The sequence below is a fragment of the Parasphingorhabdus cellanae genome, assembly GCF_017498565.1.
In the GTDB taxonomy this organism is placed as follows: Bacteria; Pseudomonadota; Alphaproteobacteria; order Sphingomonadales; family Sphingomonadaceae; genus Parasphingorhabdus; species Parasphingorhabdus cellanae.
The window spans coordinates 2,532,551-2,589,656 of sequence record NZ_CP071794.1 but is presented as its reverse complement, the minus strand read 5'-3'; the positions used below and the strand labels follow the sequence as shown (position 1 = coordinate 2,589,656).

The 57,106-nt window shown below is 54.3% G+C and carries 54 protein-coding genes and 1 pseudogene (2 of these 55 cut by a window edge); 28 read left to right on the top strand and 27 right to left on the bottom strand.

Annotated elements, in window-relative coordinates:
- Positions 1 to 820, top strand: the 3' portion of a protein-coding gene (locus J4G78_RS12465; protein WP_207986865.1) for a M1 aminopeptidase family protein. It extends 695 nt beyond the left edge of the window; only the last 820 of its 1,515 coding nucleotides appear in the window; its start codon lies off the left edge, out of view; the stop codon is at positions 818 to 820.
- Between the two features lie 27 nt (positions 821 to 847).
- On the opposite strand, the gene J4G78_RS12460 is transcribed toward J4G78_RS12465, so the two are convergent.
- Both J4G78_RS12460 and J4G78_RS12455 read right to left on the bottom strand, forming a co-directional pair.
- Positions 848 to 1,339: a MarR family winged helix-turn-helix transcriptional regulator gene (locus J4G78_RS12460; RefSeq protein ID WP_207986864.1), complete on the bottom strand. Its 492-nt coding sequence runs from the start codon at positions 1,337 to 1,339 to the stop codon at positions 848 to 850.
- A gap of 9 nt (positions 1,340 to 1,348) precedes the next feature.
- Positions 1,349 to 2,512 carry an Acg family FMN-binding oxidoreductase gene (locus J4G78_RS12455; RefSeq protein WP_207986863.1) on the bottom strand — a complete coding sequence of 388 codons (1,164 nt, stop codon included), beginning with the start codon at positions 2,510 to 2,512 and terminating at the stop codon, positions 1,349 to 1,351.
- A 382-nt stretch (positions 2,513 to 2,894) separates the two neighbouring features.
- Between J4G78_RS12455 and J4G78_RS12450 the strand changes: the two genes are divergently transcribed.
- Positions 2,895 to 3,188 carry a hypothetical protein gene (locus tag J4G78_RS12450; protein WP_207986862.1) on the top strand — a complete coding sequence of 98 codons (294 nt, stop codon included), beginning with the start codon at positions 2,895 to 2,897 and terminating at the stop codon, positions 3,186 to 3,188.
- A 46-nt stretch (positions 3,189 to 3,234) separates the two neighbouring features.
- Here J4G78_RS12450 and J4G78_RS12445 read toward each other — a convergent pair whose 3' ends face one another.
- Complete coding sequence (locus tag J4G78_RS12445) at positions 3,235 to 3,627, bottom strand: hypothetical protein (protein ID WP_207986861.1); 393 nt, start codon at positions 3,625 to 3,627, stop codon at positions 3,235 to 3,237.
- Between the two features lie 197 nt (positions 3,628 to 3,824).
- Here J4G78_RS12445 and argE point away from each other — a divergent pair, with 197 nt between their 5' ends.
- Both argE and J4G78_RS12435 read left to right on the top strand, forming a co-directional pair.
- On the top strand, positions 3,825 to 4,988 hold the full coding sequence (gene argE / locus J4G78_RS12440; RefSeq protein WP_207986860.1) for an acetylornithine deacetylase: 1,164 nt from the start codon (positions 3,825 to 3,827) through the stop codon (positions 4,986 to 4,988).
- A 4-nt stretch (positions 4,989 to 4,992) separates the two neighbouring features.
- Complete coding sequence (locus tag J4G78_RS12435; protein WP_207986859.1) at positions 4,993 to 5,799, top strand: SDR family oxidoreductase; 807 nt, start codon at positions 4,993 to 4,995, stop codon at positions 5,797 to 5,799.
- Here the strand turns inward: J4G78_RS12435 and J4G78_RS12430 are convergent.
- A complete protein-coding gene (locus J4G78_RS12430) occupies positions 5,796 to 6,584 on the bottom strand; it encodes an NTP transferase domain-containing protein (RefSeq protein WP_207986858.1) in 789 nt (262 codons plus the stop codon). The two genes, J4G78_RS12435 and J4G78_RS12430, sit on opposite strands and share 4 nt — an antisense overlap.
- 2 nt (positions 6,585 to 6,586) lie before the next feature.
- Positions 6,587 to 7,456: a D-alanine--D-alanine ligase family protein gene (locus J4G78_RS12425; protein ID WP_243457081.1), complete on the bottom strand. Its 870-nt coding sequence runs from the start codon at positions 7,454 to 7,456 to the stop codon at positions 6,587 to 6,589.
- A gap of 198 nt (positions 7,457 to 7,654) precedes the next feature.
- Here J4G78_RS12425 and J4G78_RS12420 point away from each other — a divergent pair, with 198 nt between their 5' ends.
- Complete coding sequence (locus J4G78_RS12420; protein WP_243457080.1) at positions 7,655 to 8,833, top strand: fatty acid desaturase; 1,179 nt, start codon at positions 7,655 to 7,657, stop codon at positions 8,831 to 8,833.
- A 99-nt stretch (positions 8,834 to 8,932) separates the two neighbouring features.
- On the opposite strand, the gene J4G78_RS12415 is transcribed toward J4G78_RS12420, so the two are convergent.
- Positions 8,933 to 9,610, bottom strand: coding sequence for a cupin domain-containing protein (locus J4G78_RS12415; RefSeq protein WP_207986856.1), 678 nt, complete (start codon positions 9,608 to 9,610; stop codon positions 8,933 to 8,935).
- Positions 9,611 to 9,689: 79 nt separating this feature from the next.
- Here J4G78_RS12415 and J4G78_RS12410 point away from each other — a divergent pair, with 79 nt between their 5' ends.
- Positions 9,690 to 10,646 (top strand): YeeE/YedE thiosulfate transporter family protein, encoded by a 957-nt coding sequence (locus J4G78_RS12410; RefSeq protein ID WP_207986855.1) that lies wholly within the window; start codon positions 9,690 to 9,692, stop codon positions 10,644 to 10,646.
- Here the strand turns inward: J4G78_RS12410 and J4G78_RS12405 are convergent.
- Genes J4G78_RS12405 through J4G78_RS12395 form a run of 3 tightly spaced genes read right to left on the bottom strand, consistent with a single transcriptional unit; the run spans position 10,633 to position 13,189 of the window.
- Positions 10,633 to 11,112 (bottom strand): asparaginase domain-containing protein, encoded by a 480-nt coding sequence (locus J4G78_RS12405; protein WP_207986854.1) that lies wholly within the window; start codon positions 11,110 to 11,112, stop codon positions 10,633 to 10,635. The genes J4G78_RS12410 and J4G78_RS12405 overlap by 14 nt on opposite strands.
- On the bottom strand, positions 11,112 to 11,612 hold the full coding sequence (locus J4G78_RS12400) for a DUF3291 domain-containing protein (RefSeq protein ID WP_243457079.1): 501 nt from the start codon (positions 11,610 to 11,612) through the stop codon (positions 11,112 to 11,114). Before J4G78_RS12400 ends, J4G78_RS12405 begins: the two co-directional genes overlap by 1 nt.
- Positions 11,609 to 13,189: a lysine--tRNA ligase gene (locus tag J4G78_RS12395; protein ID WP_207986853.1), complete on the bottom strand. Its 1,581-nt coding sequence runs from the start codon at positions 13,187 to 13,189 to the stop codon at positions 11,609 to 11,611. The genes J4G78_RS12400 and J4G78_RS12395 overlap by 4 nt, the downstream gene beginning before the upstream one ends.
- A 112-nt stretch (positions 13,190 to 13,301) precedes the next feature.
- Between J4G78_RS12395 and J4G78_RS12390 the strand changes: the two genes are divergently transcribed.
- From J4G78_RS12390 to J4G78_RS12380, 3 genes are read left to right on the top strand one after another with little or no spacing between them, the layout of a single operon-like run.
- A complete protein-coding gene (locus tag J4G78_RS12390; protein WP_207986852.1) occupies positions 13,302 to 13,886 on the top strand; it encodes an NnrU family protein in 585 nt (194 codons plus the stop codon).
- A 6-nt stretch (positions 13,887 to 13,892) separates the two neighbouring features.
- Positions 13,893 to 16,664, top strand: a complete 2,772-nt coding sequence (locus J4G78_RS12385) for an ATP-dependent DNA helicase (RefSeq protein WP_375140339.1) — start codon at positions 13,893 to 13,895, stop codon at positions 16,662 to 16,664.
- A complete protein-coding gene (locus tag J4G78_RS12380) occupies positions 16,661 to 17,203 on the top strand; it encodes a SixA phosphatase family protein (RefSeq protein ID WP_207986851.1) in 543 nt (180 codons plus the stop codon). The genes J4G78_RS12385 and J4G78_RS12380 overlap by 4 nt, the downstream gene beginning before the upstream one ends.
- Before the next feature lie 47 nt (positions 17,204 to 17,250).
- Here J4G78_RS12380 and J4G78_RS12375 read toward each other — a convergent pair whose 3' ends face one another.
- On the bottom strand, positions 17,251 to 18,480 hold the full coding sequence (locus tag J4G78_RS12375) for a serine hydrolase domain-containing protein (protein ID WP_243457328.1): 1,230 nt from the start codon (positions 18,478 to 18,480) through the stop codon (positions 17,251 to 17,253).
- A 48-nt stretch (positions 18,481 to 18,528) separates the two neighbouring features.
- The gene (locus tag J4G78_RS12370; protein ID WP_207986849.1) at positions 18,529 to 19,146 is read right to left on the bottom strand and encodes a LysE family translocator; all 618 of its coding nucleotides are present in this window, start codon (positions 19,144 to 19,146) and stop codon (positions 18,529 to 18,531) included.
- Positions 19,147 to 19,269: 123 nt separating this feature from the next.
- On the opposite strand from J4G78_RS12370, the gene J4G78_RS12365 reads away from it, so the two are divergent.
- Entirely contained in the window at positions 19,270 to 19,707 is a 438-nt protein-coding gene (locus tag J4G78_RS12365) for an Lrp/AsnC family transcriptional regulator (RefSeq protein ID WP_207986848.1), read from the top strand.
- Positions 19,708 to 19,752: 45 nt separating this feature from the next.
- Here the strand turns inward: J4G78_RS12365 and J4G78_RS12360 are convergent, their stop codons facing one another.
- Both J4G78_RS12360 and J4G78_RS12355 read right to left on the bottom strand, forming a co-directional pair.
- Complete coding sequence (locus J4G78_RS12360; RefSeq protein WP_207986847.1) at positions 19,753 to 20,139, bottom strand: MerR family transcriptional regulator; 387 nt, start codon at positions 20,137 to 20,139, stop codon at positions 19,753 to 19,755.
- A gap of 20 nt (positions 20,140 to 20,159) precedes the next feature.
- Positions 20,160 to 20,459, bottom strand: a complete 300-nt coding sequence (locus J4G78_RS12355) for an integration host factor subunit alpha (protein ID WP_207986846.1) — start codon at positions 20,457 to 20,459, stop codon at positions 20,160 to 20,162.
- 125 nt (positions 20,460 to 20,584) lie between these two features.
- Here J4G78_RS12355 and J4G78_RS12350 point away from each other — a divergent pair, with 125 nt between their 5' ends.
- Positions 20,585 to 21,382, top strand: coding sequence for a thioesterase family protein (locus tag J4G78_RS12350; RefSeq protein WP_207986845.1), 798 nt, complete (start codon positions 20,585 to 20,587; stop codon positions 21,380 to 21,382).
- Between the two features lie 81 nt (positions 21,383 to 21,463).
- Here the strand turns inward: J4G78_RS12350 and J4G78_RS12345 are convergent, their stop codons facing one another.
- The 4 genes from J4G78_RS12345 to J4G78_RS12330 form a co-directional block, all read right to left on the bottom strand.
- A complete protein-coding gene (locus J4G78_RS12345; protein ID WP_259371369.1) occupies positions 21,464 to 21,991 on the bottom strand; it encodes a glycine-rich domain-containing protein in 528 nt (175 codons plus the stop codon).
- 223 nt (positions 21,992 to 22,214) lie between these two features.
- Positions 22,215 to 25,472 carry an efflux RND transporter permease subunit gene (locus tag J4G78_RS12340; protein ID WP_207986843.1) on the bottom strand — a complete coding sequence of 1,086 codons (3,258 nt, stop codon included), beginning with the start codon at positions 25,470 to 25,472 and terminating at the stop codon, positions 22,215 to 22,217.
- Positions 25,469 to 26,848, bottom strand: a complete 1,380-nt coding sequence (locus tag J4G78_RS12335) for an efflux RND transporter periplasmic adaptor subunit (protein WP_243457078.1) — start codon at positions 26,846 to 26,848, stop codon at positions 25,469 to 25,471. Before J4G78_RS12335 ends, J4G78_RS12340 begins: the two co-directional genes overlap by 4 nt.
- Positions 26,848 to 28,305 (bottom strand): efflux transporter outer membrane subunit, encoded by a 1,458-nt coding sequence (locus J4G78_RS12330; RefSeq protein ID WP_259371368.1) that lies wholly within the window; start codon positions 28,303 to 28,305, stop codon positions 26,848 to 26,850. The genes J4G78_RS12335 and J4G78_RS12330 overlap by 1 nt, the downstream gene beginning before the upstream one ends.
- Before the next feature lie 177 nt (positions 28,306 to 28,482).
- Between J4G78_RS12330 and J4G78_RS12325 the strand changes: the two genes are divergently transcribed.
- Positions 28,483 to 29,124, top strand: coding sequence for a TetR/AcrR family transcriptional regulator (locus J4G78_RS12325; protein ID WP_207986841.1), 642 nt, complete (start codon positions 28,483 to 28,485; stop codon positions 29,122 to 29,124).
- Between the two features lie 36 nt (positions 29,125 to 29,160).
- Here the strand turns inward: J4G78_RS12325 and J4G78_RS12320 are convergent, their stop codons facing one another.
- Positions 29,161 to 29,856 carry an endonuclease/exonuclease/phosphatase family protein gene (locus J4G78_RS12320; protein ID WP_207986840.1) on the bottom strand — a complete coding sequence of 232 codons (696 nt, stop codon included), beginning with the start codon at positions 29,854 to 29,856 and terminating at the stop codon, positions 29,161 to 29,163.
- Positions 29,857 to 29,982: 126 nt separating this feature from the next.
- Complete coding sequence (locus J4G78_RS12315) at positions 29,983 to 30,753, bottom strand: VOC family protein (protein ID WP_207986839.1); 771 nt, start codon at positions 30,751 to 30,753, stop codon at positions 29,983 to 29,985.
- Positions 30,754 to 30,949: 196 nt separating this feature from the next.
- Here J4G78_RS12315 and J4G78_RS12310 point away from each other — a divergent pair, with 196 nt between their 5' ends.
- From J4G78_RS12310 to J4G78_RS12285, 6 genes are all read left to right on the top strand, one after another.
- On the top strand, positions 30,950 to 32,677 hold the full coding sequence (locus J4G78_RS12310) for a cation:proton antiporter domain-containing protein (protein WP_207986838.1): 1,728 nt from the start codon (positions 30,950 to 30,952) through the stop codon (positions 32,675 to 32,677).
- A 108-nt stretch (positions 32,678 to 32,785) separates the two neighbouring features.
- Entirely contained in the window at positions 32,786 to 33,619 is an 834-nt protein-coding gene (locus J4G78_RS12305) for a universal stress protein (protein WP_207986837.1), read from the top strand.
- Positions 33,620 to 33,730: 111 nt separating this feature from the next.
- The gene (locus J4G78_RS12300) at positions 33,731 to 34,468 is read left to right on the top strand and encodes a head GIN domain-containing protein (protein ID WP_207986836.1); all 738 of its coding nucleotides are present in this window, start codon (positions 33,731 to 33,733) and stop codon (positions 34,466 to 34,468) included.
- Between the two features lie 78 nt (positions 34,469 to 34,546).
- On the top strand, positions 34,547 to 34,879 hold the full coding sequence (locus J4G78_RS12295; RefSeq protein WP_207986835.1) for a hypothetical protein: 333 nt from the start codon (positions 34,547 to 34,549) through the stop codon (positions 34,877 to 34,879).
- Entirely contained in the window at positions 34,872 to 35,495 is a 624-nt protein-coding gene (locus J4G78_RS12290; protein ID WP_207986834.1) for a class I SAM-dependent methyltransferase, read from the top strand. The genes J4G78_RS12295 and J4G78_RS12290 overlap by 8 nt, the downstream gene beginning before the upstream one ends.
- A complete protein-coding gene (locus J4G78_RS12285; protein WP_207986833.1) occupies positions 35,434 to 36,216 on the top strand; it encodes a GIN domain-containing protein in 783 nt (260 codons plus the stop codon). Before J4G78_RS12290 ends, J4G78_RS12285 begins: the two co-directional genes overlap by 62 nt.
- Before the next feature lie 35 nt (positions 36,217 to 36,251).
- Here the strand turns inward: J4G78_RS12285 and J4G78_RS12280 are convergent, their stop codons facing one another.
- Positions 36,252 to 36,461 carry a hypothetical protein gene (locus J4G78_RS12280; RefSeq protein ID WP_207986832.1) on the bottom strand — a complete coding sequence of 70 codons (210 nt, stop codon included), beginning with the start codon at positions 36,459 to 36,461 and terminating at the stop codon, positions 36,252 to 36,254.
- Between the two features lie 207 nt (positions 36,462 to 36,668).
- Between J4G78_RS12280 and J4G78_RS12275 the strand changes: the two genes are divergently transcribed.
- Together J4G78_RS12275 and J4G78_RS12270 are read left to right on the top strand one after the other, a co-directional pair.
- Entirely contained in the window at positions 36,669 to 36,851 is a 183-nt protein-coding gene (locus tag J4G78_RS12275; RefSeq protein ID WP_207990871.1) for a hypothetical protein, read from the top strand.
- Positions 36,852 to 36,959: 108 nt separating this feature from the next.
- Positions 36,960 to 38,317: pseudogene (locus tag J4G78_RS12270) on the top strand (PQQ-dependent sugar dehydrogenase).
- 1 nt (position 38,318) lies between these two features.
- On the opposite strand, the gene J4G78_RS12265 reads toward J4G78_RS12270, so the two are convergent.
- The gene (locus J4G78_RS12265) at positions 38,319 to 39,149 is read right to left on the bottom strand and encodes an ATP-binding protein (protein ID WP_207986831.1); all 831 of its coding nucleotides are present in this window, start codon (positions 39,147 to 39,149) and stop codon (positions 38,319 to 38,321) included.
- A 1-nt stretch (position 39,150) separates the two neighbouring features.
- Entirely contained in the window at positions 39,151 to 40,902 is a 1,752-nt protein-coding gene (locus J4G78_RS12260) for an acyl-CoA dehydrogenase family protein (RefSeq protein WP_207986830.1), read from the bottom strand.
- 52 nt (positions 40,903 to 40,954) lie between these two features.
- On the opposite strand from J4G78_RS12260, the gene J4G78_RS12255 reads away from it, so the two are divergent.
- The 6 genes from J4G78_RS12255 (at position 40,955) to J4G78_RS12230 (ending at position 47,968) form a co-directional block, all read left to right on the top strand.
- Positions 40,955 to 41,908, top strand: coding sequence for an L-threonylcarbamoyladenylate synthase (locus J4G78_RS12255; RefSeq protein ID WP_207986829.1), 954 nt, complete (start codon positions 40,955 to 40,957; stop codon positions 41,906 to 41,908).
- 119 nt (positions 41,909 to 42,027) lie between these two features.
- Entirely contained in the window at positions 42,028 to 43,080 is a 1,053-nt protein-coding gene (locus tag J4G78_RS12250; RefSeq protein WP_207986828.1) for an efflux RND transporter periplasmic adaptor subunit, read from the top strand.
- Positions 43,081 to 43,116: 36 nt separating this feature from the next.
- On the top strand, positions 43,117 to 46,212 hold the full coding sequence (locus J4G78_RS12245) for an efflux RND transporter permease subunit (protein WP_207986827.1): 3,096 nt from the start codon (positions 43,117 to 43,119) through the stop codon (positions 46,210 to 46,212).
- A 15-nt stretch (positions 46,213 to 46,227) separates the two neighbouring features.
- Complete coding sequence (msrA, locus tag J4G78_RS12240) at positions 46,228 to 46,755, top strand: peptide-methionine (S)-S-oxide reductase MsrA (protein WP_375140369.1); 528 nt, start codon at positions 46,228 to 46,230, stop codon at positions 46,753 to 46,755.
- Between the two features lie 4 nt (positions 46,756 to 46,759).
- On the top strand, positions 46,760 to 47,635 hold the full coding sequence (locus J4G78_RS12235; RefSeq protein ID WP_207990678.1) for a UTP--glucose-1-phosphate uridylyltransferase: 876 nt from the start codon (positions 46,760 to 46,762) through the stop codon (positions 47,633 to 47,635).
- Positions 47,636 to 47,698: 63 nt separating this feature from the next.
- Positions 47,699 to 47,968 carry a DUF6726 family protein gene (locus J4G78_RS12230; protein WP_207986825.1) on the top strand — a complete coding sequence of 90 codons (270 nt, stop codon included), beginning with the start codon at positions 47,699 to 47,701 and terminating at the stop codon, positions 47,966 to 47,968.
- A 26-nt stretch (positions 47,969 to 47,994) separates the two neighbouring features.
- On the opposite strand, the gene J4G78_RS12225 is transcribed toward J4G78_RS12230, so the two are convergent.
- The 3 genes from J4G78_RS12225 to J4G78_RS12215 form a co-directional block, all read right to left on the bottom strand.
- Positions 47,995 to 49,017, bottom strand: coding sequence for a M48 family metallopeptidase (locus J4G78_RS12225; protein WP_207986824.1), 1,023 nt, complete (start codon positions 49,015 to 49,017; stop codon positions 47,995 to 47,997).
- A gap of 15 nt (positions 49,018 to 49,032) precedes the next feature.
- Positions 49,033 to 49,707 carry a LysE family translocator gene (locus tag J4G78_RS12220; protein WP_207986823.1) on the bottom strand — a complete coding sequence of 225 codons (675 nt, stop codon included), beginning with the start codon at positions 49,705 to 49,707 and terminating at the stop codon, positions 49,033 to 49,035.
- 173 nt (positions 49,708 to 49,880) lie between these two features.
- Positions 49,881 to 50,771, bottom strand: coding sequence for a LysR family transcriptional regulator (locus J4G78_RS12215; protein WP_207986822.1), 891 nt, complete (start codon positions 50,769 to 50,771; stop codon positions 49,881 to 49,883).
- Positions 50,772 to 50,918: 147 nt separating this feature from the next.
- Between J4G78_RS12215 and J4G78_RS12210 the strand changes: the two genes are divergently transcribed.
- Positions 50,919 to 51,635: a pirin family protein gene (locus tag J4G78_RS12210; RefSeq protein WP_207986821.1), complete on the top strand. Its 717-nt coding sequence runs from the start codon at positions 50,919 to 50,921 to the stop codon at positions 51,633 to 51,635.
- A 77-nt stretch (positions 51,636 to 51,712) separates the two neighbouring features.
- Entirely contained in the window at positions 51,713 to 52,312 is a 600-nt protein-coding gene (gene wrbA / locus J4G78_RS12205) for an NAD(P)H:quinone oxidoreductase (RefSeq protein WP_207986820.1), read from the top strand.
- Positions 52,313 to 52,387: 75 nt separating this feature from the next.
- On the opposite strand, the gene J4G78_RS18190 is transcribed toward wrbA, so the two are convergent.
- Positions 52,388 to 53,194 (bottom strand): PEPxxWA-CTERM sorting domain-containing protein, encoded by an 807-nt coding sequence (locus J4G78_RS18190; protein ID WP_243457077.1) that lies wholly within the window; start codon positions 53,192 to 53,194, stop codon positions 52,388 to 52,390.
- 231 nt (positions 53,195 to 53,425) lie between these two features.
- Positions 53,426 to 57,106, bottom strand: partial view of a DNA-directed RNA polymerase subunit beta' gene (rpoC, locus tag J4G78_RS12195; RefSeq protein WP_207986819.1) — the 3' portion only. Its footprint extends 678 nt past the window's final position; only the last 3,681 of its 4,359 coding nucleotides appear in the window; the start codon falls outside the window, past its right edge — the gene reads right to left on this strand; its stop codon occupies positions 53,426 to 53,428.

Below are 57,106 nucleotides of genomic sequence, written 5' to 3'. Positions count from 1 at the left end.
AACGCGTCTTGCCGAAGGAGATGACGAAATTGAGGCAGCCGAAGGCGCCTTTGGTGACTTGAAGCAGCTGGATAAAGACCTGAATAGCTATCTACGGCAACGCAAAATCACAACCTACCATATTAAGAGCAACTATCTGAATATCGGCGCAATAGACGTGCGCCGCTTGCGCGCCGGTGAAGCCGCAATGATGCCGGTTCTGATTCAATCAAAGCGCGGCGTGAATGAAGAACAGGCCGCCGAAATTGTCGTTAAAGCGCGGACCATAGCTGCCCAGCATCCGAATGATCCAGCGGTACTCGCAGCCTTGGCTGAGGCAGAATATGATGCCGGCAACAATATCGAGGCGATGGCAGCCGCTGATCGTGCGCTGGCATTAAACCCTAAAGAGATCAACGCCCATATCCAGAAAGGCTATGCGCTGGCCCGCATCGCACCCGACGCAGAGGATGAAGCTGCGGCCTGGAAAAAGATGCGGCGGCAATTTGTGAAGCTGAACAAAATTGAGAATGATCATCCGATTCCGCTCATTCAATTTTACCGTAGTTATCGGGAGCAAGGTATGGAGCCGCCAACCATCGCTATTGACGGCTTAGCCCGCGCGCTGGAACTGGCACCTTATGACAATGGTCTACGTTGGATGATGGCCAATGAATTTATGGAGCAGAAAAAATATGACTGGGCGGCGCACACGCTGGGCCCGCTGGCTTACAGTCCGCATCAATCCGACATGACAGAACGCGCCCTCACCTTGCTGAAAGAAGCAGAGGCGAAAGCATCAGAAGCCAAAGGTAAAAAAGAAACTGCCATCGGCTCTTGACCATGATCGACGGCCAATAATCAACGGTCAGCGGCGCTGCTGGTCCAGCAACACCCTGATCCGGTTGAGCGACGGCAATATCGCCTCCCATTCTGTGGTGGTTATATTCTGCCTTAAAATCTCTGCCATCGGAGCAAGAGCCGCCACGGCGTCTTTTCTACTCTTCGCGCCCGCCGCAGTCACGGCTACCCGCCTGATCCGGCGATCATCAGGTTCATGAATCAGCTCAACCAGCCGTTTATCTTCCAGCTTGCGCACGGTGGATGACATGGTGGGCTGTGCCACCTGCATCGCACTCGCCAACTCGCTGATGGTTTCCTGCACGTCCAGACGCAAAAGATGATTGAGCACTGAGAATTGCGCCACCGTCATACCTTTGGGCAGATAGGATTGAAAAAGGTTGTTCGCCAGCTGGCTGATAATCCCGATCTCTGTCATCACGGCAAATTCTATGGGATCTCCAGCTAGGCCTGCGGGTTTGGATCCTGATTCTGATTCTGATACTGTCTCGTCGGTCATATATTGGCTTTAGACGTTCATGATGAGCGATTCCACTGGCCATCGGGGGGACGGTTCCGGTGTCGCCGCATAACCAAAACGGAAGAAACCCTGCACCCGCGCTGGAGCTGCCACTGCAACATAGTCGTGATACCGGTCATAAAGCGCCGCCATTTCTGGAAATTCCTGCAATATCTGGCTGACCGGATGCATGGCTAGCCCCAGCATGGCTGCGGCCTGATTGATCCGCACCCATGCAACCCCCGATTGCAGCTGCATCGCACGGCTATTGCCAGGTGATGTCAGCCAGCCAAAGCTGCTCGTTTTCCCTAACATCTCCTCATACATCGTGATGCCGGTCTCATAGGCATTGGACCCTTTGGTAGCCAGTTGTTTACGCGAGATGACCCCGCCCAAACGCAGCGCTTCCATCATCGGGCCGCCCAGATCAATGCCGTCTGGATTGGCATTGATTTCCGCAGCCCCGATCCGCATCAGATCCACACTCTCTTTCTGGGTGCGCGGGGTTTCATATTCGACTTTCCATGCATCCCAGCTAAGCGCCCGCATTTTGGCGACACGATCGGCATCACTGGTTGTAGCCAGCGATATTGATGATCCTGATTGCCCTGCAAATGCCAAGGTCTGAAGCTTGGCAAATATTTCGTCTTCGACCGGCCGCGGATCAAACGGCTCTTTTGTGCTGCGCCGGTTCAATATCGCGCCAAAGAGCGGATCGCGCGGAACCGATGGATCTTTGACCATCGTTACCAAGGCAATCGGTCGCTCATCCAGAACCGGTTCCGGCTCGCCTTCCGGGAATGGTTCAATGTCCGCTCGATAGCCTTTTTCTGCTGCTGCCTGCCGGAACAGCTCTAGAAATGCCCCAAACCCAATGGTGATCTGACGATTGGGCGGATCGGTATATGGCAGACGCTTCGCCAAGTCACAATAAACGGTAAAACTATCATCGCCCGCTAGCCGCACTTGCCATGGTTGCCTGTTGTGAGGGTTGGGAGCGAGTATCGCATAGGCCAGCGCGTCTAGCCGTGGATCACCGAAACCTTCCGCGGCCTGTTTCCAGGGTGCCTGTGCCTTGGCAACGGAGCGCGTGCCGACATAGGCCCCGAAGCCTCCACCCAGTAGTATCAGCGATGCACCGCCTGTCATCAAAACTTGCCTGCGTGAAACCATCGCCAAATCCTTATCTATATCTATTAAATAGATGCCTATGTATGTGAGTTAAATTTGTCAATCCCGGCCAGAAGTCAGAAACGGCCTAAACTCTTTAGTAAAATTACCCATATCGCGGATTGTTTGATTCAACTCGTCTGGCATTAAGGGCAGAACAACCGTCTTCGCTATCGCCAATGCGTCAAAAATTTGTAAGGGGCAGATGTTGTTCAGAGGCAGCTTGGAACTGGCTTTGCGGCCTGTCAAAAGGCCTTTGAATACGTCAAAAAGGGAAAGGAGTGGTGACCGTTTGTTAACACTTTTTTAACTTTTTAGTTTAATAAAGGTTAACGCAATCAAAGCGAGTGGGGCATACTTAATTTGATCTGGTCTGCGATAAAAAATGACTTCTGCTTACTCCCCCGAAGCGAACTTATCCGAGACGGAACTTTATGTTCTCGGATCGCTCAATCAAGCCTGGCCGTCGGCCGCAACCATGTCTCCCGATATGATTGCGTCTGCTGAAACCGGCAGTAATCCTGCGATGTTCGTCGATGTCGTCCAGACATTGAGCGACAATGGTATGATCCTTTATGAAGCGTTTCTAACCGGTACGGGATCAGGACCCCGTTTTCTCGACACCATGATCACCGCGCGCGGCAAGGCCGCCTTGCAATCATTGGATATACCCAGCTGATATAGCCGTCGGGTGCTTTACGCCCGTTAACGAAAAGGTTAATTTTTCAGGATTGAACGACGGCCGATGCGATGGCCGCGATGTTTTTCAATATATCGAGTTGCTGGTCACCTAAATCCCGTGCGTCATCATCGGCACAGGCCACCATGCCAATGGTGCCGCCGCTGCCATTGCGGATCGGGACAGATGCATAAAGTCCCAAATGCTGGGTCATCGCGTTGCGCGGCGACCCAAGCTGTTTGATATCTATATCAGGATGGCTGGCCGCCCAACTTTCGTCGCAGGACGTGGCGGCATGGCTAATAGCGTCTATTAAATCACCGCCCCCAGCATCGTCTATGTCATAAAACGAGATCGTTGCTACCGGCGTTTCGAGCAATCGAGCCGCCAGATTGGCCAACAATTCCAAGTCTTGTTCAACTGAAATAACTCTGTTCATACCCGATTTCGAACCTTTAATCTCAGCTTGTTGTGTCAACGAAACCTAAAGATTTCATTAACCAAAGATGAACACGCTGTAACCAGATTCCCCCCGCTCTCCAAACTATCTGTTGTAACATGCTGTAAAGCAGCTGAAAGATAAAGCTTTTTCGTAAGAAAGTTTCAATTTGGATAACGCACGTTTATGTGAATGTAATGACAAATCCGTTACTTCATTCATCTTTATCGATTCTTGATTCGCTTATTTCGTTCGATACGACGTCCCGAAATAGTAATCTGGAACTGATCGAATGGGTCGAAAATTACCTCGCGCAATACGGGATCAACGCCACCCGCGTTGTTAATGAAGACGGGTCCAAGGCGAACCTTTATGCGACCATCGGACCAAACGTAGAAGGTGGTGTCATCCTGTCGGGTCATAGTGATGTTGTGCCTGTAGATGGGCAGGACTGGTCAAGCGATCCTTTCATTGTGACGGAGCGCGAGAACCTTCTGCACGGTCGCGGCACCTGCGACATGAAGGGCTTTATCGCCCTCGCGCTTGCAGCCGCCCCGTCGCTGAAAGACGGCACATGTCCAGTACATCTGGCGATCAGCTATGATGAAGAAGTGGGCTGCCTTGGCGCGCCGGCAATGATTGAAGAAATTGCCGCCACCCTACCCAAGCCTGCGTTGGCGATTATTGGCGAGCCGACCATGATGAAGGTGGTGACCGGCCATAAAGGCATTTGCGTTCATGAGGTCGAAGTGCTGGGTCATGAAGCGCATAGCAGCCTGACACATCTTGGCGTTTCCGCGAATATGGTTGCTATTGAACTCATGCATGACCTTGCCGATCTTGCCCGCGCGCTTTGGGAAAATGCGGACCCCAATTCGCCATTCACGCCGCCGCACGCGACGTTGACCATTGGCAAGATGGAAGGCGGTACGGCCGCAAATATATTGGCACGGCGCGCGCATTTCATCTTTGATTTGCGTTGTCCGCCCAATATTGATCCCGATCAGGTCCTGAAACCGTTCAAAGAAAAGGCGGCCGCCATTGATGCGCAGCTCAAAGATACTTTTCCCGAAACCGGCGTCCGGGTCGAGCAACTTTCCAACGCCCCGCCGCTGGGCCAATCAGGATCCGATGAAGCCGAAGCTTTCGTCCGCAAGCTGACAGGCGACAACACACCGGCGGGTGTGGTTTCCTATGCCGCCGAAGCGGGCCAGTTCCAGCAAGCTGGCTTTCCAACGGTGATTTGTGGCCCCGGGTCAATAGAGCAGGCACATCAACCGAATGAGTATATCAGTCTTGATCAGTTCACGCGCGGTGCCGAGTTTATGCTAAGATTGGTTGACGAACTGAAACAGGAGTAAACGCATGTCCAAACTTGGCGCTTATGCCGGACGCATGGCTTTGGTCACTGGGGCAGGCGATGGCATCGGCAAGATGCTGGCGATCAAGCTGGCCGAGGCTGGCATGACCGTGTGTGTTCAGGATATTCGTGAGGAAGCGGCGGCCGCGGTGGCACTGGATATCGGCGACGGCGCTTTTTCCATGTCTTTCGATATAAGCGACCGGGATGCAGCCGCTGCAGCGGCGGAAAGCTTTGCCCGCGATCATGGCGATCTCGCGATGCTTTGGATCAACGCGGGAGTCGGCGTCGGTGCGTCTATATTGGCGGGCAAGCCCGATCAGGTCCGTTGGGCTTATGAAGTCAATATATTGGGAGCGATCTGGACGGCGCAATGCTTTGCACCTTTGCTTACCGGGGATCCTTGTCATGTCGGGATTACCGCCTCTACCGCAGCCTTACGTGCGCCCGAAGGCGACTTCCCGCTCTATGCGGCAACCAAACATGGCACGATGGCGGTTGCAGAAGCCCTGCGCGGCGAACTGGCGACAAAGAATATCGAAACGACCATATTATGCCCCGGCCTGCTCAACACCGAGATTTGGGACGGCGCAAAAGCCCGCCCCGAACGCTTTGGCGGAGAGCGGCGGATGGATCCGAAAATTGCAGACCTGTGGCGCGACGCCAAAACGCCCGATGCAATGTGGCCAGATATTGAGCGGATCATGGCAGCAGGCGGCGGCACATTGGTCTGTGCTACCGATGATGGCGATACGCGGTCGGCCATGCGCGAGCGAATGGATGCTATTGAGAACGGGCTGGTTGAAATCTAAGTGGCTGTTTGGCCAAGCAGGTCCGCAACGATTCGATAGGACCGGTCATTATCCACATCGATCGCATTGCGTCCATCAGCCAGCACAACGGGCGTGATCGTCAGCCCGATGCGCTTTGATATCCGGGCCATGGCTGCAGGCAGGCTGATCCAGCCCGAACGCAGCAACAGCAGATTGATCAGGCCGAAACTATCAATAATCCGCCCCGCCTTTTTGGCAAATTGACCACCACCACGAAATATCTCGGCTGCGGTCAAAGCATCATGGCCGGACAGGCCATAGAGGTTGCAATTGGAATATTGATCGTCCGAAAATTTATAGAAACGCCGCTGGCCGTCGGGATGCGCTTTTAGCACGGCGGCTTTGGGGGCCAGCGCCAGCGCGACATCAGTGTCACCTTTCAGAATCTGAACCATCGCTTCGATAGCGTCAGCAGTGAGCAGCGCATTGTCAGCAGTTGTGATAATAACAGGACCATCGTCCATCTGCGCCAGGGCGGCAATCACACTGTCCGCCAGATTATAAGTAGAAGGGACGCATCGTATCCGACCAGTATCACCGTCCAGCTGTGCGAGCACAACATCAATGTCTGGAAAAGCCTGCGCCTCGATCGAGATGCAAATATCCCCCACCGCAGGATGCTTTGACAAGGTTTCAAGCACATGCGCGATGAGCGGCTCCCCGGCAATCGGGATCAAGCATTTGTGCGAAACGTCATGGCCAATTGCCAGCGGATCAATCGTGCCTGGGCGCTGGGCAGCCAGAACAATGATATTTGTCTGCATGACTATGCCGCGAGCGTCGTACGTTCGTCGATCACACCTTGCCGTCGCATGCTTTCGGTCAGGATGGTTTCGATAAGTTCTGCATGAGTCCAGCCAAGCTCTTTGGATACCCATCCAAAGGTCTTTTGCGACCACAAGTTGCAGTTGAGATTGGTTTCAAGAAAAATCAGTTCGCCGCTATCCAGGTTAATGCGAAACTCAAACCGGCCATAGTCGAACGGATGAAAGACTTTTGCCATTTGCCGGGTCAGGTGGCCAATGCGTGTTATCCACTCAGGGTCATCAAACAAGACCATCTCGTACCCGCCGCTATCATCGGTCAACGCCCGTTTTTCTGCATATGTCCTCAACCGTGCGGGATCGGACTGCTGATTCATAAATATCGGGCATAGTACCGGCTCGCCGCCAGATAACAGCATCGGCACCTCAATGTCGTGGCCGTCGAGAAATGGCTCGACAATCGCGTCATGGCCTTCGTCATGAATGTCCGACACTGCCTGCGCGACCCCGCGCCATTCGCTGGCATCACGAACGCCCCAACTAGCGGAAGACGCATTAGGCTTGATCACCATCCGCTCAGCCATCGGGCAATCTGCTTCCAGCACGGCCGCACCACGCCGATAAATCGCCCAGGGCGCCATAGGCAACCCACGGGCCTTGCCTTCCAGCTTTGTCAGGTGCTTGTCATCCGACAGGCCGCGCAAAATCGGGGACGCGCCAAGAAACGGAATGTCCAGCCTTGTACAAAGCAAAGGCAAAAGCATTTCGCTGTTCAAAAAACCGCCGCGATTGAGCAGCGGGAAAACAAAATCACAGCCGGGATGGTCAAACAAGGTCTCGTAACTGTCTGCCAGGGACAGCCTGATTCCCATATTCTCCAGAGCCGATCGTATCTCTCGATGGTAGATAGCGTGATTGCCATCTTCCTCGTGCAGTCCATCTTTTGAAAAAACATGCTTGGCGACAAACAGGACATGGAGATTGGGCCTTAACTCAGGCGCAATCGACGACCGTCGCGGTGCAGCGAGTCTGTTGTGAGTCCGAACCATCCGCCGATAAATGACAAACCGATGTTACACCTTCAAGACAATGACCTTCGTTTTACGGTACGGAATGTGCGGGTTGTCGTGGCTTACGCAAAAACATGGCTTTTTGGCGGAAATTCGCCTATTATTACAACTATGACAGCCGTTAAAGCCGCCCGACCTACAGATGTCTTTTCCCGCGATGACTGGGCGCGACTGACCGCTGTTTCACCTTCTCGCGGATTATGGCTGATCGTGCATGGATGGATCGTGGCGGCAGCGGCGGCTGGCGGTACGGCCTTGTTGTGGGATTGGCATTGGCTCGCGGGCCTCATTGCCTTCCCCTTTGCCGTCGCCATTGTCGGCGGACGGCAATTGGGGCTCTCCATTTTGATGCACGAAGGCGCGCACGGGCTGCTGCACCCCAATCGCAAGGTCAATAATTTTGCCGGCCAATGGCTGACCGGCGCGGCGACAGGCAGCGATCTGCACAGCTACCGCGCCTATCACCTGACCCATCACAAATATACGCAGCAGCCGGAAGATCCTGATCTGGCGCTGTCAAAGCCGTTTCCGACGACGACGGCGAGCATGAAGCGCAAAATCATTCGAGATTTGACCGGGCAGACATTCCTGAAGCAGCGCAGTGGCCAGATGGTCGCGGCATGGCTGGGACTCAAGGCAATACTGCAGGGATCGCCTGCGACCGATGGCAAGGGCAAGCGCGACACCTCTGCTGGTACGCCGCTTAACCGCGGCGGCGCTGCTGGTGTTTCTGCACCGGTAACGGATTTGGACGGAGCCGTTCGGACCACGAAGACAGTCGGCCGCTTTTTGTTGATTCAGCTTATTGTTCTGACCGTCAGCCTGCTGACATTGGGCATCATTCCCTTTCTGATCTGGATCATCGCGCTGGCAACGACGTTCCAGCTTTTCCTGCGCATCCGCAATATCGCCGAGCATGCCTGCACAACCACCGGCAGCGAAGACCCGTTCACCCATGCCCGCACCACCTATGCGAACCTGCTGGAACGCACGACCGTCGCGCCCTATTGGGTGAACTATCATAGCGAGCATCACCTGTTCATGGGCGTGCCCTGCTATAATCTGCCCGAAGCGCATGCGCTGCTGCTGGCCGAAGGCATGGACGAGCGGATGACTATTTCGAGTGGGTATTGGGATGTGCTGAAACAAGTGACGTTCAAAAAAAAACAAATGGCTTGATGAACGTACCCCTGCGCAGGCAGGGGGCCAACTCCTGATTTCCAATATATGCACGCATTGGAGATAGGCTCCTGCCTGCGCAGGAGCACCCCGTCAAGATTACCGGTATTTCCCCAGCTTTTCACGCGTCAGATGGCCGGTCTTGGTCCAGGCCAGACAACCCTCTTCGCTGAACGGCGTGTGCGTCCACCCCGGCGGCGTGCGGTCCCAGGTTCCGGTTGGGTAATCACCATGCTCATCGGACAGGCTGCCTTCAAGAATATAGGTTTCGCTTCCGCCTGAATGGACATGTTCGGGATAGCTGCTGCCCGGTGCCCATCTCACTATTTTAACCTCCTCGTCTTCGAAGCGATGAAGCCACGCGAATTCCACGCCAGGCGTGCCGCTGTCTTCAAATTCCAGTGCGTTGATGTCCAGCGAGAAATGAGCGGTATCCGCCGGATCAAACTGATGGAGCTTCACCAGGATGATGCAGCCATCCTGACTATGCGGCTTGTGGCTGGTGCCGATCGGATTGCGCACATAGGTGCCAGCCGGGAAGTCACCATGTTCGTCGGAGAACACACCCTCGACAACCAGGAATTCCTCTCCACCACTATGAACATGCGGATCAAAATAGCTGCCTGGCGCATAGCGTACCAATGACGTGGCGCGCGCGACTTCTTCACCGACCCGGTCAAGCATCTTGCGCTCGACGCCCGGCAAGGGAGAAGGGACCCAGTGCATATCCTCCGGCCGCAGGATCACGGGTTTGTCAAAATCTGCATTGATGCGCATGGGCTATATCTAAGCGAAAAGTCCGCCAATTCAATTCACTTGATTGAGAAAATAGAATAATCGGCTAAGCATGAGGTTCATGACGGCCTTCCTCATCATACCTTTGGCCTTTCTTCTTGGCTTTGCACTGGTCCGGGCCGCGACCTGCACGGTTGCCGCCACCATGCGCTGGGTTGGCGAGGGTAAGCTGGACTGGTTATTCGGGCTGCTGATTGTTGCTTCCTGGGCCGGGCTGGTGTTGTTTCTGCTGCTGCAATATTCCGGGCGGGCGCATATTCCGGTCGATATCGAAATAGGCTGGCAGCTGTTTTTCGGGGCAGCGATCATGGGCGTCGGTGCGCTCATCAATCGCGGCTGCTTTGTCGGTACGGTTGGCTATATCGGGGCAGGCAAATTCAGCTATATCCTGACCTTTGTCGGCCTGGCGCTCGCCATGCTGCTGCTGCGCGTCGATATGCTCAACCCCTTTGGCCCGGTGGTCATGACAGGACGGACTCCGACCGAAGGTAATATCGCCAAACAGGCCGTGTTGCTGGGTTTTGCTGTGCTGTCATTGCTCAGTATCTGGCTGATTATTGCCAAGCGCAACATGGCGATGCTCGCGTTGCTGACCGTTGGCATCACCGCCGCGCTCATATACGGCACGCGTCCGGAATGGTCTTATGCGGCGGTGCTCAACAGTCTGTTGGTAGGGCAAGGCCTGTCGGTTGGCATGACGGTGGAGCTTGCTGTCGTGGCGCTATTCGCCGGTGCGGTGTTCAGCAGCTGGCTGAAAAACAAATTTCATCCGCAATTCGGGACGTGGAAACTGGCTGCCGCCAATCTGGCTGGCGGGTTCCTGATGGGTATCGGCGCGGCAGCGGTGCCGGGCGGCAATGACGTCTTGCTCCTGTGGACCGCCCCTGGGCTCACTCTTTATGGCGCGGTCGCCTATCTGGTGATGATCGCAACCATTGCCGTCATGCTGGTGGTGATGCCCCATGCGACAAAAGCCATGGCCCGGAGCCCGTGGTTCCAAAAACCTATGCGCGAATGAACCGGTGGGCGTCGCGATCCTTTTTTGTGGTCGCAGGATCGAACACTTCGCCATTCATCGCGATATAGACGCCATGAGGTAACGTCTGGGTCGCGGCCAGTGCGAAGCCGACGTTAAACTCGGCATCGCTGTTACGCAGCGTCGCGGGCTGCATCGCGCCGGTTAGCACGATGGTTTTGTCCGTGATATCGGCCAGTACCATGGCGGTCTGCACCATGGTATCCGTGCCGTGGGTCACGAGTATCTTGTCCGCATCGCTGGCCGCCACAGCATCGTGGATCGCCTGCCGGTCGTCGTCGGTCAGCTCCAGACTGTCCTTGCGCATCAACTGCGTCACGCGGTGCGGAACATAGACATTATTTTCCGCCAATATGTCGGGCAAAGGGGTCGGACCGATATGATATTCCGATAGCGCATCGAAATAAATCTTATCAATCGTCCCTCCGGTGGTAAAAATATCGATCATCAGGCGCATTCATCCAGTACCGGTGCTGATGGCTTTCCATCCGGAGCCGGAAACGGCTGGCGGAAGGTGAAGGCCGCTGCTGTTGGACCATGCTTGGCAAGCTCAGCGATCTTTGCTAATCCCTCTGCCACCGTAGGTTCATGCCCGGCAGGAACCCACCAAAGCGCCTGAAACACATCCATCTTCTCAAACCATTCCTTGCGGCGGCGCATGAAGGACAGATGGTCCGGCTGACGATAGACAAAGACACCCAGCGCCTCGACATCGCTCCAGACCGACATGTTGACCAGAAGCTGCGGATCGCTGGCGTCCGGCACGATATCCGTGGCGTCATTGCCGTCGCCCACCAGGCGCCAGACAAAGCCCGGTGATTGCTCAGCGATGGCGTTGACATCATCCAGCGCATTCATGAAATCGGCATTGGCCGGATCATCACGATGGTAAATGAAACGGCCGACGTTGATCTGGGCGAGATTATAGTACGTCATGCCACTACTCATGCCAGTGCCTCCGCTATCAACTTACGCGTATTGTTGATGCCATAAAGTGCAATGAAACTGCCCATGCGCGGTCCTTGTGAACTGCCCAACAGGGTCTCGTACAGCGCCTTGAACCAGTCGCGTAGATTGTCAAATCCACCCTCTTTGCCAATCGTATAGACAATCGTCTGGATATCCTCTGCAACCGCTCCATCAGGCAATCCGGCCAACTCGCTGTCCAATCGCTCCAGTGCTGCAACCTCCACACCTTCGGGCTTGCGACGGTGCAGCGTCGGGGCAATAAAGTCCTTGTGATAGGCCATTGCATTGCCAATCAACTCATCGAGATCAGGATATTTCTCCGGCGTCGCATCTGGCGCATATTGGCGCAGATAGCCCCAAATCTGTTCGCGGTCGGCATCACCCATGACACCGACCAGATTGAGCAACAACCCGAAGGTCACTGGAATAGTATCGTCCGGCACATCGCCGCCATGGACATGGTGCACTGCATTGCCGAGCTGTTTCTCCGGCGCTTGGTCATGCCAATTGGCGCGGAACTGAAAATATTCATCCACGGCTTTGGGAATAACGCCCATATGCAGCTGCTTGGCTGATTTGGGTTCGCGATAAATATAGAAGGCGAGGCTGTTTTCGGAACCATAGCGCAGCCACTCGTCGAGGCTCAGACCATTGCCTTTGGATTTGGAAATTTTCTCGCCTTTTTCATCGAGGAACATTTCATAGATCAGGCCTTCGGGCTTGCGCGCACCCAGCACTTTGGCAATTTTGCCCGACTGCACGCCGCTGTCGGTCAGGTCTTTGCCATACATTTCATAGTCAACGCCCAAAGCCACCCAGCGCATGGCCCAGTCAACTTTCCATTGCAACTTCGCGCCGCCCGACAGGATGTTATGTTCGATCATCTCGCCATCATCCTCGAAGCGCACGGTACCGGCCTCTGCATCTACCACTTCGACCGGCACCTGCAAAACATGCCCGGTTTTCGGGCTAATCGGTAGGATCGGTGAATAGGTCGCCTGCCGTTCCTTACCGAGGGTGGGCAGCATGATATCCAAAATCTGCTGATTGCGCGCGAGCACGAGCTTCAGCGTCTCGTCGAAAGCGCCGGACGTATATTGTTCAGTGGAAGACATGAACTCATAATCAAAGCCAAAGCGGTCGAGAAACTCGCGCAGCATGGCATTATTATGCGCCGCAAAGCTCTCATATTTCCCGAACGGATCGGGCACCTGGGTCAGCGGCTTGTGCAGATGCTCGGCCAGCATATCCTGATTGGGCACATTGGTTGGCACTTTGCGAAAGCCGTCCATATCGTCAGAAAAAGCGATCAACCGCGTCGGGTTTCCGGTCAGCGTCTCATAAGCGCGCCGCACCATAGTGGTGCGCAGCACTTCGTTAAACGTACCGATATGCGGCAGGCCGGACGGGCCATAGCCGGTTTCAAACAGCATCGGCTCGCCACCGGGTTTCGGCGCTGGGGCCCCGCGCTCACCGCGATAGCGTTTGAGCAATTTGCGGGCCTCTTCAAACGGCCAGGCTTTGGATTGCTGCGCTGCTTCACGATAATCGGTCACGATGTGATAGTCCTGTTATATGGGTTGCGTTGTTTATTTTGCTTGGTCCTGCGCCAATAGTAGCATTACCGTCTATAGCAAGTTAGAACAGCACAAAAGCAGGAGATTTCAAATGGGTGCATTGATCGCAGGCGTGTTGTTGTGGAGCATCGTCCATCTCGTCAAATCAGTGGCTCCGGGTGTCCGAGCCGGCCTCCAGAACAAGCTGGGTGAAGGGCCGCATAAAGGGCTGGTCGCTTTGCTCATCATCACGGCTCTGGCGCTGATAATCTATGGCTGGCGCACCGCTCAATATGAATTCGTCTATGATCCTCCGACATGGGGCCGGCATCTGAACATGTTACTGATGGTCTTTGCCATTTTTCTGTTCGGCGCGGCGCAGGGCAAATCCCAGATCAAACAGTTTATCCGTCACCCGATGCTGACCGGAATGCTCATCTGGGCTGCCGGGCATTTGCTCGCCAATGGTGACAGTCGCTCGGTGGTCCTGTTTGGTGGGCTCGGGCTTTGGGCCTTAATCTCGATTTTCACGGTCTCGCGCAACGAAGGCCCCTGGATAAAACCAACCCAAACCGCCACTGTCGGCCGTGAGATATTGGGCTTGGTGATCGCGCTGGTACTCTACGCCATCTTGTTCGGCATGCATCGTTTCTATGCCGGTGTCGCTCTGGCTGGTCCGAACGCGCCCGGATCATAGCAAATCTTGACTGACAGCACCCTCCCCTACCCCGCGCTGCATGCGAGTCATAGCGGCATCTGGATTTGCGGCAGCGACGGCGTATCCCGCGCGATTGGCAAAGGCGAGGCCATTGGCTGTGTCGCCGAGACCCCGCATATCCTGCTCAACGCGCCGCTTATGGGTCAGCGATTGGGTTATCCTGATCTCTCTGGCCTGGACTTGCTCGAACTATTCGCCTTCATCCATCCCGCCCAATTTGTGGTTCCGACCCCGGCCGGTTTGGCCAAAACTTTGGGATTGGAACCCGCCGGGCAGGAAGCGGATATTGCCAAGCTTTACCGACTGGCTGCCGATCACTTGCTGGCCGGATTGCAAGCCCCCCATTGGCCGGAACGCGAGGGCGCCTGGAGCAGTGCGCAAGCCATGTACCGCATGCGCTGGCCTTGGGCAGCGGAAGTGTCCAAGCGCCTCACCAAGCCCGCCGAAGCCGAACGCTGGCTGTTTTCCAAACTCGAAGAATGGGAGGAAGAAACCCCGCGCCCGGCCCCGCGCGCGGTGACAATGGACGAGAGTGCAACATTGGCGCAGCTCAATAGCCTGACCGGAAAAGGGTCGGAAGAGCGCGAGGGGCAAAAAAGCTATGCTTCTGCTGTCGCTAAAATATTTGAACCCCGCCGCGTAAAAGGCGCGCCCAATATGTTGCTAGCCGAAGCGGGCACGGGCATTGGCAAGACGCTGGGCTATCTGGCGCCTGCGTCCTTATGGTCGGCAGAGGCGGGCGGCGCGGTCTGGATCTCGACCTTTACCAAAGCGCTGCAACGGCAACTCGACCGCGAAACCCGGCGCATCTATCCGGACGAAGAAATCTTCCGCAAGAAAGTCGTGGTGCGAAAGGGGCGCGAAAACTATCTCTGCCTGCTCAATCTGGAAGACGCGCTGCAAGGCGGATTTGCCGGGCGGGCGGCGATACTCGCCCATCTCGTCGCGCGATGGGCTGCCTATAGCAAAGATGGCGATATGGTCGGCGGTGATTTGCCGGGCTGGCTGACGACTCTGTTTCGCCGCAATGGGGCAACCGCCCTAACAGACAGGCGAGGCGAGTGCGTCTATGCAGGCTGCCCGCACTACCGAAAATGTTTCATTGAAAAAGCCGCGCGGGCCAGTCAGCAGGCCGATATTGTCATCGCCAATCATGCGCTGGTCATGGTCAATGCCGCACGCGGACGCGAACAGCAGAACGCGCCCACGCGATTGATTTTCGATGAGGGCCATCATCTGTTTGATGCGGCTGACTCCATGTTCGCCGCGCGCCTCTCGGGGCAGGAAGCGATTGAGATACGCCGCTGGGTGATCGGTCCAGAAAGCAAGAACCGCGGACGCCGCCGGGGTCTCGCGGCGCGGCTTGCGGACCTCGCGTCTTATGATGACGAAGGCGGCCGCGCGATTGAAAGCGCGCGCCATGCCGCCGAAGCCTTGCCGAGCGATGGCTGGTTACAGCGCTTGTCCGAAAGCGAGCCTTTTGGCCCGGTGGAAGCCTTGCTCGGCGAAGTGCGTCATATGGTCTTCGCGCGTGACGAGAGCCAAAGCGCGGATGCCGGCTATGGCCTCGAAACCGAGCTGACCGATGTGGAAGGCCCGATGATTGATGCGGTCGCCAATGCCGCAGAAGCGATTGACGCTTTGCTCAAGCCATTAGTACGGCTTGGTCAGCGCATCGAACATCTGATCGAGGAAGGGCCGGACTGGATGGACGCCCCGGCGCGGGCACGGATGGAGGGGGCATTATCGAGCCTCGGCTGGCGTTGCGATACCTTGTCCGGTTGGCTCGCCTTGTTGTCGCGTATAGGCGGTCCAGCCGACCCTGATTTTGTCGACTGGCTGATGATCGACCGGTTTGAGGGCCGCGAATATGATATCGGTATCTGCCGTCACTGGCTTGACCCCACTATCCCGGTGACCGAGGTCGTCATGAAACCCGCCCATGGCCTGATGATCACGTCGGCCACGCTGAAGGGCGGCGGCGACTGGGAGACGGCCCGAGCACGCAGTGGTGCCGTGCATCTCGATCAGACGGTACAGGAATTTGAAGTACCGAGCCCCTTCAATTACGCGGATCAGGCCAAGGTCATCATCGTCACCGATGTAAAGCGCGGCGATATGGCGGGTCTGGCTGGCGCCTATGCGCAGCTGATCGAAGCGTCCGGCGGCGGCACATTGGGTCTGTTCACCGCGATCCGGCGGCTGCGCACAGTCTACGCCCGCATCGCCGACCGGATGGCGCAAAGTGGCTTACCGATCTACGCGCAGCATGTTGACCCGATCGATACCGGCACGCTGGTCGATATTTTCCGCGATGATCCCAAGGCCAGCCTGCTCGGCACCGATGCCTTGCGCGACGGGGTGGACGTACCGGGACGCAGCCTGCGTCTCGTAGTCATGGAATCGGTACCCTGGCCGCGCCCCGATATCCTGCATAAAGCGCGGCGCATAGCTGGTGGCGGAACCGCTTATGACGACCGGATCATCCGCGCGCGTCTTGCTCAAGCCTTTGGCCGGATCATCCGCCGCGCCGATGACCATGGACATTTCGTGATCCTGTCATCCGCTTTCCCGTCCCGTCTGCTCACCGCTTTTCCGGAAGGAACGCCCATTGAGCGGATGCCGCTCGCACAGGCCTTAGCGGAAATAAAAGCGGCTAAATCCAAAACTGGGCAATCCAGTCTTTCCCCTGACATATCTTTCGGGCATGACGCTCCGCAGAGGGATAAGACGGACGATAAATCGGGCGGTATATGAAAAAACTGACACTTTTGCGGCATGCGAAATCCAGCTGGGATGACCCCGTAGCCAGAGATTTCGACCGACCGCTAAATGACAAAGGCAAACGCGCTGCCGCCATCATGGGCAAGTTTATCAAGCGCAATGATCTCGCCTTTGACCAAGTCCTCGCCTCTCCCGCTGTTCGGGTGATTGAAACATTGGAGAATGTCGAACCCGTCAGTGGCCTGTCTTTCGAACCGCAATGGGACCGCAAAATCTACCTGGCGTCATCGGTCACACTAATGGACGTGTTGCGCGGTGCGAATGCCGATGCAGATCATGTCCTGATGGTCGGGCATAATCCCGGCCTAGAAGACCTGATCTTCGATCTGGTCCCCGACGACGGATCCTCCGAAGCGCGCGATGCAGTGGAGGTCAAATACCCGACGGCCGCGTTGGCGGAACTGAGTCTGGACATAGATAGTTGGTCAGACATTAAAGACAGTTGCGCCACACTAAACCGGTTTACCAGGCCCCGCGATCTAGACCCGGAATTGGGGCCGGATTATGCTTAGGTGAGTAGTTATCTCCGCTTTTTGGGCATATTGGCGGATGTTCCTGATTATTTCGGCGTATCAAATTTTGGCGTGGAAAAGTCTTCTGGAAAGCTGATTGACCAGCCAAATGCTTCTCCAGCTGCAATGCGGATTTCATACCCTAACTCACGACCAGCTTCTCCATTGGTCAAGATAACAATTCCGTTGCCATGTGCAGGATGCCCTTCAATCCATGATTTATAATTGTCATTTGCTCCCCCATGGTGAAAAACCAACGTCTCTTCAGCTCCATTCAATCGCGGTCCCATGCCGTGCCAGCTAAGCGGTGCGCGCGATAGCATCTCGCCGCGCATCTCGGGTGATAGGAATGTCTCATTGATCAGAACGGCCTGGACGAACAACGCCATGTCCTCAGCACTGGTCCAAAGACCGGATGCAGCCATTTCCGGCATGGACTCATACCCTCTCGGCAGAGCCCGTGCTTTGCCCTTTTTGTTATGGGATCTTGCAATATTGCCATGTGTTTCGGGAAGCGGGTTGACGAAGGTGCTTCTTTTCATACCCAATGGTTCGAACAGATATTTTTTTGCTACCTCATTATAATGCTGACCCATGACATCTTCGACAACCAGCTGCGCAACCGTAATTCCGCCGCCTGAATAGTCCATTTTTTGCCCCGGTTCGAACATCAACTTCACCGCACGATGTTTTGCCGGACCGATCCCATTCAGTGTTTGAATAGATGTCGGCAACTTCTCACCCGGCTTGAAGTCAGGAAAGCCGTGTTGGCTGAAGCCGGAAGTATGCGAGAGCAAATGGCGCAATGTTACTTTTTTGGATCTGGTATATTCTCCATCAGGAACTTTCCATGATTTCAAATAGCTATTTACATCCTGATCAAGGTTCAAAATGCCTTCCTGAACCAAGCGCAAAATCAACGCTGCGTTTACGACTTTGCTTACAGAGCCAGCTGAAAAAACTGTCTGTCTATCGACGGGTGTGGATGCGTTATTCGACTGCAGACCATAGCCTTTGGCGTGAATGATCTTTCCGTTCTGGATGATGGCAATGCTGGTCCCTGGCACATTATAGGCCTTCATTCGGTCTTCAATCGACCATCTCTGGGCATTGGGGTCTTTGCGGTCCTTCAAGGACCGCACCGATTGCTCGAACATGGTTATGCGCGCATCTGGCGTTGCCGCCGATTTCAAACTATCGGCTTGCAGCGGCGCACTGAAAGACAGTGCAGCCAATGCACAGATTAAAGATTTTAGACTATTACCAATTATATTCATCAAACGACATCCCCTGCTATTTCAGCTACCGATCTATTGTTAGCTCTATCAGCTGCTTAACCTCGCCACCTTAAATGCTGTGAATAACAAAGCGCTACCCGCAATTCTGTTGAGTATTTTAATCACACCGCTGTTAAGCCTGCTCTTCGCCAAGCCATGCCCCAAATAGGCATAGCCAGAATATACAATGATATCGAGCAATGCGGTTGTTACTCCCATGATCAGGATTTGCGGGAGAATAGCGCTAGCTGGATCGAGAAATTGCGGCAGGATCGCAGCAAAATATAAAAGCGCTTTGGGATTGGCGAACTCCACCAAAAATCCTTTGGTAAACATTGCCTTGAAACTTTCCTGCCTGCCCTCAACAATATTCAATCCACCGGATTTACTCATAATAGCCGAAAGCCCAAGATAAACGAGATACGCTACACCTGCCCATTTGATGGCTGTGAAAAGAAGGCTGGAAGCAATGATGACTGAAGCAATACCAAGTGCTGAAAGCGCAAAATAAAGTGCATTGGCGGATGCAATTCCCAGGATACCTGATTGAGCGCGTAGAACGCCGTTTCCGGAACCCTGTGACGTTACCGCTATGGCAGCTGGTCCCGGCGATGCCACCACAACAAGCGTCGTTCCGGCAAAGAGAAGGAATGTATTGAAGTCCATAGAAGCCTCCATTAGCGTTACGAATGATGGTTAGGTTTATGACGTGAACGGAGTTGCAGCTACCAGCATTATACCGGGAGGACCGGATAATATCCGGCACTCATAACCAAACGGGGACATTGGATGAGTAAACGTGGCTTGGATGCGAAAGACATTCAGCTTCTCAGAGCGCTAAAGACAAATGCTCGAGCAAGTCTTGTTTCGCTGGCGCGAGATATTGATCTGTCGAGAAGTTCAACTCATGACCGGATAACCAGACTAGAAGAACTTGGGGTCATCAAGGGCTATACAATTAACATTGACCGCACGCAGCTGCCGTTGACACGGGCATTTCTGACCATTCGCTTCTCGGCTGGATCATCTCAAAACGAGCTTGCTCAAATTGTTCATCAAATGCTTGGCGTTGAAGCGGCTTATTGTCTTTCCGGTGACCTGGATATGTTTGTCTATTGCGAGTGCGAGAGCGTGGAAGAACTGTCGGAGTTACGTGACCAACTAGCACAGCACAACGGTGTTACTGAGATAACGACACGTCAGGTATTGGCCTCTTCTGTCTCGTGAATGATTTGATGAATGGATCCGCTTTCGGGATTTAGCGGATTTCCACTAAGCCTGGCTAAGCGCACTCGACAATCGGTCGCGGATGGTTTTCAGCTCTTTGAGCATCACACCATTATCCTCTTTGACAGTTGGGGCCATTGGACCCTCCGAAGCGACAGATGCTTGCGGAGTCACATCTTTCGCAGGTTGCGTCTTACGCCCCGTCAGAGCTTTCCGCGCCCCCTTGATCGTATAGCCTTCTTCATTGAGCAGGCGGTTGATGGTCTTCACCATCTCGACATCTTCGGGCCGATAATGCCGCCTTGATCCCGCCCGTTTCAGCGGCTGGAGCATTCCGAACTGGTCTTCCCAATAGCGCAAGATATGCGGTTTGATGTTCAGCTCTTTGGAAAGCTCTCCTATGGTTCGGAATGCGCCGCTGTCTTTGGTCATACTATACTCGACCTTTCAGCTTACCCGGCCGCAATAATGCGGTCGCGCATGGTCTGGCTGGCGCGGAAAGTCAGGACCCGGCGGGGTGCGATCGGCACTTCCACACCAGTTTTGGGATTACGACCAGTCCGCTCTCCCTTGTCACGCAGAACAAAGGTGCCAAAGCCGGAAATTTTCACATTTTCCCCACTAACCAGCGCGTTAATCATGTGGTCCAAAATCGACTCTACCATGACCGCGCTGTCTGCGCGCGACAGGCCAACCTGGCGATTCATTGTATCGGAAAGATCGGCACGTGTAAGAGTACTGCTATAGCTCATATCAAATATCTCCTAGTAAGAGATTGAAAACCCTACATATCGCATAGAGCAAGTTGGGAAATATGTAAATCTTAACAGTGGATTTCGATTGTTTCTCGCGATAAGTCGATTTTATGACCGATCAGATGACCAAAACTACCGACAAAATGATGACTTTAACGGAATTATTGAACCAATGCGGATCAGGCGGCGAGGCGAATCCAGTAATCGTGCCGCAAGGATGGACGCAAGGGCGAACGGCTTTTGGCGGTCTTTCGACGGCCATCGCCTATCACGCCGCGAGCCATATCGAAGACGCCCTGCCCGGCCTCCGTTCGGCGCAAATTGCCTTTACCGGCCCGCTATTCGGTGCATTGACCGCTGAAACAAAAATGCTCCGCCGCGGCCGCAATACCGCCTTTGTCCAATCCGAACTATTTGGTGATAAGGGACTCGGCCTGCATTGCAATTTTATCTTTGCCAGCGAGCGGGAAACAGAAGTCAAAAGCCATGACATGACCCCGCCGGACTTTCCGCCACTCCCCAAAGAACAAGATTTGCACAGCGGACCGGAACAGTTTTTCACATCAAAGATGGAATTTGTCGGCAAGCGGATTGATACCAGCATCAAGACCAACCGATTGACACGCTGGATGCGGCTGGCTGACCGCGATGGCCTCGATCCGATGGCGGAGATTTTGTGCATGGGCGACAGCCTGCCGCCCTCTATCATGGGAATGCTCGACAAGAATGCGATGGTCAGCTCGATGAATTGGCAAGTCAATATTATCGCTGACCATCCATCAACAACCGACGGCTGGTGGCTGATCGATTCACAGACCCATCATGCCGATCACGGCGCCAGCAGCCAGTTCATGAGTATCTGGAACAGCGATCAGCAGTTAATTGCAACCGGCATGCAAAGCGTGGCTTATTACGCTTGATTAAAGCTATTTATCGTTAGCGCGGATTATCAGGATTTGGCTAACCGCGCTAACGATTTATGACGTTGGAAGCCTCAATCTTTACGCGGCGGCAGCGCCTTCGGCAAAGTGATGCGTAGATACCGGGCCGGCTATGCGTGCCGTGCACCGGCTATCCGCCATGCAAGAAGCAACAGATCGACACGAGACATCTGCCATGCAGGAAGCAGTATCGCCTTGATCAGATCCGCTATTGACCAGATAGCTTTCACCAAATTCCTTTTTCCATAAAGCAGCGGTTATATCGAGCGCCACGGCATGGGCAGCCTTCTCGCTTTGGCGCTCTCCGAAGCCCGCTTCGTGATCAAGAATTTGACCGAACAGCGCCATGCAATCATGATAGTAATCGCGTGGATTGAGCATGTGCAAATGCCAGATCATGTCAATCTGCTTAGTCGGAATCAGCGCCGTTTCTTTATATTTGGCGGCGAGCGTCAGGAATTTCTCATATTGGCTGACCGCACGAACAATATCATCATGGGTATATTCGCCGGGTATATCAGCGGACCGTTTCGCTGCTGCAACCAAATCGATAGATATAATCTGAGCCATTATCTCTTCCTTTTTTATTGCTAGGGAGGATAAAATCTTAGCATCTTTATTAATATTTTACAAATCTATACTATATTATAATCAATATATTATGATGTTATACTATATTGTGACTTTCAAATTATTTATGCAAATCAGAATATTGAGTGCATCGGCATTTGCCTAAGTTCAAAAAATCACCTGATTTACTGATCATCATCTCACAAAGCTCTTTACAGCACCATGATATAGCGGGCGTGGATCAAGTCTCAGCGGAAGCTTCTGACAGATCTCCGCCGCGCTCACTCCACCATTTTTTCAACCACAATTTTCCGCGATGCTCCAGCAGCGCCAGCGCTGGGATCAGTAACTGGAGAATGAAAGCACCAAACAGGACACCGAAACCGAGACTGGCCGACATCGGGATAAGGAATTGCGCCTGCAGACTGGTCTCAAAAGTGATCGGTGCAACACCCAAAAATGTGGTTAGCGAGGTCAGCATGATCGGACGAAAGCGCGATTTCGCGCCGCTAATAATCGCTTCTTCGATCGGCATGCCATTGCGAAGATTTTCGTTGATAAAGTCAATCATGACCAGCGACCCGTTCACGATCACACCCGACAGTGCGATAATCCCGAATATACTCAGCACCACCAATTGCAGTCCGAGCAGGATATGCCCGATCAGTGCGCCGATAATGCCAAAGGGTATGACGGCCATGATGATCAGGGGCTGTACATAGGAACGAAAGGGAATGGCGAGCAGCGCATAGATGGCAAGCAATGCAAAGAGGAAGGCGGTAGTCAAATCACCAAAGGATTCCGCCTGTTCTTCCTGCTCTCCGCCGAGCGTGTATAGGAGCTGCGGATAATCGGCCTGCAAACGCGGCATGATATCATTGTTCAATGCCTCGGCTATTTCCTGCCCCGTGACCACATCTTCATCGAGATCGGCCGTGATCGTGGTTATCCGGCGACCATCGGTCCGGCGAATGATCGATGGTGCTTCGCCAAAAGACACGTCCGCCAGCGTTGCCAGCGCGACTTCACCGCCAGGCACCCGCACGCGAAACCGTTCAACGTCCGCGATTGAATTGCGTTCTTCTTCAGGTAAGCGGATATAGACCCGGACATCTTCGCGCCCGCGCTGAACACGCAGCGCCTCGCTACCGAAAAACGCGGCGCGTACTTGCAACGCGACATCCTGCAACGTCACGCCCAAAGTCCGTGCCGCCGGTTTCAGGCGCAGCTGTATTTCCTGCAATCCTTCGTCCTGATCGGTTTCAATATCGAATACACCAGAAAAGCGGGCAAGCTCTGCCATTAACTGCTCAGACGCAGCGTCGACAATTGCCGGGTCGGGATCAGAAAGCTGCACATTCACCGGTGCACCGACCGAAATCAGTTCGGACGCAAAAACAAGCGAACGCGCTTCAACGAGCGGTCCCACCGTATCCCGCCACGCATTTTCAAATGCCTTGGCGTCCAGTTTTCGCTGGTCCCCGGGGATAAAACTAAATTGCACGCTGGCAAGGTTGGCTGACAGCGTGCCGCCACCAGGTTGCGGGCCGCCATCAGCTGCTGCCTGTCCAACGCTGGTAAATATGCCGCGTAGGGGTGAAGGTTCATCCTCATCTTGCTGGGCTTCATAGTCGGCATAGGCCTTGCGCCCGCCTTCCTCGATCAACCGCGCTATTCTCTCTGTCTGTTCAATGGTGGTCCCGGCTGGCATTTCCAGACTAGCTGTGACGATATCCGACTCTACCGAGGGGAAGAAACCGACTTTGATAATACCCGCTGGAATGAAAGAAGCGAACAAGATCAATGTCGCAACCGCCCCGGCCACGATAACAAAAGGCATGCGCAGAGAGAAATTGAGCGCCCGGTCGAGCGGACCATCGACAAAGGCTTGATAATGCTTGTCCACCTTTGCCTGTAGTCGCTCAAAAAACCGCGTGACCATATTCATATTCGGTGTACCCGGAGCAGGCAAATGGCTAAGATGATAAGGCAAGATGAGCAGACATTCGATCAATGAGAGCGCAAGGACTGCGATCACCACCAGCGGAATATCAGCAACCAGCTTGCCGATCACGCCGCCAATGGCAAAAAGGGGTGAGAAGGCCGCGACGGTGGTCAGCACAGCGAAGATCACCGGCACCGTAACCCGGCGCGCACCTGTTATGGAGGCACCAAGACCCGTTCGGCCATTCTCGCGCTGCGCATAGATATTCTCGCCCACCACAATCGCGTCATCAACCACGAGGCCAAGCGCGAGGATGAAACCGAATAGCGAGAACATGTTGATGCTCGAACCCGCCAGATCCAGCAGATAGATCGCCCCGATAAATGTCACGCCAATACCGACCGCAGTCCACATCGCCAGCCGGATATCGAGAAACAGGGTCAGCGCCAGCAATACCAGAAACAGACCGATGGCAGCATTTTTCAAAAGCAAGCTCAGACGGTCGTTGAGCAGCTCCGAATCGTCGCTCCAGATCGCATAGGAAACACCTTCGGGCAACGTATCCGCAAAATCATTTTCCAGATGCGCTCGCACCGCTTCGGCCACGTCCAGCACGCGTTCATCGCTGGTTCGAAAGACTTCGACAAAAGCCACCGGCTTGCCATTATATAGCGGCAACAGATCGGCATCTTCGAAACCGTCCTTGATCGTCGCGACCTGACCCAGCCTGATGAGCGCGCCATTTTCATTGCTCACCAACACAATATCTTCGAAATTCTGCTGATTATAATTTTGCCCGAGCGTACGCACGCGCACTTCTTCACTATTCGTATCAATCGAACCGGCCGGGCTATCAAGGCTGCTCGCGGCGACGGTTTGCGAGATATCATTCAGGGACAGACCAAAGGCTTGCAGCGTGTTTTGCGGTACTTCGATAGAAAGCTCATAGTCCCGGATGGAACTGGTATCGACAAAGGACACTTCATCCAGAGCGGCAAGAGAGTCTTCGAGTTGATAAGCGACTTCTTTCAACGCGGTTTCCGAAACATCGCCAAATATCGCGATCCTTATGACGCTTTGCCGGGTGGTCAACTCACGAACATCGGGTTCTTCCGCTTCATCGGGAAAAGTCTGAATCTGGTCGATTTCAGCCTTCACATCGTCCAATGCGCGGTCGATATCCGTACCCAATTCCAGTTCAACCGAAACCGTGCCCGACCCTTCCCGGGCGTTGGCTGTCACCTTTTTAACCCCGTCAACAGCTTCCACCGCTTCTTCGATTTTCTGGACGATCGACTCTTCGACTTCATCGGGCGTAGCACCTGGGTAGGTGACGCTGACCTGCACCGTATCGAGACTGTTTTCCGGAAAAACTTCCTGCACAATAGTGCCAAACGAAGCGATGCCGGCAATGAAGAAGAACAGCATCAGCAAATTGGCGGCCACACCGTTGCGAGCCATAAACGCGACAATGCCGCGCTGCTTCATCACTTCTTCGCTAGGCGTTTCCGGCCCGGACGGTGGTGAACTGGATTGATCCGCCGTTTCGGTCATTCTGTTTTATCTGTTTCGGATTTGGTGGTTTTGGGTTTTCCCGTCTTAGCTTTACCAGCTTTTGCGGCGGCGTTTCTGTCTTCGGCAACCCGCACCCGCTGGCCATCCGTAGCTGTCTTCAATGTTCCTAAAATCACACGGGGTTTCGCGCCCAGACCGGCAGTGCCTATAAGCGCCTGTGTGTCGGTGCGCTGATAGATTTCCACATCAACAATGCGCAGCTTTCCGTTTTGTACCAGCCATATCTGATTGCCCGGCCGTAGCGCCTCCAATGGCAGAACCGCATATTGGTCAAGGGCCCGGCCGGTTATTTCAGCATCGACGAAGCTGCCAACAAATAGTGGCGGGGCACCCGATGCGCCTGCTGATTCTTGCCCTTCTTTTTGCACGACTGCCGGAGCGCCACCGCGAAGCGGATTCGGAATGCGCAAGAAAACATCGATGGTCCGTGTTTGCGGATTGAGGACGCTATTGGCACGATCGACAAAAGCCTGCCAGCGATAGCGGGTCCCGCCATAGTCGGAATAGACCGACGCCTCGATCCTGTTGCCGCCGGGCCGCCACAGCGCCGGGATCAACGCAGCTTCGGTTTCCGAGAGCGGAATAACCGCCTCAAAATCCGCCGTACCAACCATAGTGCCAAGCGATTGGCCGGGCGCAACATAGCTGCCCAGTGCAATTTCCTCTGACCGCACCACACCCGAAAACGGTGCGCGAACAGTTGTACGCCTTAATGCTGTCTGCGCATCGGACAGTTGCGCCTGGGCACGGCGCAGCGCAGCGCGCGCAGATTGCAATTGTGGCTCCCGCGTCGCCAAGCCATTAGTTGCCCCACCGCTGCCGGTCTGCGGGCTATCGGGGCGCTGGTTTTGGGTCAGCATATCAGGCGGTAAAATACGCGCGGCATAATCACTGTCGTCGACGCTGGCATAGGCGTTGCTGCTGGCACCGCGCTGCTGAAACCGAGCCAGCTCCGCCTTTGCCAGTGATACTTCCTCACGCGCTTCCATGACCGCGACATTTTGGGACGCCACGTCCGCTTGGGCGGTCTGGACCGCGTTGCGATAGTCCGATGTATCGATCCGAAACAAAGTTGTACCGCGAGATACGCTTTGACCTTCGCGCAAGCGGGGATTAACGTAAACCAGTTTGCCAGCGACCTCTGCTGACAGCGTAAGTTCTTCGCGGGCGCGAATCGTACCGGACCCTCGCACCATCAAATTACCAGACCGAATTTCCAATGGCTGTGCCTGTACCAGTGGAATATTTTCTTCCGGCGGTTTCTCTTCCGGCCCGGCCCGCAAAAAAATAAGCAGCGCGGCAATCGCAATTGCTGCAAGCAGGATCAGGCCGCCAATGACGCGTTGCCGATGCACTATTCGTCTCCTCTAATTTCTGATGCTTCAGCCTTTGGATCATCATCGCCGGTATCTGATATCGGGGAAACAGGCTGGTCCCAGCTGCCACCAAGCGCGCGGTGCACGGCCAATCGGGCCAGTGCCACATCGCGGGCTGCTGAAGATAAGGACGATTGCACCTGATATTGCGCTCTTAAAGCATCCAGATAATCGACATAGCTGCCAACGCCGGCAGCAAAGCGGCGCGATTGCAGCTGCGCTGCGGCATTTGCTTCATCAAGCTGGAAAAAGAGAAAACGGTACCGTTGCCGCTCTTCTTCATAGCCTTCAATGGCGGCCCCAACCTCCTGATATGCGGTCAGTACGGTGCGCGCATAGACCGCCGCCTGCTGCGCATATTGTGCATCGGCCGCCTCAATATTGGCTCTGATCCTGCCACCTTGAAATAAGGGCGCAGTCAAGCCGGCACCCAGATTGAGTACCCATTTGTCGAAAATGTCAAACAGCCCCGATGGGTTCCCTGCCTGGGTTCCGGTACCGCCAGAAAGACTGATCGATGGAAACCGTTCTGCTTTGCGCGCGCCGAGATTGAACCGCGCCGCTTCCAGTCGCTGCCCCTCTGCATAGATGTCCGGCCGCTGGGCCAATAAGTCGATTGGCAGCCCGGAGGGGATGGCGGTAAAGATCAACCGCGGCGCCAGCTTTTGTCCCAGGAACTGATCCATATTATCGGTATAGCGTCCGATCAACACAGCCAATTGCCCCTCGGTCGCGGTCAACTGGCTTTCGCGCTGCGGCAAACTGGCTTGAATATTGCGGAAATCCTGTCGAACCTGATAGAGTTCGAAGGAAGTCACAAGACCGCGGCGATAACGGTTTTCGGTTTGCTCGACCCTGTCTCCCAGCACATCAATAATCTTGGTGGTCAGGGCAATTTGATCACGAGCATCGACAATATCAAAATAGCTGGTGATCACCTCTGCCATTACGGCAAGGCGCGCGGCTTGCAGATCAGCCGCTGCGGCAACAGCGTCCGCCCGGCCGGCGCGCGCATCATCGCGCAGCTTGCCCCATAAATCGACCTCGTAGGAAAAACCCAGCCCGGATGTATAGCTTTCAACTTGAAACCGAGATGCCCCGGCACCTCCGCCGAATCCGGTTCCAGCCGTCGGCGTATCGGAATAGCTGCTGTTCAGGTCCGCGCTAATTTGCGGGAATAGACCACTTCTCGACACACGCGCTTGCGCTTCTGCGGCGCGCAGCCGAGCGGCGGCCTCGGCGAGGTCGAGGTTTTTGGCAAGTGCTTCATCCAGCACCGCATTGAGAATCGGGTCCTGAAACGATGTCCACCACTGGACTGGTTCATAAGCACCGATGGCATCGGTTTTGCTATATTGCTGCGGCACCCCAGCAGCAATTTCCGGCGCCTTTGAATCGGGTGCCATGCTCACGCAACCGCTCGCCAGCAACGCCATCGCACCCGACGTCAAAAAAATTCTAGCAAGTTGACTTTTCACAATAGGGGCACCGTTCCAGCGGCTTAGAATCTACCAAGCACCAGCAAATTGCCATCGAAACAAATGAACGTCAACGTTTAATTTGAACGTTGACGTTCATTTTGCTATAGGGTGTCATAACAAAGGGGAACCGCCATGAAAGATGCGGAAGTAAATCAACTACATAGGCTGGCCGATAGGCCAGCAAGCCAGCGCAAAATTGCCGATATTCTGACAGCGGCTCGCGTTGAATTTTTTGCCAACGGTTTCTCCGCGGCCACTATCGAAGCGATAGCGGCCCGCGCGCAGGTTTCCAAAGTGACCGTTTACAGCTGGTTCAAGGATAAGGAGAATCTGTTTGGGCAAGTGGTTCAAACCGAAGTGGCCCATATGCGCGAAAACTTTATGCCGGAGAATTTGGCTGAGAAAAGCTTGCGCGATATCTTGCTCTATGCGGCGCTTGGTATGCTCGACTTTTTGTTGCGAGAAGACCGTGTCCGGCTGGAACGAATTTTGGCGGCGGAAATGACGCGCGATCCGGCAATTGGTAAGATGTTCCTTAAAAACGGGCCGCTGCGAATGGCCGAGGGGCTGAAAGCCCTTTTACGAGCTTCGGTTGAAAAGGGCGAGATTCACAGCGATGATTTGGAAGCGTCGGCCGAAATGTTCGCCGGATTGGTAATGGGCCGGATGGATTTGCTGCTGCGCTATGGCCATAAAATCAAGATGACCACAGCGGACAAAGAAAAACGGGCCAAACGGGCCGTTGATGCCTGGATGCTGATCCACCAACCCTGAACCAACCCGCTGTGCCCGTTTTCTGCCCTCCCCCCGCTATGCCGAAACAATCTGCGCCCAAACTGGCAGATGGTCGGATGCCTTGCGCGCCGACGCGCTGTAATGCACGCCCCCGATAACGGCCTTTAACCGGTCGCAATGCATGATCCGGTCAAGCCGGGCAATGGGTCCGCGGGAGTGGAAACTGCGGCCACATTCGACCAGATTATAATGGCGGCTGAAATCATTCAGACATCCACCGGACGCGCTCCATTCATTGAGATCACCCATTAATATGGTGGATCTGTTCTGCCCATATTGCTCAGCCAGTTTAACAATAGCAGCGGCTTGGCGGCGGCGCCACAAACCGGACAGATCCAGATGCATGCCAAATATCGAGAGATCAAAGCCATTTATGTCAATCTGCGCCATCACCGCTCCGCGCGGTTCCAGATAGGGAATATGCAATATGTCATGCGCGATGATATCCGCCGATTTGCGGGTCAATATCGCATTGCCGTGCCAGCCCATGCTGTCCGTCTGCACATCAAGAGGAATAGCGCGATAGTCGCTATGTTGTTCGAGCATCAATGACGGAATAGCCGCCGCGCGCGCACCAAAGCGGCGATCCGCCTCCTGCAAGGTAATGATGTCCGCATCCAGCTCGTTGAGCACTTCAATCACGCGCCCGGGATTGCGCCGTCGATCGGTGCCGATCGCTTTGTGAATATTGTAACTGGCGACCTTTAGCATCGAAGAGTCTGTAAGTGTCCCACGCAGCTTCCATTTCACCCCATTTAAATTCGACAGGGCGCTCGTCTAACCTAGGGATAAGCGGCGATCATGCAAACGGATTCTGGTGCCGGAAAACCTGTCAGTCTAGCGTGCAGGCTGTAGCAGCCCGAATAATGCACCTGTAGGATCGCGCAACAGCACGAACGGGCCAATAGCTTCGTTGGTTTTGGGCGGAATCACAACCTGCGCGTTCAGAGATAGCGCCTTTTGAGCCACGGCATCAACATCGGCAACGTCAATATAGGGAACCCACTGCGCGGCGATTTTCACGCCCTTGGGCATTGTCAAAATCCCTGCGACAAGGCTGCTATCAGATGCGGAAAAACGGGTATAAAGACCCATATCATCTGTTTCGGTCTGTTGTGCAGACCAGAGGCACAAGTCTTTGTAAAATGACGAAGCAGCGCCGGCATCAGCGGTGAGCAGGTCATCCCAAATGAAGATACCTGTCGGCGGGGGATAGTCATGACTAGCGACATACGGACAAATTGCTGCCCCTTGCGGATCACAGACCACTGCGCTTCGCCCGACACCGGGAATATCAAATGGCGGCTTTTCCATTGTCGCGCCTAATAGGCGCGATCGCTCCACAGCAGCATCAACATCATCAACCGCCACAAAAGCCAGCCAGCGAGACGAACGATCCGGCTCTATTTCAATGAACCCGCCATGGGCTTCGCCACCCTTTAGAATGAGCGGATAATCAGCCTCGCCGGATTTCCAGACAAATTCTGTCGCATGCTCGACCGCATAGTCCCAGCCGAGCAATTCAGAGTAAAAGTGACGCGCTTTGCCAATATCGGTGGTCAAAAGATCATGCCAGACAATGTGACCCATTGGTGATTGTTCAGACATATAATGCTTCTTTTCGGTTACAGCCGTCGTCCCGCACATGCGATTGCCATTTTTTGACTCATATCAATCCAATGATGAATTGGCAGTGATAGACACTATTCTGGCATCAGCGTGACCGTCTTGAAACTAAGGGAATCGACTTAATTGCCGGTTCCTACTCCAGACCCCATTAGCGACAAAAAGCGGAGGCCTGACTTTGCACCCTGAAATTCCCTATCTTCGCGAAACCATTATTTTTCTGGTCGCCGCCGGGCTGGTTGTGCCGCTGGTGCGCCGGGCCGGTATCAGCGCAGTGCTGGGCTTTCTGTTTGTCGGTCTCATTATCGGCCCCTTTGGTGTCGGGCGGCTGGTCGGCGAGACGCCGGTGCTGGAACTGATGGTCATTGCCGATGTCGAGGGCGTCAGCCGGTTTGCCGAGCTAGGCGTCATATTCCTGCTTTTTACCATCGGCCTGGAACTATCGGTCGCACAGCTTTGGGGCATGCGCCGGTTGGTCTTCGGGTTCGGCACCGCACAGGTGGTGATCAGCGCACTGACCATCGGCGGCATTGCCTATGCTTTTGGCAACACTTTGGTTGCCGCCGCGATTTTCGGCCTGTGCCTGGCGCTCTCGTCCACCGCATTGGTGATGCAATTGCTCACCGAAACCCGGCGTCTCAGTACGCCTGCCGGCCGTGCCAGTTTCGGGGTATTGTTGCTTCAGGATCTGGCCGTGGTGCCAATCCTGTTTTTCGTCGGCATAGCCGGTGCAACGGTGCAAGGGTCGCTCGCCGTGGCGGCGCTGCAAGCCATCGGGGAGGCGGTGTTGGTCATTGCCCTGATCTTTTTGATCGGCCGAATCGCGGTGCGTCCTTTCCTGCGCTTTGTTGGCGGTACCGGCAGCCGCGAAGTGTTCATGGCTGCGGTGATATTGCTGGTCCTGATCACCGCCGCGCTGACGGCATTGGCGGGGCTCTCGATGGCACTGGGTGCCTTTCTGGCGGGGCTGCTATTCGCTGGCACCGAATATCGTCATCAAATCGCCAGCGATATCGAGCCTTTTAAGGGCTTGCTGCTCGGCCTGTTTTTCATCTCGGTGGGGATGAGCCTCGATATCCTGGCGGTTTGGGCAAACATCCAGTGGGTGCTGCTGTCCGCGCTGGGCCTGTTGCTTATTAAGGGGACTATTCTGTTCGCCCTCGCCCGCGCCTATCGGCTGCCCAAGGATGTCGCGGCGGAAACCGCCATATTGATGAGCCAGGGCGGCGAATTTGCCTTTGTTGTTATCGCCGCTGCCCTCTCCTTCACTCTGCTCGATCCGGATATTGCACAATTCATGTTGCTGGTCGTCATCGTTACCATGTTTCTCACCCCGCTGCTTGCCATAGCTGGGAAGCGGGTCGGCAAATATTTGCGTCAGCGGGAGGCAGAAAATGGTGGTCCAGCCGCGAGCATTGATGATGAACAACCCGTGATCATCGGCGGCTTTGGCAGAGTCGGGCGCATGCTTGCGCAGCTGCTGGACGAGCAGCGCGTGCCCTATGTTGCAGTCGATAGTGATCCCGATCTGGTCGCCGCCGGACGCGCCAAAGGCGCGGCGGTATTTTTCGGCGATGCGAGCCAGCCCGACCTGCTCAAACATCTTGGCATCGAACGCGCTTCAGCCTTTGCGACCACGATGGATACACCCCAAGCCGCAGAGCATGTTATCAAGGCCATTCACCACGACTGGCCGCATATCCCGATCATCGCCCGCGCCAGCGACGTCAGCCATGCGGCCCATCTCCGCGCGAGCGGGGCCCGGAGCGCAGTGCCCGAAACGGTCGAGGCCAGCCTGGAACTATGCGAGCAATTGCTGACCAGCATTGGCTTCCCGCAAGATGCCGCCCGCGCCATCGTCGATGACCAACGCACATGGCAAACCGAAACGCTGGAGAAAGAATAGACAGACGCTATCGAGCATCACGCAATCAATCGATTTTACACGCCGAAACAACCAGTGATATCCGCACGTTCAACCGAAACACATATTTTATAGAAAGACATTTCCCCCATGTCCGCAACATCAGATCAGACCATATTCCTCACCACCGACCTGACCGCCCGTGGCGACCGGCCAATGGATCGCGCGATCCAGCTGTCCAAGGCACGCGGCGCAAAGCTGGTGGTCTTTCACGTATTGGAAAAAGGGCGCCATGACAGCGCAGCTGTGGATGCGGCCAAGGCTGAAATCGAACTGGATCTGGCCAGCTATGATATCGAAGCAGACATCCTTATTGAGCGCGGCGACGTTGTGAGCGAGATTATCGATAATGCCACAACCAGCAATGCCGCGATGATCGTTACAGGCGTTGCGCGCATTGGCCGCCTTGGCGATCTGGTCATGGGTACGCAATTGGAACGAATCATCCATCACAGCCCGCTACCTGTGCTGATCGCCAAAAACCGCGCGACCACTCAATATGAACGTTTGGTCGCGGCCAGCGATTTCTCCACACCGTCGGCCCATGCAATTGAACAGGGACACAAATTATTTCCCAAGTTACAGGCCCATATCATCAATGCTTTTCATGTTCCGTTTGAAGGATTTCTGCACAGCGAAACCGCGACCGAGGAATTTCGGACCGAGCAACATTTGCTGATCATGAAATTTATGGAAGATCTGAAACTCTCATCTGAGGCGCGCAGCAACATGACCTATAGCGTCGAATATGGTGATACCTGCAGCGTGGTTCAGCAGGCGCTGAAAAATCGCCACAGTGATCTGGCGGTTATCGGAACCCATGGCACTAGCGGCTTTCGCGCCAATATGATGGGCAGCATGGCTCGCGCGCTGATTACATATTTACCGTGCGACATATTGGCCGTGCGCCAGCCGCCGAAATAGGCCCGTTAAAAAAAGACGAACGAAATGATTGATGTAAAGAGCCGCAACTGATCGCTTGCCAACGCCTGCGCCTTGCTGTATTAGATAAGCAATACACATTGGAGGCCTATTATGAAAAAACTTTTGTTCGTCATTCCTTTTCTCGCGCTTGCAGCCTGCGAGGGATCCATTGCCGAGGCCGTTGGCAGTACCGCAAAAAGCAGTTTTTCTGATGGCACGCAGATCACATCTACGGACGCCAATCCCGGCGAATTTACCGGTGTCACTTTGGCCGGGCCAGACAATATAGTTTTCACCACCGGTTCGGAATTTTCGATCCGGGCGGAGGGCGACGCCGATACACTGGAAAAATTGCGTTATAAAATCACAAATGGGCAACTGAAAGTCGGCCGCGAAAATAGCGGCATGTGGAGCGGCAGTTCAAGCGCGGCCATCGTCTATGTCAGCGCGCCATCGCTGGAAAGCGCAAAACTGTCGGGATCAGGTGATATGCAGGTCGATAAAATGAATGGTGAAAGCGCGCAACTCAGCGTGGCCGGGTCCGGCAATATTGACATTGCGGAAATGGAAACCGCCTCACTCAACACCAAAATCGCCGGGTCGGGTGATATCTCTTTTTCTGGCAGGGCGGATGATGTTCAAATATCAATTGTTGGTTCGGGCGATATCAAAGGCAAAGCACTGAAAACGGAAGCGGCGGCGATCAAGATTGCGGGCAGCGGCGACGTGGCCTTATCGTCCGATGGCACAGTCGATGCCAGTATCGCAGGCTCCGGGGATATCCGGATTCATGGCGATGCCAACTGCAAAATCAAAACCGCGGGATCGGGCGATGTCACTTGCGGGTGATTAGCCACCACTAATTTCCCTTTCCTACCTGATTGGCCTTCTGCTAGCCTTTGGCACGTAAGCCGGGGGAGGCTCATCATGGCACGACAAGATCATCGGATAAAATATGCACGCATAGCTGTTTTTTGCAGAAACAGAGGGTGTGATCTGTGTGAACTTTGGACCGCGCAGGTGCTGGAAAAATGTCGTGTGATGTGTGTGAACTTTGGACGGTTCGCATTTCCCAACACAGCGATTTTAAAGGGTGTGAACTTTCCAGCGGCCTTGCGAAATATCGTGACGCAAACATCCTATCGCGGCGAAAAACCATCTGTGATCTGTGTGAACTTTGGACCACCATTACCAAGTCTAGAAGCGCCTAAACCGCTGATCTTTAAAGATTTTCACGGGGAGGTGCGCGTTCATGCCTAATTTCTGGGAAAAGCATGCTGTTCCGCGGATCATAAAATTCGCTTGTTCGCAACCGGCGGTGATGAAGGACCGCAGCGAAATTGTTCCCAAAGCGCAGGGAGAAATACTGGAACTGGGCTGTGGCGGGGGTATCAATCTGCAATTTTACAACCGGGCCAAAGTCGATAAACTCACCGGGCTCGATCCATCCGCAGAATTGCTAGACTATACGCGCAGCGAAGCCAAAGCGCTCGGGTTGGAGATGGACATTTTGGACGGGATCGGGGAGGCGATGCCGTTTGCCGATGACAGTTTCGATACGGTGCTGACGACCTTTACCCTTTGTTCAGTACAAGATGGTAAACAAGTTCTCAACGAAATGCGGCGGGTGTTGAAACCGGGCGGCAAGATCCTGTTCCTCGAACATGGACGCGCGCCCGATAAAGGCCCGGAAAAATGGCAACAGCGGATCGAACCGATGTGGAAACATATTGCCGGTGGTTGCCATTTGCATCGCCCCGTCTCGAAACTGTTCGAGGCAGAGGGTTTCGCATTGAATCAGGAAGGCGGGCATTATGCCCCCAAAACGCCCCGATGGTTGGGGTGGATGGAATTTGGAGAAGCACGACCATTATGAGAAACGCCCTATGAAATATCTCTTCATCATATTGTCCTTGGCCGTTGTGGCTATCATCTCTCCGGCCGATGCAGCGGAACGCAAATTTTCTATCTCCAGCTTTGAAGAAGTGCGGGTTAGCGGCAGCGTAAATGTGATCATTTCAACCGATCGCGGCGTATCTGCCAGCGCGGAAGCGGCGAATCGGGAAATATTGGACCGGGTATCCCTGCGCAAAAGCGGCAACCAGCTGATCGTATTGGTAAGTCCCAAAACCAGCGGCCGCGATACTCACTTTTCAGCGGACGAGACAGTGACGGTCACGCTGAGCAGCTATATCGTAAAGTCGATCATCCATTCAGGATCGGGCACCGTATCGCTAGACAAATTGGGCGGACGTGATCCCAAAGCACGTCTGACCGGTTTTGGCGTATTGACGATTAACGATGTTGAAGCCGACACGCTTACCGTCGCGATGAACGGCGGCGGAGAAATCGTGATAGCTGGTCAGGCAAAAAAGGGGCGCATAAACCTGCTTGGATCGAGCATATTTGATGGTTCGCAATTGACGCTGGAAACACTGGAACTGGCACAGCGCGGACCAGCCAGCAGCCATGTCTTTGTCGAAAAAGAAGCCAATATAGCCAACAGCGGTACTGGCCAAATCCAGATTGATGGCCGGCCCAATTGCAGCGTGAAATCCGCCGGATCAGCGCAGATTATCTGCGACCCGGAACGATAGGTTTTCTGCCTGATTTTCGCTTTTAAAACAGTGCGTTAATGCACTGTTCCGATCGATTGATCGATCGATAGCAGAACGCAAAGCCGCTCGACCTGCCGCCATTTGCAATAGTGCAGATGATTACCCACGGCCCGGCTTTTATCCGCGCGGTTGGCAGCTTCCAAACCGGCCTCTTCACCAAAATTGGTGATCAGCTGCTCGGCATCGGAAAAATTGGTGGAGTCTATAAATACGGGTAGTTGCAAAACAGGCTCCTGCGCTAATATCGCGGGCCTTAATCGCCCCGCTCGACAACAACGATCAATAGACAACAGGAATGGAAATTCCGTCAAAGTGGATGGTGAACAAAAGCTTATTTTTCGGTAAGGAGACTGTTCTGGTCAATCATCGCAGGTCATGGCATGGGGCGACGATGATTGTTAAATGGGGATGATCGTTAAACGGGGATCGATATGACTGACGGCCAGAAGCCAACAAACGGCGCGAACAAAAATGCAGGCGGCTTCTTCCTGGCAGCCGGTTGCATTATCGGCACTGTCGGCGGCGGGCTGCTGGGACAGCCGTCGATTGGCCTTCTTGGTGGACTGGCTGCGGGCGCTCTTATCGCGATCGCTATCTGGTATTTCGACCGCTGACATTATCGGCAATCGGGCCACCTGTATAAACAGCGATAAAGGCCCCCGACTGACATCCCCGTCAATAGCATGCTTGTCATCAGACGCCGCGCTTCCTATTGTCTTCTCATGCTAAAACATATTCGCAACGTCTCGATTCTGCTCATTCTGGTCGTCATTGGCGCGGGCTATTATTTCACTCGCGGCGATACCGCCCGTTTGCCGCTGGAGGCGACAACAGGCGTGAAACCGGAAATCACCAATGTTCGGAAAGAAAATTTTCCGACCATCAACATTGCCGAGGCTGATCCTTGGAATCCCGGCGAAGGGCCGGTGGCTGCTGAAGGCCTGACGGTTGAACGTTTTGCAGAAGGACTGGACCATCCGCGCTCCATGCTGCGACTGCCCAACGGCGATATACTGGTGGCCGAGACCAACAGCCCCCGCGCACCAACAGCGGCATCGAGGGCTGGATCATGCGCAACCTGATGAGCAAGGCCGGGGCGGGCACGCCATCTGCCAACCGCATTACCTTGCTGCGCGATGGGGATGCGGATGGCAAAGTGGATGAGAAATTCGCTCTGCTTGAAAATCTCAACTCACCCTTTGGTATGGTGCTGATAGAAGACACGCTTTATGTCGCAAATACCGATGAGGTGCTGGCCTACCCTTATACTGTTGGCGATACGAAAATCACCGCTGAGGGACGCAAAGTTGCTAACCTCAATGCCAAGGCACCGAATAATCACTGGACCCGTAATCTGATCGCCAGTCCGGACGGTAAATATCTTTTCATTGCTGTCGGATCGAACAGCAATATCGGCGAAAACGGAATGGATACGGAAAAAGAGCGCGCCGCCGTATTACGCGTCGATTTGGCGACCAATGACAAAATTGTCTATTCCGATGGCCTGCGCAATCCTGTCGGTCTTGCCTATGAGCCGGTTTCCGGCAAGCTCTGGACCGTCGTGAATGAACGCGACATGCTCGGTAGCGACATGGTGCCGGACTATCTGACCGAAGTGGTCTTTGCTTCGCATTATGGGTGGCCGTGGCATTTCTGGCGCGGCCATATTGATCCGCGGGTCGAGCCGAAGAATCTTGATCACCGGCAATATGAGCGGCGGCCGGATTATGGTCTCGGCGCTCATGTCGCGCCTCTGGGACTGGCTTTTTCCAATGGCGAAGCTCTGGGAGCACCGTTTGACAGCGGGGCAATTGTGGCAAGACACGGATCATGGAACCGCAAGCCACTATCCGGCTATGATGTAGTTTACGTGGATTTTGATGAAAAGGGTAAACCGCAAGGCAAGCCTAAAATGGTGCTAAGCGGCTTTGTCGATGACGATAAAAAGGCGCGTGGCCGCCCGACCATGGTGGAATTTGACCAAACCGGCGCGCTGCTGGTCAGCGATGATGTTGGCGGCATTATCTGGCGCGTGTCAAAACCCGGAGCAGCAAGCCCTTCATCTGAGGCAGCCGAATAAGCTAGTCCAGTGATTTCCCGGTACGGCCGGCCAATTCGACAATATATTGCCAAGCCACGCGGCCTGATCGGCTGCCACGCTGTTTAGCCCATAGCAACGCATCTTCATTGGCATAATCCAGACCATATACGGCGGCATAGCGTTCGATCATCGCCAGATAATCATCCTGCGACGCGGCATGAAAGCCTAGCCGCAGGCCAAAGCGATCTGACAGTGCCAGCTTGTCATCGACTACATCGCGCGGGTTGACCGGATCATCTTGCTCAGCCATCTGCCGCGGGACAATATGCCGCCGGTTTGATGTCACATAGAGCCGCACATTGCTTGGCCGTGCTGCCACTCCGCCCTCCAGCATCGACCGCAGTAAGCGCGGGGCAGCGTTGCCTTCGTCAAAACCGATATCGTCGATGAACACGATAAACGGCCTGTCTACCTTGCCGAGAACGACAAAAAGATCAGGCAAGCTGGCGAGCTTGTCGGCATCGGCCTCAACAATAGCTACATCAGCCTCAGTAGATTGGAGTGCGCGGACAACCGATTTTGCCAGCGCCGATTTACCCATGCCCCGCGAACCCCATAGCAAGACATCATGGGCTGCAAAACCGTTGGCCAATCGCTCGCTATTTTCCAGCAACCGCGCCTTTTGATCGTCAATCCCGGTCAACATATCCAGCGCGATGGGCGCAAAATCTTCAATCGCTTGGACAGAGCTTCCATCCCAGTGAAAGGCCGGACTGCCTGCTATATCCGCAGAGCTTTGGGGAACCGGAGACAGCCTTTCCAAAGCATCGGCAATCCGGTGGAGCGCTTCTTTGGTCTCCTCGTCGGCCATATCAGGCGACCAGTTCCTCGCTGTCGAGGCGGTATAATATGTCCGCACCACCCATGGCCGCCGCTTTCAAACCCAAAGCTTCGGGAACCAGGTGATCGAGATAATAGCGGGTCGTTACCAGCTTCGCTTTCAAGAACGGATCATTGCCGCCTGCCAGTTCCGTTTCGGCAATGCGCTGCTGTTTTTTCATCAACATGCCGCAAGTCGCGGTCGCCAGCATGGTCATAAACGGATAACTGCCTGCCAGCCGGTCATCAATCGAAGCATCGCCGCCGGCCATCCAGTTCGCGATATCTTCGACCATCATCGCCAATGTCATCAGCGCGTCTTCGTCTTTTGCCTCTGCCTTAATGTCACCGATGAGAGCCATCATTGCATTACCGCCATCAAGCCCCAGTTTCCGGCCGACAAGATCCGCTGCCTGAATACCGTTCGTGCCTTCATAAATTGGTGCAATACGCGCATCACGAAAATGCTGCGCCGCTCCGGTTTCTTCGACAAAACCCATGCCGCCATGCACCTGCACGCCGATAGATGCCACTTCATTGCCGATATCCGTGCCATAGCCTTTGATCAGCGGCGTCAGGATTTCCGCACGCGATTTCGCGCCTTCAATGCCAAGGGTGGCGCCGTCCACATGCGATGTCGCATAATAAAGCAGGGCCCGCGCCGCTTGTGTCAGCGCCTTGCTGCGCAGGATCATGCGGCGTACATCGGGATGCTCAATAATAGCCACCGGCTCCTTGTTGCCACTGCCGGCGCGCGCGGATTGCACCCGGTCGGTCGCGTAAGAAATGGCCTGCTGTGTTGCCCGCTCGGCAATTTGCACACCCTGTGAGCCGACGTTGATGCGGGCGTTGTTCATCATTGTGAACATCGCTTTCATCCCGCCAAATTCACCGCCTATCATCTCGCCAACACATTGGTCATTTTCCCCGTAGGCCATAACGCAAGTAGGCGATGCGTGGATGCCCAGCTTATGTTCGATTGACACACAGGTCACATCATTAGGCGCGGCGCTGTTGCCATCGGCATCCAGATGAAATTTGGGCACAATGAACAAGGATATCCCCCGCGTTCCTTCCGGGGCGCCGGGTGTCCGGGCCAGTACCAGGTGAATGATATTGTCGGTCAGGTCATGTTCGCCAAAGGTGATGTAAATCTTCTGACCTTTAATCTTATATTTGCCCGCATGCTCGCCTTCAGTAATCGGCTCGGCCGTGGCGCGCAGCGCGCCGACATCGGAACCGGCCTGCGGTTCGGTCAGGTTCATGGTTCCTGTCCAAGCGCCGGAAATCATCTTTTCCAAGTATGTAGCTTTCTGTTCATCGCTTCCGTGCGCATGGATGGCTTCTACCGCACCAAAGCTCAGCATCGGACATAGTGTGAAGGCAAAATTGGCAGCACCGCAAGTTTCGAGAATCAGCGCTGACAACGAATAAGGCAGTCCTTGACCGCCAAATTCCTCAGGACCGTCAATCGACGCCCAACCACCCTCGACAAACTGGCTATAAGCTTCTTTGAAACCAGCAGGCATCGTCACGGCGCCATCATTCCATTTCGCGCCAACAGTATCACCGATACGATTAATCGGCGCAAACTCGCCAGCCGCAAATTGACCAATGCCTTCGACAATAGCTTCAACCATATCTTCACTGGCCCCAGCAAAGCGCTCATGCTCGGCGAGCGCATCGATATTGGCGATGTGTTTCAGGACGAAATTTTGTTCTCTGCTGGGCGCTGTAAAGCTCATCTTCAATCTATCCGCTATTGCTTGAAATCTCGCTGGGCTATAGCGCCCTATCATGTCCGGCTCAAATGATCATATTGATGGCAACGTGCGACGTTACGGCAAGCAGGCGATAGCCATGGCTGCCGACCGGTTGCAATCCGGCGGGCTGGTCGCTGTGCCGACTGAAACTGTCTATGGCCTGGCAGCTGATTCGACCAATGCCGCCGCGATTGCCGATATCTACCGGACGAAAGGCCGCCCCGATTTCAACCCACTCATCGTGCATGTGCCCGACATGGGTTCGGCGAGCGAATTGGGGATATTCAATGATCTTGCAGCGACGCTGGCACATAAGTTCTGGCCCGGCCCGCTAACATTGGTGGTACCCAAAACGGCGGATTGTCGGGTTGTGCCGGCGGTCACAGCGGGCCTTGATACTATCGCCTTGCGCTGCCCTGCGCATCCCGTGATGCAGGAATTGCTGAAAGCCACGCAGCTTTTCCTTGCAGCGCCATCGGCCAACAAAAGCGGCGGAATAAGTCCAACAAGGGCAGCGCATGTTGAAAACAGCCTCGGCAGCGCGACGCCCATGATATTGGATGGCGGTTCCTGCGAAAGCGGGGTTGAGTCGACCATCGTTGCGATAAGGGGCGATAACTATGAAATATTGCGCCCTGGTCCGGTAACAGCCGAACGGCTCTGTGAAAGCATTGGCAGACCAGCGATTATAAACCAGAGCCCAAGCATCGAAGCGCCCGGGCAGTTGGCCAGCCACTACGCACCATCAAAGCCGGTGCGGCTCAATGCTGAGACCGCAGATCACGATGAATATCATATCGGTTTTGGACCGATAAGCGGCCATAGCTGTCTATCGAAAAATGCTGATCTCGCGGAAGCCGCAAGCAACCTTTTCGCAACCATGCATGTGGCAGATGCCGATGATCGTCCACGAATTGCCGTGGCTCCGATACCGGAAACGGGTATGGGAATCGCCATTAACGACCGCCTAACCCGCGCTGCAACCTAGATAAATGAGCAATTGCCGGGATTATTCAGCCCGCATTTCGTTGCAATTCGCAATTTTTTATTGGTCGAAGCCGATTCCAGACTTATGAAGGGTGGTCGGGAGGGGACAGGTGGGCGTGTATGACGTTGTATAGTCAAAAATCTTTGGCCTTGGTCGCAATGGTCCTGCTGACAGCTTGTGGGCAAAGCGAAGCAGATGAGAAGCGAGCATCAGATGAACCGATTCCTGCGGCGACCATTGTCGTTTCTTCTGCCAGTCAAAATGAAACCATCACCGCCGCCGGTACAGTACGTCTGCGCCGCGAGACCGAATTGGGGTTTACGACATCCGGTCAAGTTGCATCCGTGCGTTATGAAGAAGGCGACCGCGTCAAACGCGGTGCGCTATTGGCGGCGCTCGATACCAGTACAGTGTCGGCTGATCTGGAATCGGCGAAGGCAGAGCGCGATCGCGCGCAAGCGGAATTTGACCGGATCAAATCCCTGTATGCCGATGGCTGGGTGACCAAGGCACGGTTGGAGCAAGCAGAAGCCGCGACACGCGCGGCCAAGGCGCAAGTCAATGCCAGCGGATTTGCAAGCAGGACCGCGCAGATTACCGCGCCCAGCAATGGCATAATCCTGACACGCAATATTGATGCAGGGCAGATTGTAAATGCCGGAACCACTGCTCTGGTATTGGGAGAAACGGACAAAGGTTTTGTCCTCAAAGTACCAATGACTGATGCCGATGCATCGCGTATCCGCACCGGCATGCGCGCGAATGTTGCGATAACCGCGATATCCGACCAACCATTTGAGTCGATCGTTAGCGAAAAAGATGGTCGGGCTGATGAGCAGACCGGAACTTTTGAAGTCAGCTTTCGATTGCCGGGGAATGAGAAGCTGCGTTCCGGTCAATTAGGCACCGTAGAAATCGAAGTTACGCGTAGCGATGATGGCGCAATCGCAGTTCCGGCAACCGCAATATTCGGCGTGCGATCCGGCGAAGGTCTGGTCTTTGTTGTCGATGAAAAAAACCGTGTGAAGCAACGGAATGTCGTGATTGGCGAGCTCACTGACGATGTTCTGGAAATCACCTCTGGCCTTAACGATAGCGATGTAGTGGTGACACGTGGTGTGGAAAAGCTGCGCGATGGCGATCGTATAAAACCGATCCGCGCATCAAAATGATGGCGATGCATATCTCGCTCGGGACTTACATTTAATATGCTCGCCGAGTTTTTCATAAAGCGCTGGCAACTGACAATGGTCATGTTCCTGTTGCTCGCCATATTGGGAATCAGCGCGCTGATGAACATCACCCGCGCGGTTGATGCGCATTTCCCGATTCCGGTGGTGAACATCATTGCCGTCCAACCCGGCGCCGATGCGCAGGATATGGAAGAAACAGTCGCCAAGCCGATTGAGGAAGTGGTGCAGGGACTGGATGACGTTATGGAGGTGGAGTCGACCAGCACCGACGGTGGTACGATCATCAATGTTGAATTCAGCAACTGGTCCGGTGATGTGGATGGTTATTTCGATGATGTGGTGCGCGAAGTATCGGCCATCCGCGATCAACTGCCAGACAATCTCCAAAGGCTGGAATTTTTGAAGGTCCGGACGACCGAAGCCGCCGTGGTACAGTTGGCGCTGGTCAGCGAAAATGCTTCTTGGCGGCGGATGGAAAAATATGCCGATGATCTGGCCGACAATCTAACCCGTTATGGCGGCGTGCGTGAGGCCAAGATATTCGGCTTGCCGCAACCCGAGGTCAGCGTCGAGATTGATCCGGCACGGCTGTCTGAACTGAAAGTGCCGCCCAGCGCCGTTGCCGATGCTTTGCGTCAAGGCGGCGCAGAGCTTGCCGGTGGTGCAGTGCAGAGCGGTGGACGCCGATTAAACGTCGAAGCCGGCGGTGCGTTTCGTAATCTCGATGCCATAAGAGCCCTGCCTCTGCGGGCATCCGGCGGATCGCTGCTCACCATTGACGATGTTGCTGAAGTGAAATGGGGTGCAGAGGAACAGATTTATCGAACGCGGCACAATGGCAAGCGCGCGATATTTGTTACCGCTACACAGAAAGACGGTGTTGATGTCACCCGTTTGAAGGCTGAACTGGATGTCGAGCTGGAGAAGCAGGAGACAATATTACCGCCTGACATTCAGCTGGTTGAACAATTTGACCAAAGCCGGGATGTGAAAAAGCGATTGAACGAACTCACGCGTGACTTTGCTATCGCTATCGGTCTGGTGATTTTTACGCTCTTGCCACTCGGTCCGCGCGCATCCGGTATCGTCATGATATCAATTCCGCTCTCTCTCGCCTCCGGGCTGCTGGTGGTCTATATGATGGGCTATAATCTGAGCCAGCTTGCCATTGCCGGTTTCATTGTATCGCTAGGGCTTCTGGTTGATGACAGCATTGTTGTGACCGAAAATATCGCCCGCCATCTGCGCATGGGGAAAAGCCGAATACAGGCAGCCATAGATGCAAGCCTGGAAATTCGGGCGGCGGTGATTGGGTCCACGCTGGTGCTGGTTTTTGCTTTTGCGCCTTTGCTGTTCATGCCGGGCGGCGCGGGTGCCTATACCCAGTCGTTTTTCGTGGCGATCATGGCAACCGTCACTGCATCATTGATCATTTCGCTGTCGCTGATCCCATTCCTGGCCAGCCGTATGTTGCGCCGCGATGAGGATCCCGAAGGCAATGCTGCGCTAAAATGGCTTAACGAAAAAATCCAGACATTCTATCGGCCTATCCTGCACAAGGCATTGGGAGCTCCTTGGAAAACGGTCGTTCTTGCGATGGCTTTGTGCCTATCTGCTTTTGCTCTCATTCCCGCCATGGGCTTTTCATTATTTCCTTTCGCCGATGCGCCTTATTTTCGGGTGTCGGTGGAAACTGAACAGGGCAGTAGCCTCGACCAAACAGATATTGCCGTCAAACAGGTCGCGAAAATATTGGAGGCGGAACCGAGCATCAAAGTGCGTGCCGAGAATATCGGCAATGGCAATCCGCAAGTTTTCTATAATATCGGACCGCGCGCTGAACGCACCAATTATGGCGAGGTATTGGCTGTACTGGATAAGTGGGATGCGGAAGAAGGCGCTGATCTTGTTGGCCGGCTGCGACCGAAATTTGACCAGATTGCCGGTGCTCGTGTGAAGCTGGAACTCTTTCAAAATGGCGCGCCAGTAGAAGCGCCAATCGTGATCAGGATTACCGGGCCTGAGCTTGATGGCCTGAAGGATCTTGCCGGACGGGTTGCCGATATCTTGCGCGACACCAACGGCGCCCGGGATGTGAACAACCCGATTGCCAATGACAAGATCGATCTCGACATCGGATTGGACGAGCGCAAAGCCGCGTTATTGAATATTCCGGCCGGCGAAGCCCGCCGAGCGATCCGTCTGGCTCTTAGCGGTGAGAATGCTGCGACTTTCCGGGATTCCGAAGGGGATAATTATCCAGTCACCGTACGCCTGCCGCTTGAGGATGCGCAGCCGGTATCGGCATTGAACGATATTTATCTGGCGACCCGCAACGGCGATCCTGTAGCCTTGTCCCAGATCAGCAATCCAAAACTTACCAATGTCCCGCCGCAAATCCAGCGCTACCAGCTACAGCGATCGGTTTCAGTGACCGCTCAGGTTGATTATGGAGTGGTGCCCGCAACAGTTACAGACAGAGCCGTTGAACAAGTGAGCAGGCTTGATTTTCCCGATGGCTATGAATTTTCCATTGGCGGCGAAAGCGAAGCCATAGGTGATACTTTTGGCGATTTTGGTCCGATAATCGCAACAGCTCTATTGCTTATTTTTGCGGTTCTTGTTGCCGAGTTCCGACGGTTTCGAGAGACTATTGTTGTGGCGGGGGTTATTCCCCTTGGTACGTTTGGCGGCATTATCGCCCTTTATGTGACTGGCAACAGCATGGGTTTCATGGCGATTATCGGCTTTCTTGCGCTGATCGGGATTGAGATTAAGAACTCCATATTGCTGGTCGATTTCACCACTCAATTGCGCGAACGCGGCATGCCGCTGCGCGAAGCCATCGAACAAGCCGGGGAAGTACGCTTCCTGCCGGTACTGCTAACATCCGTCACAGCCATTGGCGGATTGATGCCGCTTGCGCTACTAGGCGGCTCGCTTTATGCGCCGGTCGCGATTATCATTATTGGTGGTTTGATCAGTTCAACCTTGCTTTCGCGGGTTGTCACCCCAGCTATGTATTGGTTGATTGCCCGCCGTGATGCGGAGCGGCAAGACCAGAAAAACAATGGCGAAGGCGCGTCTCCCGACCAAATAGCGCCCGCCTAAAAGGAGTTTATGACAATGCAGGAAGCGATTTTTGCCGGTGGCTGTTTCTGGTGCACCGAAGCGGTATTCAATGACATCGCTGGCGTTCACAGTGTCGAGAGCGGTTATATTGGCGGGGACAATGCCAACCCAACCTATCGCCAGGTTTGTTCCGGTACGACCGGTCATGCCGAAGGGATTAAAATTGGTTTTGACCCTGATGTAGTCAGCTATGACGACCTACTCGATATCTTTTTCGCCACCCATGATCCGACCCAGCTCAACCGGCAAGGCAATGACATCGGAACGCAATATAGATCGGCTATCTTCCCTCTGGATGATGATCAGCACGCTGCGGCTGTCGCGGGCATAGAACGGGCGGGCGCAGAGCGGTCGGAACCCGTTGTAACCACGATAGAAGGACCAGCAACCTGGTATGTAGCAGAGGATTATCACCAGCAATATTGGGCGGATGAAGGGCGCGGTAATCCCTATTGTGTTGCCACCATCCCTCCAAAATTGCAGAAGCTGCGCACCAGTTTTGCGGATAAATTGAAGGACTAAAATCATCTCCATGAAACCAATTAAAAAAGCCGTTTTCCCCGTCGCGGGGATGGGCACCCGTTTCCTGCCTGCCACCAAGGTCATGCCCAAAGAGCTCTTTCCGATCGTTGATCGCCCACTACTGCAATACGCGGTGGATGAAGCGCTGGAAGCCGGAATTGAGCAGATGATCTTCGTCAATGGCCGCGGCAAAGGCATGATTGAGGATCATTTCGACCTCGCCTTTGAGCTGGAACGGACTATGGAAGACCGCGGCAAGGATGGTTCGGTACTAGAAGGCACGCGCCTGACACCGGGCAACAGTGTCTTTGTCCGGCAACAGGAACCTCTTGGACTTGGTCATGCGATCTGGTGCGCGCGGGACATAATCGGAGACGAACCTTTCGCCATCTTCCTGCCCGATGAATTCATGGTAGGCAGCCCCGGCTGTATGAAGCAGATGGTCGACGCCTATGACAAGCTCGGCGGCAACGTTATCTGTGCGCTGGAGATCCCGATCGAGGATACGCCCTCTTATGGCGTAATTGATCCGGGCTATCGCGACGGACCTATTACCGAGGTCAAGGGTCTGGTTGAAAAGCCACCTGCTGGCACGGCACCATCCAACCTGATCCTGCCGGGCCGTTATATCCTGCAACCGGAAGTGATGCGCATATTGGAAACTCAGGAAGCGGGTGCCGGCGGAGAGATACAGCTGACCGATGCCATGGCGCAAATGATCGGCAAACAGCCATTCCATGGCATGACTTTTGATGGCGCGCGTTATGATTGCGGGTCAAAAGCTGGATATGTCGAAGCCAATCTGGCGCTGGCACTGGCGCATCCCGAAATTGGCGATGATATTCGTGTTGTTGCGGAGAAGTTGCTCGCTAAATCATAGGGTTGGATACTGTTCAGCCCGTCTTCATTGCTGGTAGCGCAAAATCTAGCCGAGGAGATAATCATGCGGTCATCGTCCATATTCTTGACAACGCTAGGCCTCGCCCTGCTGAGTGGGTGCGTAGCCAGCAAAATCGTGACAGCGCCGTTCAAGGCCGCCGGTACAGTTGTCGAAACGGCAGTTGATGCTTCCACGCAGACCGAGTCCGAGAGGGAAGAAGATCTCGGACGCAAGGTGCTTGCAGAACGCAAGCGAGAGCGGGACGCTTGCCTTAAACAAGCCGAAACCAAAGCAGAACGCAAAGAATGCAAACGCGCCTATAAGGACGATTAAAAGCCCGCTACCTTCTGCTCTGATTGCTACTCAGGCTTGCTGGCAACCAATAAAGGGGGCGCATATTTTCCGTCCACTGCTTCGATCTGCTGCATCTTGGCAATCTCCTCTTCAAATAACTTTACCCGCTTTTTCCAGCGATAGTGCGTTGATGCGGAAAAAATTCCCTTGCCATATTGCTTACCATAGCGCGTCCAGAATCGGATCGCGGCTTGCGGATCATAACCGGCATTTGCCATCAGCCAGACTGACAGACGATCTGCCTCAATCTCGGCCGCCTTGATCCGGCCCGCGCTCTTTCCAAATTGCCCGAAAAAACCGCGATTGACCTTTTGCGCGTTCAACCTGTCACGATGTTTGAGCAGGTTATGCGCCAGTTCATGCGCAGCAATGGCTGCCAGTTCATCATCACTCAATACATATTCCGCAAGCGTCGATGATATACTGACAAGTTTTCCGTCCGCCGAAGCTTCGCGCTTTTTGCTGACCCTAATTTGAAACGCGCTGGGACAAGTTCTGGCGGGAGCCAGGTTGACGGCCTGCCGAATACCGCCACGTTCTATCATCAGCTCGGTACGACCATCGGTGCCTGCACTAACCAACCGCGCCTTTATGGCAGCAATCCGGCGATATTCCGATTTTTGGTCGGCCAGTTTTTCAGCATCAATCGGGATATCCTCTAACGGCATGCCGTCAATGGCGGTCACTCCATCCCCGGCTTCGAGCTCAGCAATTGCAGCCGGACTATCAGAAGCAACGGCGTTAATAGCGATAGGCGTGGAGAATCCAAGCGCGAAGCGCGCCGTCTGTTGATCACCATATTGGTTGATATCGTGTAATAAGATGCCGGTATTTGGGACGGTTTCCGTACAAAATGCAGCATTGGCCGCAACCAGCCGATATCCTGTAGCGTGCAAGCGTTGATCAAGCAGCTGCAAGGATTTTAGCGCCAGCACATCCTGGGACTCGATACCAAGCTCTTGCGCAGCCTTCGCTGGTGCATGCGCGGCAAACGAAATGACTAGAGCGAAAGACAATATACGCAGCATCAAGGCTCCTTACATTTACAACCCTGTCGCGCTGTTGAACGCAAATGCCACGCTGGCGTCAACCAGATTGAGATAAGCCATTACCAACGCCACGCAAACCAGAACAACAGCAGCCACATATTTGAAAACGTCCTGCACCCGATCCGCGCTGCCAAGACTGCGCGCTCTGGATGCCAGCGCGGCATAGAAGGTCAGGCCAGCCGTTTCCGTGAATATCGTTAGGCCCGCCAATATACCGAATTGCACCCATAAGTTGCCCGTAGGATCAACAAATGGCGGGATGATAACGGTATAGAAAAACAACGCCTTGGGGTTAGACATGTGCACGGCCAGCCCGCTGAGGAAGCCGCGGCGAAACCCTTCGCTCTTGGCAGATGAACCGCTGAGATTCTGTCTCGCCCCTCGCAGCATCGCAATGCCAAGCCATGCCAGATAAGCCACGCCCAACCAGCGGAGCACGGCATAGGCGGAAGGGAAAGCCTGAATCATCGCGATCAATCCAAAAGCGGTCAGTGCGTACCAGATGAAATTGCCAACATTAATCCCGACAATCGGTCCCAACGCCCCGCGCATGCCGCCCTGCCTGCCCGCAGGCAAGGCATGGCTGACCGTCACCATGGTCGCCGGCCCCGGCGTGAAACAGAAGGTCAGGTCGGTAATCAGGAATAGCAAGATGGTCTCAATCGGCATGGTTAGACAGCTTCACATGCCTCAACATGAATGAGTTTATACAGCTTATACACAGAATCGCACAAAATTTCAGGCCCTCCCTATCCTCTAGCAAAAGCCTGCTACCCAACAGCCATACGCCCGGTCTTCTTCCGTATTGCGCTTTACCGGAACGGTATGATGTAGGACAGCCTTTAACGCAGATGCTGCTTGAGAAAGTTGATCAGCGCATTAACCCGCGCCGGGCGATGTGGCGAGGGCGGCATCACGAGATTGAGCGCAATTTCGCCAAAGCGCCAGTCGGGCAATATGGGTTCCAAGGCCCCGCTATCAATCGCATCCTGACACAGAAAATCCGGCAAATAACCAATGCCGCGACCAGCTATCAGTGCGGGCAACATGATGTCGCCATTGTTGCTCTGAAAACGGCATCTGGGTCGTACTGATATTTTTTGTCCCTTCGGGCCTTTGAGATGCCAGGTTTCCGGTGTGGCTTCATTGGAATAGAGAAAACAGTCATGATCGGTGAGATCATCTGGGCTGATCGGCGTTCCGCTGCGTTTCAAATAGTCTGGCGACGCGATAAAATAGGCCTGCATGCCGCGCAGTCTTATGGCCCGCAAACTGCTGTCCGGTAGCTCGGCAATGCGGATAGCAAGGTCAAAGCCTTCTTCGATCAGATCAACCCGAGCATCGCTGAGCTGCACATCCACCATGATCTCGGGATAGGCGCACATGAAATCCGCTATAACAGGTGCGAGGTGGGACAAGCCAAAACTTAATGGCGCTGCCAGCCGAACCTGACCACGCAACAAATGGGCCGTGTCGCGAGCCGCTTCCATCGCCGCTTCTCCATCAAGCGCAATAGTCTGTGCATAGGGAAGTAGGGCCTTACCCGCCGTTGATAGCGATATCTTGCGGGAAGTTCGGTGGAACAGAACTGTGCCAAGCGATTCCTCCAGGCGCGTAATCGCTTTGGACACCGTCGGCTTGGAGATCGCCAGCTCATGAGACACGGCGGTAAAACTGCCGAGCCGAGCGGCCGCCGCAAATATCGCCCAGGCTTCAAAATCAGGAAGGTTCATAGCTCTTTATTATAGATATAATGGAAACAATCAATTTCTGAATTTGATATTTATGAAACAATATGAATCGCCTATCTCTTTTTCAAGCAAGACGGAAACGCCTCTTTAAAAGCAGGGCGGAACCGCTCAGAAAACTGGAGAATGACTATGATCGAGAAACGCACATTTGATGAGCTGGCCCATGTCAATCATGATTGGCTGCAGGCCCGGCATCATTTTTCCTTTGGTCGCTATTGGGATCCCGCTCGGATGGGTTTTGGCCCCATTCGCGTCTGGAATGATGATGAAATTAATGCGCAAACTGGCTTCCCCATGCATCCACACGAAAATATGGAAATCATCACTTATGTTCGGGAGGGCGCGATTACCCATCGCGACTCACTCGGCAATGAAGGCCGCACAGAGGCGGGCGATGTTCAGGTGATGAGTGCTGGCACCGGCGTGACCCACAGCGAATATAATCTGGAAGACGAGCAGACAAGACTTTTCCAGATCTGGATCGAGCCCCGCGCGGCGGGTGGAGATCCTCGTTGGGATGCAAAAGCCTTTCCGAAGGGCGAGCGTGCCGGACAACTGGAAATATTGGCGAGCGGCTTTGACGAGGATATCAACAGCGGTGCCCTGATGATTCGGGCCGATGCGCGGCTTTACGGAGCAGCGCTGAAAGCCGGAACCAAGGTCCAACATAAGATTGCTAACGGCGCGCATGTCTATCTCGTCGCTTCGGCTGGCTCTTTGCGGATTAATGGCGAAGAAATTGCTGCCCGCGATGCGCTGGCAATTCGCGACGTCTCCGCACTGGATATCGAAGCCCTGGATGATGCCGAGCTGGTATTTGTCGAAGCTTTTGAACTGAACAACTGACACCCGCGAAGATGGGGCGCTCCTATATCCCTGAATCTTGAGCGCCCCTTCATTTAACCCCTGAAAGGAGAAATAAAATGGCGAAAATACTGGTTTTATATTACTCATCCTATGGCCATGTGGACAGCTTGGCGCAGGCAATTGCTGACGGCGCGCGTGATGCCGGCGCAGACGTTACCATCGGCCGCGTGCCAGAAACCGCTCCTGACGAAGTGGTCGAGGCAGCCGGATTTGGCAGCAATGATGATCACCCGATTATTGAACCGGACGGCATGGCCGATTATGATGGTATCATCGTTGGTTCGCCGACGCGCTTTGGCCGTTTATCCAGTCAGATGGCTTCTTTCTGGGACCGCACCGGCGGTTTATGGATGAAAGGCGCGTTAGTCGGTAAAGTGGGTGCCTCCTTCACCTCCACCGCCTCACAGCATGGCGGTCAGGAAACCACACAATATTCGATCCTGAGTAACCTGCTGCATCATGGCATGACAATCGTTGGCCTTGACTATGGTTTTGCCGGTCAAATGAACGACAAGGAAATTGTTGGCGGTTCCCCCTATGGCGCATCGACAATAGCTGGCGGCGACGGTAGCCGCAGCCCGCATGAAATCGATCTGGATGGCGCGCGCTATCTTGGAGGGAAGGTTGCTCGGACGGCGGAAAAGCTTACCGCCTGATAGCACAATAAAATGCAAAAAGCCCCGCTGAATAATCTTCAGCGGGGCTTTTTCGTATTCGTTTGCTAGGGCCGTTTAGGCGTAGGTAACCTTCACGTTTGCTTTGCGTTGACGCCGCCGGTTAGAGCGCAGAGCACCCCCAATAGCACCAAAGCCAAAAATCATGAACGCCCATGTCGCGGGTTCTGGAACCGCGCCGCTAATCTGACCAGCTTCGCTGGCGATGATCGCTGCGTTACCATTGGCAAAGCGTGCCAATACCTTACTTGGGTTTTCGCCAGAAAGTGCCGCACCAAATTCCACAGCCGCTGGGTCATAAGGGAAAGAGACCCCGTCAGTTACCGGATTGCCTACGCCAAAGGGTGTGATGTCGATGTCGAGGTTGGAACCACCCTGGCCCTGACCTGATCGTCCAGCCATACCATTTACAAGACCAATTGGGTTATTGCCATCGCCATTGGCGGAATAAGCACCGAAGGCACCGCGATATTCGCCAATATAGCCGCCTTGGCCACCGGAAATTACATAGTCCAAGGCGTTGTTAAACAACAGGTCGGTATTGGCCGCGCCAATATCATCCTGAAAGTCGCCGTTGAACAACACGATATTGCCAAGCACATAGGACTTCACATTCGCAGCGGCGCCAACCGATAGGCCAGTGCCAAAGCTTGATCCATTGCGTGTATAAACAAACAGATCAAATGAATCGAGAAATCCTGCCGTTGCGAGCTGTGCATCAGTCACAATAGTCGTCGTATGCCCACCAGCAGAATATAAGGTGTTGATATTATTGTCGCCAAAAATGGCAATCAAAGCTGCATTGGCCGGAACTGGCGCAATAGCAATTGCGGAAACTGAAGCCGCAAGAAGCAATTTTTTCATGATATAAAAATCCCTCAAATTATCGACCCGATCGAAAATAGAAGGTAGTCGCATTACCGGATTCCAAAGCCTCTACGAATCCTTAAGAGATTGTTAACATATTATACAATGCTGTGCAATATTGTTAGATGACAATGCCTTGCTCCGTTTCAGCAAAGGCCGATCGAGTAAAAAAAGCCCCGCCGGATCATATCCAGCAGGGCTTTTGTTTTTCATCCAAAGAACCGAGAGCTATTTTCCTGCATCGCCCTCTTCGGTCTGAGCCGCTTCGGTATCGCTGGCTTCAATGCCTTCACCCATGGTTTTTGCCATGTGAGAATCGCCGGTCGCCGCTTCAGCGCCCTGCGCCAATTCCGCTTCGCGCTGCTCTTCCGCACTGTCAGGAGCGATAAGATTCTCCTCGACTGGCGTTTTTGTCGCGCTGGCAGTCGCTTCTTCCGCTTTCGCCTCGTCAGCAGCAGCCATCGCATCAGCAATTTTCTGCTGCTGGGCCCGGAGCGCTGCATCACGGCCGGTGGCCGCAATCCGTGCCCGGTTCATGCCCGCACCCGTACCAGCCGGGATCAAACGTCCAACAATGACGTTTTCTTTCAGACCGATGAGCGAGTCCTTCTTCCCTTCGACAGCCGCTTGGGTCAGCACCCGGGTGGTTTCCTGGAAAGAAGCAGCAGAAATGAACGAACGTGTCTGCAGGCTCGCCTTGGTGATGCCCAAGAGAACCGGCTTACCTTCGGCAGGAACCTGCTTCTTGGTCAGCTTCGCATTATATTCCAGCATCTCTTCCAGATCGACCTGTTCGCCCGGCAGAAGCGTGGTGTCGCCGCCATTGGTGATCTCAACTTTCTGCAACATCTGACGAACAATCGTCTCGATATGCTTATCGTTGATCTTCACGCCCTGCAGACGATAGACTTCCTGAATTTCCGCAACCAGATATTCAGCCAGCGCTTCCACACCCAAGACTTCCAGAATGTCATGCGGATCAGGCGAACCGGAAACGAGGTTATCACCCTTCTTCACGAAATCGCCTTCCTGAACGTCGATGACTTTCGTCTTCGGCACCAGATATTCGACTGGTTCGCCTTCCTCGGGAACAATCGCAATCTTACGCTTGGCTTTATAGTCGCGCAGATATTCGACGCGGCCGGAAACCTTGGCGATGATGCTATTGTCTTTCGGAATGCGTGCTTCGAACAGCTCGGCAACACGTGGCAGACCACCGGTAATATCACGGGTCTTCGCAGCTTCGCGAGAAACACGTGCGATCACGTCACCAGCGACCACTTCCTGACCATCGGTCACGGAGAGCGTGGCGCCATTGGCGAGCATATACCGACCAGCTTCGCCGCTATCGCTATCAAGCAGGGTCAAGCGCGGACGCAGATCCTCTTTGTTAGCGCCGCGGCCCGATGCACGATATTCGGTGATCACACGCTGTGCGATACCGGTGGCTTCATCGGTCTGCTCGGTCATCGTTTTCCCTTCGATGACATCCTGATATTTGATGACGCCAGGTTTCTCGGTAATCATCGGCATGGTGAATGGATCCCATTCCGCCAGACGATCGCCCAATTTGACCTTCGCGCCATCTTTGACCAGCAGGCTGGTACCATATGGAAGCTTGTCAGCACTACGCTCACGACCATCGGCATCGATAACCGCAATTTCACCCGAGCGAGCGAGCGACAAGAAACGTCCGTTCTTATCTTCGATCACTGGCATATCGCGATATTCAACCGTACCTTCAGCCACTGCCTCAAGGTTCGACTGCTCGTTAAGCTGCGCCGCGCCGCCGATGTGGAATGTCCGCATCGTTAGCTGCGTGCCTGGCTCACCAATGGACTGTGCCGCGATAACGCCAACAGCTTCACCGATGTTGACCGGCGTACCGCGAGCAAGGTCACGGCCATAACAGGTCGCACAAACGCCCATTTTGGATTCGCAGACCAGCGGAGAACGAATGCGCGCGGATTGGATACCGAGCTCTTCGATAACCTTAATGGCTGCTTCGTCCAGCAACGTGCCAGCCTTGATCACAACCGTGTCGTCTTTGCTGTCGACAATATCTTCGGCCATGGTCCGGCCCAGGATACGCTCGCCGAGTGATGCGATAACCGAACCACCCTGGACGATGGCTTTCATCTCCAGCGCATTTTCGGTGCCGCAATCATTTTCGACAATTGTACAGTCCTGAGACACGTCCACCAGACGCCGTGTCAGATAACCGGAGTTAGCGGTTTTCAGAGCGGTATCGGCAAGACCTTTACGCGCACCGTGGGTCGAGTTAAAATATTCGAGAACCGTCAGGCCTTCTTTAAAGTTCGAGATAATTGGTGTTTCAATAATCTCGCCCGAAGGTTTGGCCATCAGTCCGCGCATACCGCCCAGCTGCTTCATCTGGGCTGGGCTACCACGGGCGCCAGAGTGGCTCATCATGTAGATGGCATTAATCTGACGCTCACGGCCATGCTCGTCCTCTGGCGTCGCGGCCAGCTCGTCCATCATGGCGTTCGCAACCTGATCACCACAACGGCTCCAGGCGTCGATCACTTTGTTATATTTTTCCTGCTGCGTGATCAGACCGTCTTGATATTGCTGCTCATAGTCAGCAACCAAAGCGCGGGTCTCTTCAACCGTTGCATCTTTCGAGTCCGGAATGATCATGTCATCCTTACCGAAGGAAATACCGGCCTTACACGCGTGGCGGAAGCCAAGATCCATGATCGCATCGGCGAACAGAACCGTGTCTTTCTGACCCGTGTGACGATACACTTGGTCAATCACGTCACCGACCTCTTTCTTGGTCAGCAAGCGGTTCACGATGTCGAACGGAACCTTATGTGATTTTGGCAGACATTCGGCAATCAGCAAACGGCCCGGTGTGGTTTCAAAACGCTTGAGAATAGGCTTGCCGTCCTCATCGGTTTGCGGAACCCGGGTGGTGATTTTGGAGTGCAACGTCACCGCGCCAATTTCCAGCGCCTGATGCACTTCGGCCATATCAGCGAGGAGCATACCTTCGCCCGGCTCGCCTTTCCGGTCCATGGTGAGGTAATAGATGCCGAGAACCATATCCTGTGAAGGAACAATAATCGGCTTACCATTGGCTGGTGACAGGATGTTGTTGGTCGACATCATCAAGACACGTGCTTCCAGCTGTGCCTCTAGGCTCAGCGGAACGTGGACAGCCATTTGGTCACCGTCAAAGTCGGCGTTAAACGCGGAACAGACGAGCGGGTGAAGCTGGATCGCTTTACCTTCGATCAATACCGGCTCGAACGCCTGAATGCCCAAGCGGTGAAGCGTTGGTGCGCGGTTCAGCATAACAGGATGCTCGCGGATCACTTCTTCCAGGATGTCCCAGACTTCCTTGCGCTCTTTCTCAACCCATTTCTTGGCCTGTTTGAGCGTCATCGAAAGGCCCTTGGCATCAAGGCGCGCGTAGATAAATGGCTTGAACAATTCCAAGGCCATTTTCTTCGGCAGACCGCACTGATGCAATTTCAGCTCAGGACCGGTCACGATAACCGAACGACCGGAATAGTCGACGCGCTTACCGAGAAGGTTCTGACGGAAACGGCCCTGCTTGCCTTTCAGCATGTCGGAAAGAGATTTCAGCGGGCGTTTGTTCGCACCGGTAATGGTACGACCACGACGGCCATTGTCGAACAGCGCATCAACAGATTCCTGCAACATACGCTTCTCGTTCCGAACGATGATGTCCGGCGCGCGCAGTTCCATCAGACGTTTCAAACGGTTGTTCCGGTTGATCACGCGGCGATAGAGATCATTGAGATCAGACGTTGCGAAACGGCCACCATCCAGCGGCACCAGTGGGCGCAGCTCGGGTGGGATCACAGGAATGATTTCGAGGATCATCCATTCCGGTTTGTTGCCGGATTCGATGAAGCT

What these genes read in the sequence shown, in the direction of transcription:
- J4G78_RS12460 (WP_207986864.1), bottom strand. Translation starts at nt 1,339, where the DNA reads ATGACCGACGAGACAGTATCAGAATCAGAATCAGGATCCAAACCCGCA.
- J4G78_RS12455 (WP_207986863.1), bottom strand. Translation starts at nt 2,512, where the DNA reads ATGGTTTCACGCAGGCAAGTTTTGATGACAGGCGGTGCATCGCTGATA.
- J4G78_RS12450 (WP_207986862.1), top strand. Translation starts at nt 2,895, where the DNA reads ATGACTTCTGCTTACTCCCCCGAAGCGAACTTATCCGAGACGGAACTT.
- J4G78_RS12445 (WP_207986861.1), bottom strand. Translation starts at nt 3,627, where the DNA reads ATGAACAGAGTTATTTCAGTTGAACAAGACTTGGAATTGTTGGCCAAT.
- argE (WP_207986860.1), top strand. Translation starts at nt 3,825, where the DNA reads ATGACAAATCCGTTACTTCATTCATCTTTATCGATTCTTGATTCGCTT.
- J4G78_RS12435 (WP_207986859.1), top strand. Translation starts at nt 4,993, where the DNA reads ATGTCCAAACTTGGCGCTTATGCCGGACGCATGGCTTTGGTCACTGGG.
- J4G78_RS12430 (WP_207986858.1), bottom strand. Translation starts at nt 6,584, where the DNA reads ATGCAGACAAATATCATTGTTCTGGCTGCCCAGCGCCCAGGCACGATT.
- J4G78_RS12425 (WP_243457081.1), bottom strand. Translation starts at nt 7,456, where the DNA reads ATGGGAATCAGGCTGTCCCTGGCAGACAGTTACGAGACCTTGTTTGAC.
- J4G78_RS12420 (WP_243457080.1), top strand. Translation starts at nt 7,655, where the DNA reads ATGTTACACCTTCAAGACAATGACCTTCGTTTTACGGTACGGAATGTG.
- J4G78_RS12415 (WP_207986856.1), bottom strand. Translation starts at nt 9,610, where the DNA reads ATGCGCATCAATGCAGATTTTGACAAACCCGTGATCCTGCGGCCGGAG.
- J4G78_RS12410 (WP_207986855.1), top strand. Translation starts at nt 9,690, where the DNA reads ATGACGGCCTTCCTCATCATACCTTTGGCCTTTCTTCTTGGCTTTGCA.
- J4G78_RS12405 (WP_207986854.1), bottom strand. Translation starts at nt 11,112, where the DNA reads ATGATCGATATTTTTACCACCGGAGGGACGATTGATAAGATTTATTTC.
- J4G78_RS12400 (WP_243457079.1), bottom strand. Translation starts at nt 11,612, where the DNA reads ATGAGTAGTGGCATGACGTACTATAATCTCGCCCAGATCAACGTCGGC.
- J4G78_RS12390 (WP_207986852.1), top strand. Translation starts at nt 13,302, where the DNA reads ATGGGTGCATTGATCGCAGGCGTGTTGTTGTGGAGCATCGTCCATCTC.
- J4G78_RS12380 (WP_207986851.1), top strand. Translation starts at nt 16,661, where the DNA reads ATGAAAAAACTGACACTTTTGCGGCATGCGAAATCCAGCTGGGATGAC.
- J4G78_RS12375 (WP_243457328.1), bottom strand. Translation starts at nt 18,480, where the DNA reads ATGAATATAATTGGTAATAGTCTAAAATCTTTAATCTGTGCATTGGCT.
- J4G78_RS12370 (WP_207986849.1), bottom strand. Translation starts at nt 19,146, where the DNA reads ATGGACTTCAATACATTCCTTCTCTTTGCCGGAACGACGCTTGTTGTG.
- J4G78_RS12365 (WP_207986848.1), top strand. Translation starts at nt 19,270, where the DNA reads ATGAGTAAACGTGGCTTGGATGCGAAAGACATTCAGCTTCTCAGAGCG.
- J4G78_RS12360 (WP_207986847.1), bottom strand. Translation starts at nt 20,139, where the DNA reads ATGACCAAAGACAGCGGCGCATTCCGAACCATAGGAGAGCTTTCCAAA.
- J4G78_RS12355 (WP_207986846.1), bottom strand. Translation starts at nt 20,459, where the DNA reads ATGAGCTATAGCAGTACTCTTACACGTGCCGATCTTTCCGATACAATG.
- J4G78_RS12350 (WP_207986845.1), top strand. Translation starts at nt 20,585, where the DNA reads ATGACCAAAACTACCGACAAAATGATGACTTTAACGGAATTATTGAAC.
- J4G78_RS12340 (WP_207986843.1), bottom strand. Translation starts at nt 25,472, where the DNA reads ATGACCGAAACGGCGGATCAATCCAGTTCACCACCGTCCGGGCCGGAA.
- J4G78_RS12330 (WP_259371368.1), bottom strand. Translation starts at nt 28,305, where the DNA reads ATGGCGTTGCTGGCGAGCGGTTGCGTGAGCATGGCACCCGATTCAAAG.
- J4G78_RS12325 (WP_207986841.1), top strand. Translation starts at nt 28,483, where the DNA reads ATGAAAGATGCGGAAGTAAATCAACTACATAGGCTGGCCGATAGGCCA.
- J4G78_RS12320 (WP_207986840.1), bottom strand. Translation starts at nt 29,856, where the DNA reads ATGCTAAAGGTCGCCAGTTACAATATTCACAAAGCGATCGGCACCGAT.
- J4G78_RS12315 (WP_207986839.1), bottom strand. Translation starts at nt 30,753, where the DNA reads ATGTCTGAACAATCACCAATGGGTCACATTGTCTGGCATGATCTTTTG.
- J4G78_RS12305 (WP_207986837.1), top strand. Translation starts at nt 32,786, where the DNA reads ATGTCCGCAACATCAGATCAGACCATATTCCTCACCACCGACCTGACC.
- J4G78_RS12300 (WP_207986836.1), top strand. Translation starts at nt 33,731, where the DNA reads ATGAAAAAACTTTTGTTCGTCATTCCTTTTCTCGCGCTTGCAGCCTGC.
- J4G78_RS12295 (WP_207986835.1), top strand. Translation starts at nt 34,547, where the DNA reads ATGGCACGACAAGATCATCGGATAAAATATGCACGCATAGCTGTTTTT.
- J4G78_RS12290 (WP_207986834.1), top strand. Translation starts at nt 34,872, where the DNA reads ATGCCTAATTTCTGGGAAAAGCATGCTGTTCCGCGGATCATAAAATTC.
- J4G78_RS12285 (WP_207986833.1), top strand. Translation starts at nt 35,434, where the DNA reads ATGCCCCCAAAACGCCCCGATGGTTGGGGTGGATGGAATTTGGAGAAG.
- J4G78_RS12275 (WP_207990871.1), top strand. Translation starts at nt 36,669, where the DNA reads ATGACTGACGGCCAGAAGCCAACAAACGGCGCGAACAAAAATGCAGGC.
- J4G78_RS12265 (WP_207986831.1), bottom strand. Translation starts at nt 39,149, where the DNA reads ATGGCCGACGAGGAGACCAAAGAAGCGCTCCACCGGATTGCCGATGCT.
- J4G78_RS12260 (WP_207986830.1), bottom strand. Translation starts at nt 40,902, where the DNA reads ATGAGCTTTACAGCGCCCAGCAGAGAACAAAATTTCGTCCTGAAACAC.
- J4G78_RS12255 (WP_207986829.1), top strand. Translation starts at nt 40,955, where the DNA reads ATGTCCGGCTCAAATGATCATATTGATGGCAACGTGCGACGTTACGGC.
- J4G78_RS12250 (WP_207986828.1), top strand. Translation starts at nt 42,028, where the DNA reads ATGACGTTGTATAGTCAAAAATCTTTGGCCTTGGTCGCAATGGTCCTG.
- J4G78_RS12245 (WP_207986827.1), top strand. Translation starts at nt 43,117, where the DNA reads ATGCTCGCCGAGTTTTTCATAAAGCGCTGGCAACTGACAATGGTCATG.
- msrA (WP_375140369.1), top strand. Translation starts at nt 46,228, where the DNA reads ATGCAGGAAGCGATTTTTGCCGGTGGCTGTTTCTGGTGCACCGAAGCG.
- J4G78_RS12230 (WP_207986825.1), top strand. Translation starts at nt 47,699, where the DNA reads ATGCGGTCATCGTCCATATTCTTGACAACGCTAGGCCTCGCCCTGCTG.
- J4G78_RS12225 (WP_207986824.1), bottom strand. Translation starts at nt 49,017, where the DNA reads ATGCTGCGTATATTGTCTTTCGCTCTAGTCATTTCGTTTGCCGCGCAT.
- J4G78_RS12220 (WP_207986823.1), bottom strand. Translation starts at nt 49,707, where the DNA reads ATGCCGATTGAGACCATCTTGCTATTCCTGATTACCGACCTGACCTTC.
- J4G78_RS12215 (WP_207986822.1), bottom strand. Translation starts at nt 50,771, where the DNA reads ATGAACCTTCCTGATTTTGAAGCCTGGGCGATATTTGCGGCGGCCGCT.
- J4G78_RS12210 (WP_207986821.1), top strand. Translation starts at nt 50,919, where the DNA reads ATGATCGAGAAACGCACATTTGATGAGCTGGCCCATGTCAATCATGAT.
- wrbA (WP_207986820.1), top strand. Translation starts at nt 51,713, where the DNA reads ATGGCGAAAATACTGGTTTTATATTACTCATCCTATGGCCATGTGGAC.
- J4G78_RS18190 (WP_243457077.1), bottom strand. Translation starts at nt 53,194, where the DNA reads ATGAAAAAATTGCTTCTTGCGGCTTCAGTTTCCGCAATTGCTATTGCG.